The 48,450-nt window shown below is 37.6% G+C and carries 47 protein-coding genes, 1 riboswitch and 1 other annotated feature (1 of these 49 running past the window's edge); of the genes, 30 read left to right on the top strand and 17 right to left on the bottom strand.

What is annotated here, in order from left to right:
* The 3 genes from ACQKII_RS07365 to ACQKII_RS07375 all read left to right on the top strand — a co-directional run.
* Window positions 1-1,305, top strand: the 3' portion of a protein-coding gene (locus ACQKII_RS07365) for a methyl-accepting chemotaxis protein (protein WP_427457843.1). It extends 369 nt beyond the left edge of the window; the window shows 1,305 of its 1,674 coding nt (coding positions 370-1,674); its start codon lies off the left edge, out of view; it ends in the stop codon at window positions 1,303-1,305.
* A gap of 351 nt (window positions 1,306-1,656) precedes the next feature.
* Window positions 1,657-2,610, top strand: coding sequence for an L-threonine 3-dehydrogenase (locus ACQKII_RS07370; RefSeq protein ID WP_427457846.1), 954 nt, complete (start codon window positions 1,657-1,659; stop codon window positions 2,608-2,610).
* A gap of 223 nt (window positions 2,611-2,833) precedes the next feature.
* On the top strand, window positions 2,834-4,459 hold the full coding sequence (locus ACQKII_RS07375) for a long-chain fatty acid--CoA ligase (protein ID WP_427457960.1): 1,626 nt from the start codon (window positions 2,834-2,836) through the stop codon (window positions 4,457-4,459).
* A gap of 191 nt (window positions 4,460-4,650) precedes the next feature.
* On the opposite strand, the gene trpB is transcribed toward ACQKII_RS07375, so the two are convergent.
* Together trpB and ACQKII_RS07385 are read right to left on the bottom strand one after the other, a co-directional pair.
* The gene (gene trpB / locus ACQKII_RS07380) at window positions 4,651-5,814 is read right to left on the bottom strand and encodes a tryptophan synthase subunit beta (protein WP_427457849.1); all 1,164 of its coding nucleotides are present in this window, start codon (window positions 5,812-5,814) and stop codon (window positions 4,651-4,653) included.
* A gap of 59 nt (window positions 5,815-5,873) precedes the next feature.
* Window positions 5,874-6,074, bottom strand: a binding site (T-box leader).
* A 165-nt stretch (window positions 6,075-6,239) separates the two neighbouring features.
* Window positions 6,240-6,722: a QueT transporter family protein gene (locus ACQKII_RS07385; RefSeq protein WP_427457852.1), complete on the bottom strand. Its 483-nt coding sequence runs from the start codon at window positions 6,720-6,722 to the stop codon at window positions 6,240-6,242.
* A gap of 6 nt (window positions 6,723-6,728) precedes the next feature.
* Window positions 6,729-6,773: riboswitch (PreQ1 riboswitch) on the bottom strand.
* 339 nt (window positions 6,774-7,112) lie between these two features.
* Here ACQKII_RS07385 and ACQKII_RS07390 point away from each other — a divergent pair.
* The 3 genes from ACQKII_RS07390 (at window position 7,113) to ACQKII_RS07400 (ending at window position 10,044) form a co-directional block, all read left to right on the top strand.
* The gene (locus ACQKII_RS07390) at window positions 7,113-8,135 is read left to right on the top strand and encodes an ABC transporter substrate-binding protein (protein ID WP_427457855.1); all 1,023 of its coding nucleotides are present in this window, start codon (window positions 7,113-7,115) and stop codon (window positions 8,133-8,135) included.
* 93 nt (window positions 8,136-8,228) lie between these two features.
* The gene (locus ACQKII_RS07395; protein WP_427457858.1) at window positions 8,229-9,257 is read left to right on the top strand and encodes an ABC transporter permease; all 1,029 of its coding nucleotides are present in this window, start codon (window positions 8,229-8,231) and stop codon (window positions 9,255-9,257) included.
* The gene (locus ACQKII_RS07400) at window positions 9,250-10,044 is read left to right on the top strand and encodes an ABC transporter ATP-binding protein (protein ID WP_143997157.1); all 795 of its coding nucleotides are present in this window, start codon (window positions 9,250-9,252) and stop codon (window positions 10,042-10,044) included. Before ACQKII_RS07395 ends, ACQKII_RS07400 begins: the two co-directional genes overlap by 8 nt.
* 160 nt (window positions 10,045-10,204) lie before the next feature.
* Here ACQKII_RS07400 and ilvA read toward each other — a convergent pair whose 3' ends face one another.
* Window positions 10,205-11,467: a threonine ammonia-lyase IlvA gene (gene ilvA, locus ACQKII_RS07405; protein WP_427457861.1), complete on the bottom strand. Its 1,263-nt coding sequence runs from the start codon at window positions 11,465-11,467 to the stop codon at window positions 10,205-10,207.
* Window positions 11,468-11,724: 257 nt separating this feature from the next.
* Here ilvA and ACQKII_RS07410 point away from each other — a divergent pair, with 257 nt between their 5' ends.
* Window positions 11,725-12,468 carry a TerC family protein gene (locus ACQKII_RS07410; protein WP_427457864.1) on the top strand — a complete coding sequence of 248 codons (744 nt, stop codon included), beginning with the start codon at window positions 11,725-11,727 and terminating at the stop codon, window positions 12,466-12,468.
* 52 nt (window positions 12,469-12,520) lie between these two features.
* Here ACQKII_RS07410 and bshB2 read toward each other — a convergent pair whose 3' ends face one another.
* Entirely contained in the window at window positions 12,521-13,210 is a 690-nt protein-coding gene (gene bshB2, locus ACQKII_RS07415; protein WP_427457866.1) for a bacillithiol biosynthesis deacetylase BshB2, read from the bottom strand.
* Window positions 13,211-13,223: 13 nt separating this feature from the next.
* A complete protein-coding gene (locus tag ACQKII_RS07420) occupies window positions 13,224-13,574 on the bottom strand; it encodes a YojF family protein (RefSeq protein ID WP_143997162.1) in 351 nt (116 codons plus the stop codon).
* A gap of 300 nt (window positions 13,575-13,874) precedes the next feature.
* Here ACQKII_RS07420 and exaC point away from each other — a divergent pair, with 300 nt between their 5' ends.
* Together exaC and ACQKII_RS07430 are read left to right on the top strand one after the other, a co-directional pair.
* Complete coding sequence (gene exaC, locus ACQKII_RS07425; protein WP_427457869.1) at window positions 13,875-15,395, top strand: acetaldehyde dehydrogenase ExaC; 1,521 nt, start codon at window positions 13,875-13,877, stop codon at window positions 15,393-15,395.
* A gap of 21 nt (window positions 15,396-15,416) precedes the next feature.
* A complete protein-coding gene (locus tag ACQKII_RS07430) occupies window positions 15,417-15,779 on the top strand; it encodes a DUF779 domain-containing protein (protein WP_010857897.1) in 363 nt (120 codons plus the stop codon).
* 85 nt (window positions 15,780-15,864) lie between these two features.
* Here ACQKII_RS07430 and ACQKII_RS07435 read toward each other — a convergent pair whose 3' ends face one another.
* Complete coding sequence (locus ACQKII_RS07435; RefSeq protein ID WP_427457872.1) at window positions 15,865-16,146, bottom strand: hypothetical protein; 282 nt, start codon at window positions 16,144-16,146, stop codon at window positions 15,865-15,867.
* Window positions 16,147-16,316: 170 nt separating this feature from the next.
* Between ACQKII_RS07435 and ACQKII_RS07440 the strand changes: the two genes are divergently transcribed.
* Entirely contained in the window at window positions 16,317-16,865 is a 549-nt protein-coding gene (locus ACQKII_RS07440; RefSeq protein WP_427457875.1) for an acyl-CoA thioesterase, read from the top strand.
* 177 nt (window positions 16,866-17,042) lie between these two features.
* Here ACQKII_RS07440 and thiD read toward each other — a convergent pair whose 3' ends face one another.
* The gene (gene thiD, locus ACQKII_RS07445; RefSeq protein WP_427457878.1) at window positions 17,043-17,873 is read right to left on the bottom strand and encodes a bifunctional hydroxymethylpyrimidine kinase/phosphomethylpyrimidine kinase; all 831 of its coding nucleotides are present in this window, start codon (window positions 17,871-17,873) and stop codon (window positions 17,043-17,045) included.
* 174 nt (window positions 17,874-18,047) lie between these two features.
* On the opposite strand from thiD, the gene ACQKII_RS07450 reads away from it, so the two are divergent.
* The 5 genes from ACQKII_RS07450 (at window position 18,048) to ACQKII_RS07470 (ending at window position 21,043) form a co-directional block, all read left to right on the top strand.
* Window positions 18,048-18,725 (top strand): uracil-DNA glycosylase, encoded by a 678-nt coding sequence (locus ACQKII_RS07450; RefSeq protein WP_427457881.1) that lies wholly within the window; start codon window positions 18,048-18,050, stop codon window positions 18,723-18,725.
* A gap of 75 nt (window positions 18,726-18,800) precedes the next feature.
* Entirely contained in the window at window positions 18,801-18,977 is a 177-nt protein-coding gene (locus tag ACQKII_RS07455; protein ID WP_427457883.1) for a uracil-DNA glycosylase, read from the top strand.
* A complete protein-coding gene (locus ACQKII_RS07460; RefSeq protein ID WP_427457885.1) occupies window positions 18,977-19,243 on the top strand; it encodes a YwdI family protein in 267 nt (88 codons plus the stop codon). The genes ACQKII_RS07455 and ACQKII_RS07460 overlap by 1 nt, the downstream gene beginning before the upstream one ends.
* Window positions 19,244-19,295: 52 nt before the next feature.
* Window positions 19,296-19,676, top strand: coding sequence for a DUF423 domain-containing protein (locus tag ACQKII_RS07465; RefSeq protein WP_427457887.1), 381 nt, complete (start codon window positions 19,296-19,298; stop codon window positions 19,674-19,676).
* Between the two features lie 188 nt (window positions 19,677-19,864).
* Complete coding sequence (locus ACQKII_RS07470; protein ID WP_427457890.1) at window positions 19,865-21,043, top strand: M20 family metallopeptidase; 1,179 nt, start codon at window positions 19,865-19,867, stop codon at window positions 21,041-21,043.
* Between the two features lie 39 nt (window positions 21,044-21,082).
* Here the strand turns inward: ACQKII_RS07470 and gerQ are convergent, their stop codons facing one another.
* Both gerQ and ACQKII_RS07480 read right to left on the bottom strand, forming a co-directional pair.
* Window positions 21,083-21,418 (bottom strand): spore coat protein GerQ, encoded by a 336-nt coding sequence (gerQ, locus tag ACQKII_RS07475; protein ID WP_143997173.1) that lies wholly within the window; start codon window positions 21,416-21,418, stop codon window positions 21,083-21,085.
* Window positions 21,419-21,438: 20 nt separating this feature from the next.
* Complete coding sequence (locus ACQKII_RS07480; RefSeq protein ID WP_427457893.1) at window positions 21,439-21,864, bottom strand: cell wall hydrolase; 426 nt, start codon at window positions 21,862-21,864, stop codon at window positions 21,439-21,441.
* A gap of 249 nt (window positions 21,865-22,113) precedes the next feature.
* Here ACQKII_RS07480 and ACQKII_RS07485 point away from each other — a divergent pair, with 249 nt between their 5' ends.
* On the top strand, window positions 22,114-22,284 hold the full coding sequence (locus ACQKII_RS07485; RefSeq protein WP_427457896.1) for a hypothetical protein: 171 nt from the start codon (window positions 22,114-22,116) through the stop codon (window positions 22,282-22,284).
* 230 nt (window positions 22,285-22,514) lie between these two features.
* Window positions 22,515-22,697 (top strand): hypothetical protein, encoded by a 183-nt coding sequence (locus ACQKII_RS07490; protein WP_427457899.1) that lies wholly within the window; start codon window positions 22,515-22,517, stop codon window positions 22,695-22,697.
* A 130-nt stretch (window positions 22,698-22,827) separates the two neighbouring features.
* Here the strand turns inward: ACQKII_RS07490 and hemQ are convergent, their stop codons facing one another.
* Window positions 22,828-23,577 carry a hydrogen peroxide-dependent heme synthase gene (gene hemQ / locus ACQKII_RS07495; protein ID WP_427457902.1) on the bottom strand — a complete coding sequence of 250 codons (750 nt, stop codon included), beginning with the start codon at window positions 23,575-23,577 and terminating at the stop codon, window positions 22,828-22,830.
* A 158-nt stretch (window positions 23,578-23,735) separates the two neighbouring features.
* On the opposite strand from hemQ, the gene ACQKII_RS07500 reads away from it, so the two are divergent.
* Window positions 23,736-24,569, top strand: a complete 834-nt coding sequence (locus ACQKII_RS07500) for a lipoate--protein ligase family protein (RefSeq protein WP_427457905.1) — start codon at window positions 23,736-23,738, stop codon at window positions 24,567-24,569.
* Between the two features lie 41 nt (window positions 24,570-24,610).
* Here ACQKII_RS07500 and ACQKII_RS07505 read toward each other — a convergent pair whose 3' ends face one another.
* A complete protein-coding gene (locus ACQKII_RS07505) occupies window positions 24,611-25,258 on the bottom strand; it encodes an RsfA family transcriptional regulator (RefSeq protein ID WP_427457908.1) in 648 nt (215 codons plus the stop codon).
* A 233-nt stretch (window positions 25,259-25,491) separates the two neighbouring features.
* Between ACQKII_RS07505 and ACQKII_RS07510 the strand changes: the two genes are divergently transcribed.
* The 3 genes from ACQKII_RS07510 to ACQKII_RS07520 all read left to right on the top strand — a co-directional run bounded on the left by ACQKII_RS07510 (window position 25,492) and on the right by ACQKII_RS07520 (window position 32,998).
* Window positions 25,492-25,719 (top strand): DUF1450 domain-containing protein, encoded by a 228-nt coding sequence (locus ACQKII_RS07510; RefSeq protein WP_107923705.1) that lies wholly within the window; start codon window positions 25,492-25,494, stop codon window positions 25,717-25,719.
* 264 nt (window positions 25,720-25,983) lie between these two features.
* Entirely contained in the window at window positions 25,984-27,288 is a 1,305-nt protein-coding gene (locus ACQKII_RS07515) for an HD domain-containing protein (protein ID WP_427457911.1), read from the top strand.
* Window positions 27,289-27,808: 520 nt separating this feature from the next.
* The gene (locus ACQKII_RS07520; RefSeq protein ID WP_427457914.1) at window positions 27,809-32,998 is read left to right on the top strand and encodes a collagen binding domain-containing protein; all 5,190 of its coding nucleotides are present in this window, start codon (window positions 27,809-27,811) and stop codon (window positions 32,996-32,998) included.
* Between the two features lie 47 nt (window positions 32,999-33,045).
* Here the strand turns inward: ACQKII_RS07520 and ACQKII_RS07525 are convergent, their stop codons facing one another.
* Together ACQKII_RS07525 and ACQKII_RS07530 are read right to left on the bottom strand one after the other, a co-directional pair.
* Window positions 33,046-33,714 carry a class A sortase gene (locus tag ACQKII_RS07525; RefSeq protein ID WP_427457916.1) on the bottom strand — a complete coding sequence of 223 codons (669 nt, stop codon included), beginning with the start codon at window positions 33,712-33,714 and terminating at the stop codon, window positions 33,046-33,048.
* 195 nt (window positions 33,715-33,909) lie between these two features.
* A complete protein-coding gene (locus ACQKII_RS07530) occupies window positions 33,910-34,095 on the bottom strand; it encodes a 2-hydroxymuconate tautomerase (protein WP_010857917.1) in 186 nt (61 codons plus the stop codon).
* Window positions 34,096-34,297: 202 nt separating this feature from the next.
* On the opposite strand from ACQKII_RS07530, the gene ACQKII_RS07535 reads away from it, so the two are divergent.
* Entirely contained in the window at window positions 34,298-34,813 is a 516-nt protein-coding gene (locus ACQKII_RS07535) for a YwhD family protein (protein WP_427457919.1), read from the top strand.
* Between the two features lie 613 nt (window positions 34,814-35,426).
* On the opposite strand, the gene ACQKII_RS07540 is transcribed toward ACQKII_RS07535, so the two are convergent.
* On the bottom strand, window positions 35,427-37,487 hold the full coding sequence (locus tag ACQKII_RS07540) for a transglycosylase domain-containing protein (protein ID WP_427457922.1): 2,061 nt from the start codon (window positions 37,485-37,487) through the stop codon (window positions 35,427-35,429).
* Window positions 37,488-37,799: 312 nt separating this feature from the next.
* Here ACQKII_RS07540 and speB point away from each other — a divergent pair, with 312 nt between their 5' ends.
* On the top strand, window positions 37,800-38,672 hold the full coding sequence (gene speB / locus ACQKII_RS07545; protein WP_427457924.1) for an agmatinase: 873 nt from the start codon (window positions 37,800-37,802) through the stop codon (window positions 38,670-38,672).
* Between the two features lie 414 nt (window positions 38,673-39,086).
* Here the strand turns inward: speB and ACQKII_RS07550 are convergent, their stop codons facing one another.
* The 3 genes from ACQKII_RS07550 to ACQKII_RS07560 form a co-directional block, all read right to left on the bottom strand.
* On the bottom strand, window positions 39,087-40,031 hold the full coding sequence (locus ACQKII_RS07550; RefSeq protein WP_427457927.1) for a threonine ammonia-lyase: 945 nt from the start codon (window positions 40,029-40,031) through the stop codon (window positions 39,087-39,089).
* Window positions 40,032-40,279: 248 nt separating this feature from the next.
* A complete protein-coding gene (locus ACQKII_RS07555) occupies window positions 40,280-41,470 on the bottom strand; it encodes a tyrosine-type recombinase/integrase (RefSeq protein WP_427457929.1) in 1,191 nt (396 codons plus the stop codon).
* 51 nt (window positions 41,471-41,521) lie between these two features.
* Window positions 41,522-42,208: a helix-turn-helix domain-containing protein gene (locus ACQKII_RS07560; protein WP_427457932.1), complete on the bottom strand. Its 687-nt coding sequence runs from the start codon at window positions 42,206-42,208 to the stop codon at window positions 41,522-41,524.
* 139 nt (window positions 42,209-42,347) lie between these two features.
* Between ACQKII_RS07560 and ACQKII_RS07565 the strand changes: the two genes are divergently transcribed.
* The 7 genes from ACQKII_RS07565 to ACQKII_RS07595 all read left to right on the top strand — a co-directional run bounded on the left by ACQKII_RS07565 (window position 42,348) and on the right by ACQKII_RS07595 (window position 48,125).
* Window positions 42,348-42,521, top strand: a complete 174-nt coding sequence (locus tag ACQKII_RS07565) for a helix-turn-helix domain-containing protein (RefSeq protein ID WP_427457934.1) — start codon at window positions 42,348-42,350, stop codon at window positions 42,519-42,521.
* Window positions 42,522-42,552: 31 nt separating this feature from the next.
* The gene (locus ACQKII_RS07570) at window positions 42,553-42,822 is read left to right on the top strand and encodes a hypothetical protein (protein WP_427457936.1); all 270 of its coding nucleotides are present in this window, start codon (window positions 42,553-42,555) and stop codon (window positions 42,820-42,822) included.
* Between the two features lie 69 nt (window positions 42,823-42,891).
* Window positions 42,892-45,168 (top strand): phage/plasmid primase, P4 family, encoded by a 2,277-nt coding sequence (locus ACQKII_RS07575; RefSeq protein ID WP_427457938.1) that lies wholly within the window; start codon window positions 42,892-42,894, stop codon window positions 45,166-45,168.
* A 371-nt stretch (window positions 45,169-45,539) separates the two neighbouring features.
* On the top strand, window positions 45,540-46,100 hold the full coding sequence (locus ACQKII_RS07580; protein ID WP_427457940.1) for a tyrosine-type recombinase/integrase: 561 nt from the start codon (window positions 45,540-45,542) through the stop codon (window positions 46,098-46,100).
* 15 nt (window positions 46,101-46,115) lie between these two features.
* Window positions 46,116-46,424: a hypothetical protein gene (locus tag ACQKII_RS07585; protein WP_427457943.1), complete on the top strand. Its 309-nt coding sequence runs from the start codon at window positions 46,116-46,118 to the stop codon at window positions 46,422-46,424.
* 570 nt (window positions 46,425-46,994) lie between these two features.
* Window positions 46,995-47,459 (top strand): hypothetical protein, encoded by a 465-nt coding sequence (locus tag ACQKII_RS07590; protein WP_427457944.1) that lies wholly within the window; start codon window positions 46,995-46,997, stop codon window positions 47,457-47,459.
* Window positions 47,460-47,546: 87 nt separating this feature from the next.
* Window positions 47,547-48,125 (top strand): hypothetical protein, encoded by a 579-nt coding sequence (locus tag ACQKII_RS07595; protein WP_427457947.1) that lies wholly within the window; start codon window positions 47,547-47,549, stop codon window positions 48,123-48,125.
* Window positions 48,126-48,450: the final 325 nt, after the last annotated feature.

Genomic DNA, 48,450 nt, shown 5'->3' on the forward strand with positions numbered 1-48,450 from the left:
TATCAGCAGTTAAATAAGAATGAACAGGCACAATTTTATGAGCAGTCATTTTTGTCGGTTAGCCAACAAAGTCACACACTATTAGAAGAAACACAAAGCTATTTAGTGCAGAGGGCAGAGGAACAACAGCAAGCCTATCAAAAAGATATGAAATTTGGTTATTGGTTACTCGGTGGCGTTTGCCTATTCGTTGTACTTTTAGTAATTTTCATAGGTTTCATCGCTACAAAGGCGATTAACGTACCGACGCGTCAGTTAAAGTCCTTATTAAAACGTGCTGAGCAAGGAGACTTCACGGCGAGTGCTAGTTACGTGGCACATGATGAGCTCGGGGAGGTTGTGCTGTCCTACAATCAGATGGTCACTGAGGTAAAGCGATTACTTCTTACAGTTACGAATAGTGCACAAGAGGTTGAGGGCATGACAGAAATGTTGCAGATATCGTCGGAACAATCTTCAACGACGACACTCAAAATAGCAAAGGATGTGCAAAACATTTCTGATTCTACTAGTGCATCTACTTTAAAATTAGCCTCCAATACAGCATCATTGGAAGAAGTACTAAATGGTGTACAAGTCATTTTAGAGAAAGTTCAACTCGTTGAGAGTTTTGCTCATGAGACTGCACGTGATGCAGAAAGTGGTACGGAAATTGTACAAGCAAATTTAGCGCAAATACAGGCCATTAAACGTGCAGTAGAAAAATCGAATACAGCCATTTTTAACCTTGTCGAACGTGCGGCAAGCATCGATCATATGGTTGAAGTAATTGAAAAAATTACGGCGCAAACGAATCTGCTAGCGTTGAATGCATCAATTGAAGCTGTTAGAGCGGGAGAGCATGGCAAGGGCTTTGCAATCGTTGCCAATGAGGTACGCAAACTTGCCGAACAAACGGTTCATTCTACTCAAACGATAACGTCGATTGTGCAAAATATTCATGTAGATTCTAACTATGCTGTACAAATGATGGAAGGTGTTTTAACAGCGACTGAAAAGGGCGTGAATGTAACGGGACAAACAGCAATAAGCTTCGATCATATTTTAGAAAAAGTACATACCATTAAGCCTTATATAATAGAAGTATCGACTACGGTTCAAGAAATTGCGGATCATACGAAAAAGGTGAACGAGGATGCTGTCATGTTAACCTCTCTTTCAAATACCAATGCCGCCTCAACCAAACATGTTGCGAACTTAACGGCAGATCAATTAGCCGCACAGCAGCAATTTCATAACTATATAAAAGAATTACGAAAAGTTTCGAAGGTATTACAAATTGCTGTAAAGCGTTTTTTAATATAATTGAAGCTGTGAATGAAAAAAGTAAAACGATATATGACCTTGAGATAAAAGGGAACCTTCTTTGCATTATAGAATACAAAGAAGGTTTTTTTATGTTTGAAAATGAATTTTGTATTTTCGGGGTGAACAAATGTATTTCTAAACTTGTTAGGGAACATATTTTTCCCGAATCCATATATTAATAATAAGGGTTTTTTCGTTAAAAATATAAAATTTATAAACATTGATGTTGTGTTTTTAATATGAACACCTTATAATGAAATTCAGCAAAAGTGTTATTAAATCAATGTTTATATGTATAATATTGTGCTTTCGGTGAGTGCAATTGTTCATAGGTGGAGGTTTTGAGATATGGAAAAGATTATGGTTACAGGAGCCCTTGGTCAAATAGGTTCTGAACTAGTAGAAAAGCTTCATGGTATTTATGGAGAGGACAATGTGTTAGCTACTGATATTCGGAAGCTTGAACATACAAAGGGTCCGTTCGAAGTACTGGACGTGACGGATGGACAACGAATGCACGATTTAGCAAAGGATTTTGGAGCAGATACGATGATGCATTTAGCAGCTTTATTATCCGCAACTGCTGAAAAAAATCCTTTGTTCGCTTGGAATTTAAACATGGGTGGTTTAATGAACGCCTTAGAAGTATCACGTGAATTAAACTTGCAATTTTTTACGCCTAGTTCAATTGGAGCGTTTGGTCCTTCAACGCCAAAGGATAATACGCCACAAGATACACTACAGCGCCCAACAACTATGTATGGTGTAAACAAAGTAGCGGGTGAATTATTATGTGACTATTATTTTGATCGTTTTGGCGTAGACACACGAGGAGTGCGCTTCCCAGGTCTGATTTCTTATGTGACCCCTCCAGGTGGTGGTACAACAGACTATGCGGTAGAGATTTTCTATGAAGCAATTGAGCAAGGTAAGTACACATCTTACATTCAAGAGGGTACGTACATGGATATGATGTATATGCCAGATGCTTTACAGGCTATTGTAGATTTAATGGAGGCTGATAGTAAGACATTAATTCATCGTAATGCCTTTAATATAACTGCTATGAGTTTTGAGCCATCTCAAATTGCTGCTGAAATTAAAAAGCATCTGCCGCATTTCCGTATGAATTATATGGTGGACCCGGTACGTCAAGCCATTGCTGATAGTTGGCCAAACTCTATAAATATTGAAGCTGCTCAAAGTGAATGGGGCTTTAAGACGGAGTACGATTTAGCAAGAATGACAGCAGATATGCTGGAAAAATTAAAAATTAAGCTTCAAACAAAGGCGATTTCATAATAAATGATTGACGACTCTATTGCATGTAGATGCTGTAGAGTCTTTTTTTTATGAAAAATACAAATTATATATATAAAAGAAAATTTGTAGAATATATAGCGCAAACTTTAATCTGCTAATATAATAGTATTCAGAATATTAATAGTATTCAGTTATAAATGTTCTGTTAATACTTCAACAAGGGATTTGGTAGATTTCACTAGATGAAGGGATGGATGTTATGATGATGCAAGCGCCGTTAGTGTTAACAAATTTCATTAAACGAGCAGAAAGTTACTTTGCTAGAAAGACAATTGTTTCGCGTACAAGCCCACATAAAATACACCGTTTAACGTACGGAGAATGGGCGAAAAGAACGCGACGATTAGCAGATGCGCTTACAAAGCTAGGGATGGAAAAGGGGAAAAAGATTGGTTCTTTTGCTTGGAATCAGCATCGCCACTTAGAGGCGTATTTTGCAGTGCCATGCTCGGGTGCTGTTTTGCATATGGTCAATATTCGATTATCCGAAGAGCATTTAATTTATATTATTAATCATGCAGAAGACGAAATATTGATGATTGATGTAGATCTTGTGCCAATCATTGAAAATATTGCATCAGCGTTAAAAACAGTGAAACATTATATTATTATGACAGATGAAGATACATTACCAGAAACGACATTACCAAATGTATTATCGTATGAGGAATTATTGGCATCGGCAGATGAAAATTTCGAGTTTCCAGATGATATAGAGGAGGAAGCACCTGCTGGGATGTGTTATACAAGTGCGACTACCGGCAATCCAAAAGGAGTCGTTTATTCGCATCGTGGCTTGGTGTTACACAGTATGATGCTTAGTATGACAGATTCAATGGGTATTGCTGAGCGTGATGTAGTAATGCCAATCGTACCAATGTTCCACGCTAATGCATGGGGTTTACCGTTTGCGAGTGTTAATGTGGGAGCGACTCAAGTATTGCCTGGTCCACAGTTCACTTCGGACTTAATTTTGGATTTAGTAGAGCAGGAAAAAGTAACACTAACGGCAGGAGTTCCAACAATTTGGCTTGGCGCGTTACAGGAACAAGAAAAGCATGAACGAGATATTAGTTCGCTGCGTGCAATTTGTTGTGGTGGCTCGGCTTCACCAACGCACCTTATTCGCACATTTGAAGAAAAATACGGTATTCCTTATATTGTTGTGTATGGGATGACAGAGACAACACCAATTGTAGCGTTATCGAATTACATGTCTTGGATGGATGAATGGCCGATTGAAAAACAAATTGAGTCACGTGCGATGCAAGGTATGACGATGGCTGGCATCGAATCGAGCATTGTTAATGAGAACGGGGAGGTTCCATGGGATGGCGTGACGATGGGAGAATTACGTCTCCGTGGACCCTGGATTTCACACGAATATTATCGTGACGAACGTACACACGACGCTTACCGCAATGGCTGGTTATATACCGGTGACATTGCTGTACGGACAGAGGATGGCTTTATCAAAATTACGGATCGTACCAAGGATTTAATAAAATCCGGTGGAGAATGGATCTCTTCAGTAGATTTAGAAAATACATTAATGACACACGAAGCTGTTTTTGAGGCAGCTGTTATTGCGATTCCACACGTAAAATGGCAAGAACGTCCATTAGCTTGCGTTGTATTGAAGGAAGGAAAGTCAGTAACAGGTGAAGAGTTACTGGCATTTTTAGAAAGTCAATTTGCGAAATGGTGGGTGCCCGACGATATCGTATTCTTAGATGAGATTCCAAAAACTTCGGTTGGTAAATTCCTAAAGGCGAAACTACGCGATAATGTTGCAGAAATTTATCCTAAACTACGTACATTCGTATAGGAATAGTAATGCCAAAGGGGCTGTCCAAAAAGTAAAAATAGCATGCCAAGAGTATTTATGGCATGCTATTTTTTTGATATAAAAGCAAAAACCCGCGTAGATTCCTGCGGGAAACAGAAAGCGGGTTTTTACCATATTATGAAGACGATCGTTATTGTTACAAGGATTTTTGGGAAAGTCCCTTTTTCTAATTATTTGTTGAGCATTTGGAAAACTTGCTCAACGTCCTTATCTCCGCGCCCTGAAATGTTAATGATAATACTTTCTTCAGGTGATAGTGTTGGTGCAAGCTTTAGTGCATGGGCAACGGCATGCGAACTTTCCAATGCAGGAATTATCCCTTCAACTTTTGAAAGTACTTGGAATGCTTCTAGTACTTCTTCGTTTGTCACGGTTACATATTCGGCGCGACCAATTGTTTTTAGATGACTATGCTCAGGACCAGCACCTGGATAATCTAGACCAGCAGCAATCGAGTATGTTGGTAGTGGATTCCCTTCTGTATCTTGCAATACTAAACATTTGAATCCGTGTAATTCTCCTGGCGTTCCTTCATTCAATGTTGCGGCTTTATCTGGCTCAATACCGATTAGTCGAACATTTTCATCTGCGATATATTCGGCGAATGCGCCAATTGCGTTACTACCACCGCCAACACAAGCTAGAACAGCAGCAGGAAGTTTATCTTCTTTATCTAAAATTTGTTCACGACTTTCACGGCTAATGACTGATTGGAAGTGTTTCACCATTGATGGAAACGGGTGAGGCCCCACAGCTGAACCTAGTAAATAGAAAGTTGTTTCATAGTTTTCTACTAAATCAGCAAATGCTTCGTCGACAGCGTCTTTTAAGCGACCTTGCCCTTTATCGACAGCAACTACTTTTGCACCAAGTAGCTCCATACGAAACACGTTTAATGCCTGGCGTTTTGTATCTTCTAAGCCCATATAAACGGTACAATCCATACCAAACATTGCACAAGCAGTAGCTGTTGCGACACCGTGCTGACCTGCACCTGTTTCTGCAATTACACGTTTAGCCCCCATACGCTTTGCAAGTAAAATTTGACCTAAAACGTTATTAATTTTATGAGATCCTGTGTGGTTTAAGTCCTCGCGTTTCAAATAAATTTTTGCGCCACCCAATTGCTTCGTTAAGTTTTCAGCAAAGTAAAGTGGAGATTTGCGCCCTACATATTCACGGAAAAAATAATCTAACTCATTTTTAAAGTCTTCATCGTCTTTATAATTTTGGAAGTTTTCATCTAAAATATTTAATACATTTTGAAGCTCTTCTGGAACGAAGCTGCCTCCAAATTCACCAAAATACCCTTTTTTCTCTGCTACTGTACCCATCTTATCTCGACTCCTCTATTCTGATTTTTTCCATAAAAAAAGTCACTTCGATCCTTCGGTAAAAGGACGAGTAACCGTGGTGCCACCTTTATTCGCAAAAATTGCGCGCTTTGGTACTCCTATAACGGGGAGTTAGTTCGGCCACACATTTGATGAGGCTGCTCCGAAGCCCATTCACAAGTACGTATTACTGATTTGCACCAACCATCAGCTCTCTTTAAATACAATCGCCTGCTACTTTTCTTCTTCCTAGCATTTATTATTGAAGAGAATTTTAAGGTATTTTCAGAATAGTGTCAAGAAAAGAAAAAATAAATCGTGTCATTAACATTACGATTGATTACTTACACAAGCATGAATTCCTAGCATAGAAAAAAGACGAATCTTGAAAAAGACTCGTCTCTATTTATAGCTACTGAATAAAGTTAAATCAAATCTTTGAAGTTTAAACGTTTGTTCAGAATATACATGATCGGTGCACCGACTGCTAATACAACAAATTCACCTGCAGCGACAGTGAGCCATGTCCAGAAAAATGGTAATTCTAAGGCTAAGTTCAGTTCAAAGGCGATAATGAACATTGTACATGTAAATAACAATGTGTTGATGATTAAACGTGCGCAAATATTTTTTACAAATTTACAAATAAGGATAAACAGCCCTAGTGTAATCATCGAATGTCCAACACCAAATACTAAATCGTAGATGCCAAGAGGTGAAAATAAATTTGAGATAAATACACCAATAATTATTCCTACGGCAAAGCGTGGATTAAAGGCAACTAAATGATTAAACATTTCCGATACTCGAAACTGCACTTCAGTAAATCCAAAAGGTGCAACAAGCATTGTAACAGCAATATATAGCGCTGCAATAATGCCACTTGCTGCTAAAAATTTTACTTTCATATTCATTTCTCCTTAGTTTTTTTTCGTGGGATGGTTACGAACCACGGTGCATTTACACAAATAAATATTTTAGTATAAAACTCAGAAAGAAGTCAAATATCAGAAAAATAAAAGTCTTTTATAAAATATATGTCCAGAATCTAACTTCGCAAAATTGTCATAAAATAATTTGTTAGGTTACTAAAATAATTACATTCATCAAAATGGCGTAGTTTAGCGGTTTAAAGCGACAAATTAAATGAAAAAGTAAAATATTTCGCCAAATCTAAAAGTCAGAACATTCATAATGTTGTTGACGAACATCAATAATAACGATAATATAGCGATACATTCACACTTTGCTAGGGTGAAGTGTGATAGATAATAGAGAAATAGTCGGGGGGATTATTTGTGAAGCGTAATATGAAAAAGCTTTCGTTCCTATTATTTGGATTAGTATTAATGCTTGCTGCATGTGGTAGCGGTGGTTCTAGTTCAACAGAATCAAAAGGTGACGAAAAGAACAATGCAAGTGAAAGTAACGCTACGGATGAAAAAACATATAAAATTGGGATTACTCAAATTGTTGAGCATCCATCGTTAAATGCCGCAACTGAAGGCTTCAAAAAAGCTCTTGAAGATTCTGGCTTAAAGGTAGAATATGATCCGCAGATTGCACAAGGCGATAACAGCTTAAATACGACAATCGCAAACAACCTAGTCAGTGCAAACGTAGATTTAATTTTTGCGAACTCTACACCATCTGCACAGGCGGCAGCTACTGCAACTGGTGATATTCCAATCATCTTTACTTCAGTAACAGATGCTATTGGTGCACAATTAATTGCGTCAATGGAGGCGCCGGGTAAAAATGTCACAGGAACGATTGATTTACATCCTGATACAATTACAAAAACGGTAGCCTTATTAAAAGAGTTAGGTGCTAAAAATGTAGGTATGGTGTACAACGCTGGTGAGCAAAACTCGGTAGCGCAAGTAACTGAAGTGAAAAAGGTAATGGGCGAGCAAGGCTTAACAGTAAAAGATGCATCAGCAGCAACTTCAGCTGATGTAAAACAAGCAGCTGAATCATTAATTGGGAAAGTAGATGCTTTCTATATCATTACTGATAATACAGTTGTTTCTGCTCTTGAGTCAGTGATTGATGTAGCAAACGCTAACAAATTACCACTTATCGTGGGTGAGCTTGACTCTGTGGCACGTGGCGGCTTGGCTGCATACGGCTTTGAGTACTTTGATATCGGCTATGAAGCTGGCCAAATGGCAGTGAAAATTCTAAAAGGTGAAGCAACGCCTGCTGAAACACCAGCTCAATATCCACAAAACTTAAAATTATTAGTGAACAAGAAAGTTGCTGATGATTTAGGTATCGAAATTAAAGATTCTTGGGGTGCAGAGCTTTTAGAAAAATAATGTCCAAAGAGGCATCATATTTAGGTGAAGCGGGGGAGGACTATCCCCGCTTTATCTTCATTTTATACGATAATTTTAGGAGATGATTCGATTATGTTTACAGCAATATTTGGCTCAGTGGAGCAAGGAATCATCTATGCAATTATGGCACTTGGCGTGTATTTAACATTCCGTGTGTTAGATTTTCCGGATTTAACGGTTGATGGAAGCTTTGTAACAGGGGCAGCTACAGCAGCGACGATGATTCTGCTAGGCTATCACCCAATCTTAGCGACTTTAGTGGCAATTGTTGCTGGATTTATTGCTGGATGTATGACAGGAATTCTTCACACAAAAGGGAAAATTAACCCACTACTATCAGGGATTTTAATGATGATAGCATTATATTCTATTAACCTACGTATCATGGGGTTAACTGCAGAAAATACGATAGGTCGTCCGAATATTCCACTACTGAACTCTGAAACATTGTTTTCAAAGTTCCAAGCGTTTTGGAGTAATTTAGGTATCGATGCTGCATTAAATAACGTATTAAAAGGCTTCGGCATTCAGCAAGTACCCTCAACATGGAGTACGCTGATTGTAGTATTATTCATCACGATTTTAATTAAATTAATTGCAGACTCGTTCTTAAAAACAGAAGTCGGGCTGGCTATCCGAGCAACTGGTGATAATAAGCGTATGATTCGTAGCTTCTCTGCGAATACAGACACACTTATTATTCTTGGGCTTGGTCTTTCAAATGCGCTTGTCGCATTTTCTGGAGCTTTAATCGCACAGTATTCAAAGTTCTCTGATGTTAGTATGGGGATAGGGATGATTGTTATCGGTCTTGCCTCTGTTATTATCGGGGAAGCGATCTTTGGAACGAAAACAATTATGCGTACGACTTTTGCTGTTATTGCGGGTGCGATTATTTACCGTATTATTTTAGCGTTAGCATTACGTGTAGATTTCCTCGATTCAGGGGATATGAAACTAATTACAGCAGTTATTGTTATTTTAGCGTTAATCGTACCTCAGTTTGTGGATAAAAACAAAGAACGAAAACGTAGAGCGAAGCGCGCTGTAGAACGTGCACAAGTAAAAACGGCTGAGCAAGGGGGAAAAGGTCTTGCTTAAATTGGACGGCATTAACAAAATCTTCAATGAAGGTACACCAGATGAAAAAATAGCACTTGCTGATATCAATCTGCATTTAAAGCCAGGGGATTTCGTGACAATTATCGGTAGTAATGGCGCTGGTAAATCAACGATGATGAATATGATTTCAGGCGCTTTAACACCTGACTTCGGTACAGTACTAATCGATGGCAACAATGTAACAGGCTTACCTGAATATAAACGTTCTCACTATATTGGTCGTGTATTCCAAGACCCTATGGCAGGTACTGCACCAACAATGACCATTGAAGAAAATTTGGCATTAGCGTACTCTCGAAATAAGAGACGAGGCATACGTGTCGGCGTCGATAAAAAACGCCGTGAATTTTTCAAGGAATCATTAGCAATGCTCGGCTTAAATTTAGAAAGTCGCTTATCAGCGAAGGTTGGCTTACTTTCCGGTGGGGAGCGTCAAGCGCTATCACTTCTGATGGCAACATTCACGAAGCCATCGATTTTATTGTTAGATGAACATACAGCTGCACTTGACCCGTCACGTGCAGAGCTAATTACACGTATTACAAAACATCTAGTAGAAAAAGATCACTTAACGACGTTAATGGTCACGCACAACATGCAACAAGCGTTAGACTTAGGAAATCGCCTCATTATGATGGACAAAGGTCAAATCATTTTAGAAGTTGGCGAGGATCGCAAGCATGAACTAACAATTCCAGATTTAATGGCAGAATTTGAACGCATACGTGGCGAAAAGATGAACTCTGACCGCGCACTGCTAGGATGATTCTAAACGTTCATACCTCGGTATGAGCGTTTTTTTTGTCGGTATTTTTAAAAAAGATGGACGATAAACAAGCAAAAGTTATCGATAAAATCAAGGTTTGTTTCAATAAAAATCCACAAAAAAGTCACACTCACATACAATGCAAGTGTGACGAAACATCTTATACTAACAAGCCAAACAATTGAAGGTCATTATTTACTTCTTTATAGCTGAAGCCAAACTCTTTCATGCGTGACAGTAGTCCTTCGTAGTCGTCACGATTGCCAAGCTCAATACCTACCAGTGCAGGACCACTTTCCTTGTTGTTTTTCTTCGTATATTCAAAAGTGGTAATATCATCATTTGGCCCTAGGACACTCGTTAGGAATTGGCGAAGTGCGCCAGCTCGTTGTGGGAAACTAACAATGAAGTAATATAGTAAACCTTCATGGATTAAAGATTTTTCTTTAATCTCTTGCATACGACCGATATCATTGTTGCCACCACTGATGATGACAACGACTGATTTACCTTTAATTTCTTCTTTATAGTGATCCAGTGCAGCTACTGATAAAGCACCCGCTGGCTCTGCGATAATGGCATGTTTATTATATAAATCTAATATAGTTGTACATACTTTGCCCTCAGGGATCAACACAATATCATCTAAATAACGGCGACAAACATCATATGTGTAATTACCGACGCATTTTACCGCAGCGCCATCCACGAATTTATCAATCCAGTCAAGTGCCACAGTACCACCCTCTGCGAAGGCAGCCTTCATACTACCAGCACCAGCAGGTTCAACGCCAATAATTTTAGTATTTGGGGATAGGTTTTTCACATAGGCAGAGACACCTGACATTAAACCTCCACCACCGATACTACCGAATATATAGTCGATTGGTTCCTCTATATCATTCATGATTTCAACAGCGACAGTTCCTTGTCCTGCAATGACATCAAAATCATCAAATGGGTGGATAAAGATTTTTTCTTGCTCCTCACAATAGGCCAATGCGCTCTCTGCAGAATCGTCAAATGTATCACCAGCTAGAATAATTTCTACGAATTCACGGCCAAACATACGCACTTGATCGATTTTTTGCTTTGGTGTTGTTTGAGGCATAAAGATACTCGCCTGGATTTTCAGTTGAGCACAGGCATAGGCAACACCTTGTGCGTGATTACCCGCACTTGCGCACACAACGCCCGCAATACGTGCCTCTTCCTCAATTTTTTTGATTTTATAGTAGGCACCGCGAAGTTTAAATGAGCGTACATGCTGTAAATCCTCGCGCTTAAAATAAATATTTGCTCCGTATTTCTCGGATAAATAATCGTTTTTTTGTAGTGGCGTATGCACAACTACATCTTTTAAAAAATGATGTGCAATTAAGATATTCTCAACTTGCACCGTTTTAGTGTCAGCAACTTCCATGGCATTCATCCTCCGTTTTACGTATAAAACATTCATTTATGATAGCATATTTTATTAGGTTTTTGTTATTAATTTTTAGTAAATTCTAAATTTTCGGTGTCTATTTCAAGACAGAGCAAACCTCAGTCAACACAAACTAAAGAATAATTTGATTTATTCGAGTATAATCATTTATTTCTCGAGTTTTATTGAAATATCATAAAGAATAACGGTCAGCATATATTAGACTAGCTTAGGGCAAGTAGGAGGGTAAGGTATTGGAAATTATTCAAGGAATTCTATCTACATATATGCAATTTTTCGATTGGGAGATGTGGCGGAAGGTTTTAGCTGATCCTGTATCGTGGGGATTAATCTCATCACTAGTCATAATTGAGGGGTTACTATCAGCTGATAATGCACTTGTACTAGCGGTGCTTGTTAAACATCTACCAAACAAGCAACGAAAAAGAGCATTAATGTATGGAATGCTAGGAGCTTATTTTTTCCGTTTCTTATTTATTGGAATAGGTGTTTATCTTGTGGAGTTTTGGTTTATCAAAGTGTTAGGGGCCATGTATTTAGGGTGGATTTGTATTGCTCATTTCTTAAAGGTAGGGGAAGAGGATAGTGTAAAGGAAGTAAAAAAGACAGGAATTATGGCTCGTTTGTTTGGGGTATTCTGGGCCACAGTTATTTCAGTAGAACTCATGGATATTGCCTTCTCAATCGATTCTATTTTTGCTGCATTTGCGATATCCGATCAAGTTTGGGTGTTATTAGTTGGGGGAATGTTAGGGATTTTAATGATGCGTACAATTGCCGGCGTATTTTTAATCATTATTGAAAAAATACCTGAACTAGAGGCAACAGCATTTATCATTATTGGTGTTATTGCCCTCAAAATGCTAGTTACCGTGTTTGGCGTGCACGTTCCTCATTATATGTTTTTTGTCGTATTGCTTATTGCCTTCGTAACGACGATGATTGTGCATGTGGTAAATAAGTTAAAAGTGGCTTAATTGAAAAGTGGCTCTGTCCTCGTTTGCTTAAGAGGGCAGAGCCGTTTTTTGTTTATTTTATATATTGATCGGGGTTAACAATATAGTACTTTTCAATATTAAGCCAGCTTTCGCTCATAGGCTCGCCGTCATCAATGCGTTTTTCTGTTTCTTGCATCATCCAACCTGTTTGGGAGGCATGAGCTTGTAACGCTCTTACTTTATCCATTTTCATTTCACTGATATCTAATTGCAGATGTGGCTCGCCATTTTTTTCAATTGTATCATTGGCGAAAGCACAGCCTAAAATCTGCGGACGCGCTGCTTTGGGCATACGACGAACGGCTTCCACAACAGCACGCGCCGTTGCTTCATGGTCTGGATGTACTGCAAACCCAGGGAGGAAAGTGAAGATAAGTGATGGCATTAATTCTTCAATTAAGCCCTCAACAAGCTTCACCATTTTTTCGTCATCTTCAAATTCAATTGTTTTGTCTCTTAAGCCAAGCATGCGCAAATCTTGTATGCCCATCGCTTCTGCAGCAGCAACAAGTTCCTTACGACGAATTTCTGGCAATGATTCGCGCGTTGCAAATGGTGGATTTCCTAAATTACGACCCATCTCACCTAATGTTAAACAGGCATATGTAACAGGTGTATTCATTTTCTTTGTATAATAAGCTATCGTTCCAGCAACTGAGAAAGCCTCATCATCTGGGTGAGGATAAACAATTAAAATATGACGCTGTGGTTGTAAATTCAAATAGTCGTCCCCCTTAATAAGTAAATGGCGTTTCGCTAATTTCAAGTGCAATCGCCAATTTGCCAGAGTAGTCTAGTCCAGCCATTAATAAACGGCCTAAATCATCTAATTCATAATGTGTAATGCCTTGGGCGTAAACCCATCCATGCGCCATTTTTAAACCAACACGATGCGGTGAATCATCCACCACTTTAGCTAGTTCATAATTGATTTTTGCATTGCGAATAAAAGCACCTGCATTAAAAAATTTCTCATCATAGTGTGCTGCATAAGAACCGTTTGTTGTCTCAAGATGAATGTAAACGTCTTTGTTGGCGAAAGAATTTAGTAATTCTTGCAACGTCTCTACCTGTATTTCCTGCATCTTAACACTCCTTTCACGATTGTTTCTCTTTTAAGTATAGTCAAAAAAAGTCACAAAGGGAAATTGAATGCCCTTTTATCTGTCAAAAAATAGTTTTTTCTATGCATAAATTTGGATATTTCAATATATTAAGATAATTTTATTATCTAATGAAGTTAGTTTTTATAAGGGCGAATACTTGAATTAATTATATTAATGTATCAATATAGGACACATGAAAGTTGATGCATACAAATCGAGTCGCTTGTCGCTATGATTTGTATGCGGTTTCATAATTTATAATGTTGGGAGATTTAAACTATGATTTATGCAAATCCTAATACTCCAGGAGCAGTTGTAAATTTCAAAGAGAAATATGATAACTTTATCGGTGGCGAATGGGTCGCTCCAGTCAAAGGTCAATATTTTGAGAATAAAACACCTGTAACAGGTCAAGTATTCACAAAAGCAGCTCGTTCAACTGTTGAAGATATTGAATTAGCCCTTGATGCGGCACATGCAGCGAAAGATGCATGGGGAAAAACTTCTGCAACAGAACGTGCAGCTATTTTAAATAAAATCGCTGATCGCATTGAAGAGAATTTAGAAATGATCGCTGTCGCTGAAACTTGGGACAACGGTAAAGCCGTGCGTGAAACATTAAATGCTGATATTCCACTTGCAGCTGACCACTTCCGTTATTTCGCAAGTGCCATCCGTGGGCAAGAAGGACATACAACTCAATTAGATAATGACACAGTTGCTTACCACTTCCAAGAGCCACTGGGCGTTGTTGGTCAAATCATTCCTTGGAACTTCCCAATATTAATGGCTGCTTGGAAAATCGCGCCAGCACTTGCGGCAGGTAACTGTATCGTTATGAAACCTGCTGAGCAAACACCAGTTTCGTTATTAGTTTTAATCGAAACAATTCAAGATATTTTGCCAAAAGGTGTACTGAACATCGTGAGCGGTTTCGGTATTGAAGTGGGTAAACCACTTGCAACAAATAAGCGTATCGCTAAAATCGCCTTTACTGGTTCAACTGCTGTTGGTCGTCAAATTATGCAATACGCAACTGAAAACATTATTCCAGTAACATTAGAACTTGGTGGTAAATCACCAAACGTATTTTTTGAAGATGTGATGGCTGCTGATGATGAATATTTAAATAAAGCAATAGAAGGCTTCGTGATGTTCGCTTTAAACTCAGGTGAAATTTGTACTTGTCCTTCTCGTGCCCTTATTCACGAATCAATTTACGATCAATTCATCGAACGTGCTCTCCAACGCGTAGAAGCAATTAAAATCGGTAACCCTCTGGATACAGAAGTGATGATGGGTGCTCAAGCTTCAGAGCAACAAAAACAAAAAATCCTTTCTTACTTACAACTAGGTAAAGAAGAAGGCGCTGAATGTTTAATCGGTGGTGAAGAAAATGTTCTTGACGGTGACCTTGCAGGTGGTAACTATATTAAACCAACAGTGTTCAAGGGTCATAATAAAATGCGCATTTTCCAAGAAGAAATTTTTGGTCCCGTATTAGGTGTAACTACATTCAAAGATTTCGATGAAGCAATGGAAATCGCAAATGATACAGAGTATGGTTTAGGTGCTGGTGTTTGGTCACGTTCTGGTGACACGGCATACCGCGCTGGTCGCGCTATCCAAGCGGGGCGTGTATGGACTAATACGTATCACCAATACCCAGCTGGTGCTGCATTTGGTGGCTACAAACTTTCAGGCATCGGCCGTGAAAATCATGCGATGATGCTTGATCATTATCAACAAACTAAATGTATACTAGTTAACTATAAAGAAGAGGCTCAAGGTTTCTTCTAAGTTTAAAGGATGGGTAAGTACATGGTAGAACAAGTGATTGCCACTAAAGAGGCTTTAAAATTAATAGAGCTTATTAAGAGTAGACATGGTGCTATCATGTTTTATCAATCTGGTGGCTGCTGTGAAGGCTCTGTACCGATGTGTTATGTAGAAGGAGATTTTAAGCTCGGAGATAACGATATCTATCTTGGTACAATAGGTGACGTTCCTTTTTACATTCACAGGGCACAATATGAGTATTTCAAACATACGCAATTAATTATTGATGCGATGGTAGGTAGAGGTGCAAGCTTTTCTTTAGATAGTGTAGAGGAAATGCACTTTATTACGAAATCAAAAGTGTTCACAGCAGATGAGTATGAAGAAGTTAAAAAACTGTTTTAACATAGTAAAGAAAGCCACGATTCTCCGTCATAAGAGAGAATCGTGGCTTTTTATGATGAATTTGTTGATAAGAGGTATGTATCTTTTAATACCGATCGAGTTTTCGTTCAATGGAATCTAAACGATCGTTAACATACTGTAATTGTTTACACATTTGTTTAAACTGCTGACTTTGATCTTGTGAATAGGAAGTTTTTAATTGTGCCGCTTCTTCTTCCTCTTGTAAAGCTAATATCGTGGCGAGGGTTGATAGTGAATAGCCAAGCGTTAGTATAATGGAGGAAATTACTTCAACTTTAGAAGCGGTTAATTCCTCAGAAATAAATCCTGATTCTTTATTTGCATCTTCAAATTTGTGTTTTTTCATATTTATCCCTCCTATGTACAACTAATATATGGTATATAGTGCGTTAAGGTATCTTGTCCGAATTTTTTAGTTTGTTTATAAAATTCTAAATTTTCGATAAAAATAATTGATTTTTCGAGAAAAATATAGCATTATAATAGAAATAAAAATTTGTTTTGAGGGGGATTTGTGTGAATAAGGGGTTTAAATATTGTAAGGAATCAAGAGTGATGCGGACTAGTCGAATTTTTCCAAATGATGTTAACAATCATAATACACTTTTTGGCGGACGTTTAATGAGTGATATCGACCAAGTAGCCTCGATTTCTGCTGCAAAGCATAGTCGTAGAGATTGCGTGACAGCTTCGACGGATTCTGTGGATTTTCTGCATCCGATTCGCCCGACAGACTCGGTGTATTTTGAGTCGTATGTTTCATGGACAGGAACGTCATCTATGGAGGTATTTGTAAAGATTATTTCGGAAAATTTGAAAACAGGGGAGCGCAAAGTGGCAGCAACTGCTTTATTAACCTTTGTAGCATTAGATGAAAATAATCGGCCTGCAACAGTTCCACGCGTTATTCCAGAAACTGTTGAGGAGACGAAATTACATGAAACTGGGTCTGAACGTGCAAAAGTACGAGCTGAGCGTAAAAAAGAAAGTAAGGCGTTGGCTAGTTTTATTTCGATGAACGATCCTTGGGATTATCGGCTCGAACTGATGGAGAACTACATTTAAAAAGGCATCTGATTAGTATAAAAATCTGCTAATCAGATGCCTTTCTGTGTTGCTATTAAGATGAGTTACTCAATGCCGTTTAAAAATAGTCGATCCGTTAAAGGGACTGCCGATATTTAATAGCTTGCGCAACTGTGACAGCTCATTATGGACCAATATTTATAGCAACAACTTAAATTAGATTTCTGTCACGGTTACTTGTGGTGCACCAAAGCGTGATTTTGCCCCATGCATAACAGGACCAACATAGTCATTTAACGCCCAACCATGAGCAATAGCAGCTGAAACGAATTCTTTTGCTTCAATAACAGCTTCTTTTACCGATAGGCCGTTTGCAAGGTTAGCAGTAACAGAAGCTGCAAACGTACAACCAGCACCATGATTATAAGTTGAAGCTACTTTTTCCGATTCTAATAAATAAAATGAAGTGCCATCAAAGAATAAGTCTGTAGCTTTTTCAGTAGCTAATGCTTTACCGCCTTTTATCACGACAGCTTTAGCGCCTAGTTCATTAATTTTACGAGCAGCTACTTTCATGTCCTCGATTGTTTTTGGTGTACCCGTACCAGCTAATTGACCAGCTTCAAAAAGATTTGGTGTTGTGACAGCAGCAAGTGGTAATAGATGTTGAATCATTGCATCTGTGTTACCTGGGTTTAGTACCTCATCATCACCTTTACATACCATAACTGGATCAATCACAACGTTTGTAGTGCCAGATGTTGCGATAGCCTCGCCAGCAATACGAATGATATCTTCTGTTGAAAGCATCCCTGTTTTTACAGCATCAATGCCTGTTGAAAGTGCTGTATCAATTTGTTTTTGTAATAGCTCTGTTGGCAATGGCGTTACATTATGTGTCCAACCGTTTGGATCCATCGTTACGACTACTGTTAGTGCAACCATACCGTATGTGCCATGTTCTTGGAATGTTTTTAGATCGGCTTGCATACCTGCGCCGCCTGATGTATCTGAACCAGCGATTGTTAATGTTTTTTTAAGAGCCATGTGAAAGATCTCCTTTATAATAAAAGTTTTAAAGTTACCGTCTAGTATAGACTGATTCTGATTCTATAAAAATAGTCAGAAATCGATATTTTTATATGGTCAGTATAATCTTGAGCTTGAATTAGGCGCTACTTTTTTGTACCGTTGTAGTAAAGAAAGGGGCATTTAATTGCAATGAAACAAGTCTTCCCGAATGATTGGCAAACAATACTTGCTGATGAAATAGAAAAACCATACTATCATACACTACGTCAATTTGTAGCAAATGAATATTCGACCGAAACAATCTATCCACCCATGAGTGATGTCATGAATGCATTTTATTCAACAGCCTATAGTGATGTGAAGGTCGTGATTTTAGGGCAAGATCCCTATCATGGTCCCAACCAGGCACATGGTTTAAGTTTTTCCGTGAAGCCAGGCATTCCCCATCCACCAAGCTTACGCAATATGTTACAAGAATTACAGGATGATATGGGTTGTCCAATTCCGCAGGATGGCACGCTAACTAAATGGGCACAACAGGGTGTTATGCTCTTGAATACAGTTTTGACAGTACGTGCAGGACAAGCGCATTCCCATAAGGAACAGGGATGGGAGCAATTTACAGACTCGGTAATTGAGAAACTTGCTTCAAGACAAAAGCCAATTATTTTTGTGCTATGGGGTAAACCTGCGCAACGAAAAAAACAACTAATTCGAAAATATTCAACTCCCCATGTTATCTTAGAAGCACCTCATCCAAGTCCACTAAGTGCCTATCGTGGTTTCTTTGGGAGTAAGCCCTATTCAAAGGTAAATGGGCAACTATTGGCATGGGGTGAGAAACCTATCGACTGGTGTTTAGCGTAGATTGGCACAAATCGTTTACTTTATAGACATTAAAAATCATGGTACAGTTAATATAGAAGAAAGAGAGGGACAACGATGCAGGTAAATTGTTTCAAATGTCAATATTTTAAAGTAACATGGGACCCGCAATCTCCACGTGCCTGTGTAGCATACGGCTTTAAGACAAAGCAAATACCATCCGTTGTCGTCAAACAATCCTCTGGAACGAACTGCTTAAAATTTGTGCCAAGAGAAGAAAGTGGGAGAGCGTAATGATTTCTTATCAAGCTGTATTACAGCAACTTGAAAAACAAATAGCCGATGCAAGTAATGCAGCAAATGAACAACAAATACGTGAGAAACTAACAGCTATTCGAGCGTTATGTGACGTTGTGTTAGATTTTCCTGTAGAGGTTCCAAAAACGCAACCAAAACATTTGCCACAGATGTTAGCGACAGAACCTACACCATCGAGTTTATACACAGCGAAAATTGAAGAGGATGACGGTGCAAACGGCGATTCGATTTTTGATTTTTAAGCTAGGATAAAATATTGAGACGATCGAGTAAATAAAAGGTAGGGAAAACGAGATGAAAAGATTTATTGTCACAGGTGCACTTCACGGTTTTTTAGCAGTAGCGTTTGGTGCATTTGGTGCACATGCATTGAAAGAAACATTAGACGATTATGGACAAGGTATTTGGGAAACAGCAGTACAATACCAAATGTTTCATGCGACAGGTCTACTTGTGATTGGTCTATTAATGAGCACAAAAATACTAGGTGAAGTAAAACAATTAAACTTAGCTGGTATTTTCTTCAATTTAGGTATAGTCTTTTTTTCCGGTAGCTTATATGTGTTAGCATTAAGCGGCATTAAAGTGTTAGGTGCTATTACACCAATTGGTGGTGTGCTATTTTTAGCTGGATGGGTACTTATTCTACTAACCGCCCTTAAACATGCAAGATAATATTTTCAAACACTCCTTCATATTAATATGTGAGGGAGTTTTTTGTTTTTATTGGTCATTGCACACGCTTATTTATCAGCTTTGGCAATATACATTATAAGCTCAATTCCTATTGTTTTTGTAAGGATTTATGAGGTACACTATGTTTACCAGAATAATTAGACAAAAAGAAAGTTGGGATATGCTATATGGAAAGATTATTTACATTACTCGATGAAAACTTTGAAGAAATAGTAGCAATCCGGCGTCAACTACATGAGTATCCGGAGATATCTTTTGAAGAAGTGGAAACACCAGCATATATAGCTGCTTTTCATAGAGCATTAGGGCATGAGGTACGTGAGCAGGTAGGTGAACGTGGTGTCGTTGCAACATTGTACGGTGCGAAACCAGGAAAAACCGTGGCGTTACGTGCTGATTTTGATGCGTTAGCGATTCAGGAGGAAAATGATGTCCCTTATAAGTCGAGGGTAGCTGGCAAAATGCATGCATGTGGTCATGATGGACATACTGCTACTTTGCTTGGGTTGGCGAAGGCATTGAATGCCATGAAAGATCAACTCGCCGGTAATGTAGTGTTTATTCATCAGCACGCGGAGGAAATTGCGCCAGGTGGGGCCAAGCCGATGATTGAAGATGGCTGTTTAGACGGAGTGGACGTAATTTTCGGTACACATTTATGGGCGCCAACGCCACTTGGTGATATTTTGGTGCGTGATGGGGCTATAATGGCGGCTGCCGATAAGGCGGAAATCCTTATTCAAGGGAAAGGTGGTCATGGTGCGGAGCCGCATCATTCAGTTGATGCTGTTGTACTTGCCTCACAGTTTGTCATCAATGCTCAGCAACTTGTATCTCGTCGTATTGATCCATTGAAATCAGCTGTGTTAACCATTGGTCATTTTGAAGCGATTAATCCGTTCAATGTTATTGCAGAACGAGTTGCGTTAACTGGAACAGTGCGTACATTTGAGGAGCAAGTACGTTCGCAAATGGAACAGGAGTTGGAGACGGTATTAAAGGCGACTTGTCTGGCCTTTGGCGCAAGCTATGAATATCGTTATACTAGAGGTTATCCACCGGTCTATAACCATGTGAAAGAAACAGAATTTGTTGCACAACTTGCGGTTGAGGTGCCAGGAGTTGAAAATGTCATTACATGTCCACCATTCATGATTGGTGAAGACTTTGCATATTATCTCGAAAAAGTACCAGGTACATTTTTCTTCACAGGCGCAAAAAAGCCTGAGTGGGAAACAGCTTATCCACATCATCATGCACGCTTTGATTTTGATGAACGTGCAATGTTGATTGCGGCAAAAACATTAGGAAAAGCAACTTTACAATATTTACAAGATAATAATTAAAAAAATGCTGTCCAATTTTTTTGGACAGCTCATTTTTGGTTATGGATTTTGGTTAAAATAAGACATTTCCTCATCGTATTCGGCAAAATCAAAATAAATCATTGGGAATAAGAAGCGGTGATTGGATTTCAACTCACGTAAAATTACATGATCCCGTCCAGCAGCTTCTACTACACCTCTTACTGTTTTCGTATTTTTTCCTTGTTCTATAGCATGCTCAAAAGAAAAGTGAAAAGTACCGGGTTTACCGCGATTCAATCGTAAAATGTTTTCAATATACGATTCCTCACGTCCGGGTGGCCGTCCGCTTGGAAGCGTCACTGCAGGAGGAGTCATTTGTTGCTGTGTTGTCGGTGTCCAATAGTAAGGCATCATAAGTAACAACCTTCTTTCAATTAAATTTGTGGACAATCACTTTCGGTTGGCGAGAAAAAGCAATGTGATTTAAAACGACCCGTATTCCATTGACCATACCATTGCGCAGGGCAGTCACCCGTTGGCATGAAAAACCAAAGTGAGCGGGTAGCTGGATGAAATCTTTCCCCTTGAATAACTCTTTTCGCTGATTTAATATCCTGAGACCGTGCTCGTTGATAAAAATAGCCTTTTGTTGTTGCTTCGAAACCTCCAGGACGCTGAAAAACCATTTGCTCAAGCGTTCGAATATCACTAAAATCGAGACAATCTGCTCTGACACGATTGACGCCAACATTGCCGACCATAAGCATACCTAATTCCCCTTCACCTTCCGCTTCCGCACGCATAAGCCTTGCGAGCAGAGCTGTCTGTGCATCATTCGTCTTTATAACAGCGATTTTCATACCTCCTCGCAGACAGTATATGCATGAAGGTATTGTAGACATGTTCAATTTTGATGAGAAAGAAATGCACATTTTTGAAAATATTAAGCATATATTAGTAATAACGAGTGGTCTGCATTACAGGCCAAGGATGTCCACAGTAAGGAATTTTTTTTATTAAATATGGGTAAATATAGAATAAGGAGATTTTTTGGGGAACCTGAGATAGATAATTTGCATGTGTATTGAATACATGTGAGGTGACAAGAGATGGAGATTGGTGTATGGGTTGGTATTTTTTTTAGTGCAGTACTGGCATTTTTGCTAGGTGATTTTTACGGTCAGCCGCTCCATTGGTATCTATTCATTTTAATAATTGTCGTAGGCTTTTTCATTAATACGATTATCTTAATTTTGAAAGTAAAGGACGAGAGCTCATGAAGTATTGGAGGTAGTGGAGCGGGTATCTTAGAAGGTTGTGAGAAAATTCTTTTGTAAATCAATGAAAAAGAAAGCAGGGAAGTGTCATAGTAGAGGGATGACTTTTTTTGCTTTTTGTTATTTTTTTGTGATAAAAACTTGGAAATACTTAAATATTGCAAGTATATTGAAAATGGATTGTGACATACTAAAGTGAAAAATAATCATTGCTTTCATGAAGGGGTGTTACAATGCGTTTCCTTAGTATGTTTGTAGCAATTTTCGTAAGTGCATTCATGGCCATCGGAATAGCAGAATATTATCAACAACCATATAATTGGGATATAATTATTCTTATGGTACTTACGGCATTTTTTATCCATATAATTATTTTATTCTTAGAATCGGAGAACGGCGAGGAGAACGAAGCCTAAATCTAAAAATGCGAGTCCATATGAATGGACTCGCATTTTTATTTCAAAGTTGTCGTGCAGCACGTTCGAGGTCTCACAAGCAATCTGTTGCATAAAGATGTGACGTTCTTTTCGACAAGCACTTTTCTAATTAGACAGTTAAGAATTTCACTAATTTTTCGTTATCAAGTAAGTTTCCAACGAAGAATGCACCAAATTCGCCATAGCGAGCAGAAACTTCGTCAAAACGCATTTCATATACTAATTTTTTAAATTGTAAAACGTCGTCTGCGAATAATGTTACGCCCCATTCGTGATCGTCGAAGCCAACAGAACCAGTAATAATTTGTTTTACTTTACCAGCATAGCCTCGGCCAATCATACCGTGAGAACGCATTAACGATTTGCGATCATCCATTGAAAGCATATACCAATTATCTTCGCCCTGACGACGCTTGTCCATTGGGTAGAAGCAGACATATTTAGAACGTGGAAGTTCAGGATATAGACGTGCACGTACATGTGGATTTTGGTATGGGTCTTCATTTGAATCGCCAGCTAAATAGTTTGAAAGCTCCACAACAGATACATAAGAATATGTAGGAATTGTAAAATCAGCAATTGCCAATTTGTTAAATTCAGCTTCAATCTCTTGTAGCTCATCCATTGTTTCACGTAATGTCATAATCATAAAGTCGGCTTTTTGACCTACAATTGCGTAAAATGCATGAGCTCCTGTTTTAGCAACATCCACTTCATTCAATTTGTCTAAATAAGCAATAAATTCTTCGACTGCAGCTTGACGTTCTTCAGCAGAAACTAGTTTCCATGAAGTCCAGTCAATTGAGCGGAAATCGTGTAAAGCGTACCAACCATCTAAAGTAATTGCTGCTTCATTCATTATTCAAAACACTCCTTTATAAATGAAAATCATTCACATTTAGTTTATCATAGTTTACGCTAAATCCCTAAGTTCATGATAGTGATTTCACGAATTTGACACCTTCAATAGATAATGTATGCTAAAGAGAAGAGATGTAAATAGAGGAGCTCTAGAGTATGAACAGTATTTTACAACAACCGATTTGGCGTTTCTACGATCAATCCATTAGCATGAAAAAAAAATCCCCCCTTGAATCTTTTGCAACAGATGATACTTTATGTCAACTAGTGGGGCAGCTTGCGTCTCCACCAACAATACGTACATGGGTACATGATGCGGCAGTGGTGCTTGGTATTCAGGATCATCGTTTACCATATGTGCAACAAGGTATGAAGTTACTTGAAGCATGTGGCTATCATCCAATTGTCCGTAATTCTGGCGGTCTAGCAGTTGCTCTTGATGCGGGTGTCCTTAATATTTCGATTGTTTTATCCGAACAAACTGAAGCGCTGAGTATTGATGCCGGTTATGATGTAATGGTAGCCCTAGTGAAGGCATTATTTCCAGAAGCAGCCGATAAAATTGAAGCCTATGAAATTGTGGGCTCCTATTGTCCAGGTTCCTATGATTTAAGTATTCAAGGAAAGAAATTTGCAGGCATTTCACAAAGACGTTTACGCCAAGGTGTAGCCGTGCAAGTTTATTTATGTATTGAAGGAAGCGGTGCTGAACGAGCATCACTTATTCGCGATTTTTATGAGGAAAGCTTACAGGGAGAGCAAACAAAATTTACGTATCCACAAATTGTGCCTACGGTCATGGCTTCATTATGCGAACTTGTAGATGCATCACTAACAGTTGACACGGTAGTTATTCGTTTACAGCAAATTCTTCATAATTTAGCAAAAGAAATTCGTGTAGAACCCTTTCATGGCGAAGAATTAGCGTTATATTCATTTTATCTACAACGTGTTTTACAACGAAATGCAAAAATGCTAGAACCAAAGTAAAAGGGTAACTAGCATAGCATCAAAAAAAAACGGCGATGCTGCTAACTAAGCACATCGCCATTTTCTTTTTGATACGGACTGCTCGTAACTAGATTTCCGTTTTTCTCCATCTTAAAAACAGGAGCAATATATTCTTCCTCTTCATCTAGTGTCACGAGTCGTCTAGCACGGTTCATAATTTGCACAAACTGTTCATAATCTCTACGAATGGATCTGTTTTCTTCTTCTAATTGTGTAATTGTCTTCTCTAGTTTTTTATTTTTCTCAGAGGTTACGTGCACAAGTTGTCTCCATTTCGAAGACTCATTACCTATTTCACCAGAATGTTGTAAACGTAGCAAGTACGCTATAACAATATCAAGAGATAGTGCTGATAGTGGAATCGATTTACTTTCTGACTCACTACCACTTACTGCAAAAATATTAGAGGAACGGCGTCTTGCAGGAGCGCCTAACACTCGCATTCTCTCTTTTCTTTCTTTTTTCGCTTCTGCTAATTGTTCCTCATAAGTTTTACGAACAACAGCATTCCAACGGAAACCACATGCAGCAGCAGTACGATTCAGAGCATCACCAGCTTCTTCAAAGGCATTTAACTGTGTACTTCCTTCTGTAACATGACGAATTACCGACTCTGCCAACAATTCATCATTCTCTTCTAACCAAGCATCTTGTCTTACTTTACTCATTTTAAAACCTCCCACCTTAATTTGGTACTACTTATTTATGACTAGCATGACCAATCTTTTAACCTTTTATTCATCTATGTGGGAGGAATTATGCTTGAATACAAGGTGAAAAGTGCGATACAATACCCGATGTAGGTTTGTGCGTATGCTACATACTTAAATATGTGAATGTCATACGCTCATTAGAGACGTTATTTTTGAAAAAATACTATATAGAAAGGGTTGTTGACAAAATGGCAAACGAATTTAAAGTTTGCGATGAATGTCAGGCCGTTAACTTAAAAACGTTAATTCCAAAATTAAAGGAAATCGATCCTGATGCAACCATCGAAATAGGCTGTCATTCTTATTGTGGCCCTGGTCGTAAAAAAACATTTACCTTTGTAAATAGTCGCCCTGTTGCTGCACTCACTGAAGAAGAGCTAATGGAAAAAGTTTTAGCGAAATTGAAAAGTAAGTAATAAAAGGCTATCTTCACATCGTTGAAGGTAGTTTTTTGTTTATTGATAAATGTAAATTGTCTTAGTAAAGTCCAAAGGTATTTTTATCGCACGTCTGATGTTCCTATGCCAATGCGCTTTTTTATTGGGCCGATAGAAACCTAAGTTAAGTAAATAATACGTTAAATTAGGTTGATAGTCGCTATAATTACAGAGTAATGTATATGCTAGTCCTACAAGTATTGCATATAATAGAAGAAATACGAAATAGGGGGTGCTGTACAAATGACACATTATGCAAACACAAAATTGCAAGAAGAGAAAGTATTCAAAGATCCAGTTCATCGATATGTACACGTACGAGATCAAGTGATTTGGGATCTAGTTGGTACAAGAGAATTCCAAAGATTACGTAGAATTCGTCAGCTCGGTACAACGTTTTTAGTATTTCACGGAGCAGAGCATAGCCGTTTTAGTCACTCACTGGGTGTTTATGAAATTGTGCGCCGCATTGTTGATGATATTTTTACAGGTCGCCCAGATTGGGATGAGAGCGAGCGGTTGCTTGTGCTTTGTGCAGCCCTTTTACATGATTTAGGGCATGGTCCTTTTTCACATGCCTTTGAAAATGTCTTTGAACTAGATCATGAATTCTTTACAAGACAAATATTACTTGGTGATACAGAAGTCAATGCCGTGCTAAAAAAAGTTGCACTGGATTTCCCAGAGAAAGTATCACAAGTAATTGAAAAAACTTATCCAAATAAGCAAGTCGTGAGTTTGATTTCTAGTCAAATTGATGCCGATCGTATGGATTACTTACAACGAGATGCTTATTTTACAGGTGTGAGCTACGGACATTTCGATATGGAGCGTATTTTACGTGTAATGCGTCCCCGCAAAAATCAGGTAGTGATAAAGGCAACCGGCATGCACGCGGTAGAGGATTATATTATGAGCCGTTATCAAATGTACTTACAAATTTATTTCCATCCTGTATCGCGCAGCGCGGAGGTTATTTTAAATAATATTTTAAAAAGAGCAAAGCAATTAAGTATGGTAGGCTACAAGTTTAAGCACGAACCTACTCACTTTTTAGCTTTTTTCCGAAACACGATAACGTTGGAGGACTATTTAGCTCTAGATGAAAGTATTCTTTTTACTTATTTTCAATTGTGGATGCAAGAGGAAGATGCTATTTTAAGTGACTTAAGTCGTCGTTTTGTAAATCGAAAGCTTTTTCAATACATCGATTTAGATCCGGGTGTCGAACTGGAAAAATATCAAAAGCTACAAGAGTTATTTAAGCAAGCCGACTTAAATCCAGAATACTATCTTGTGCATGATACAACCGCTGATCTTCCTTATGATTTTTATCGACCAGGAGAGGAAGAAGTACGTGTCCCAATTTTTCTTGAAATGAAAAACGGAGAGTTACGTGAACTATCAAGAGAATCCATAATTGTTGATTCTATTTCTGGGCGCATGAAACGCGATCATAAAGTATACTTTCCATTAGATTTTTTAGAAGATAGAAGTACACACGCGATTGAGAAGAAACAAATCCTGACACTATTACAAGGTCAATGAAATATTTTGAGATAATAAGAAAAAAGATTTTGTGCATAAAGCGTGTATATCGGATGTAGGGACACTATAACTATCTTTCATAAAAAAGTGATAAAAAAGCACTAAACATACTCAAAATGGGTACTGGTTTAGTGCTTTTTGTATTGTATAAATACCCATCAATTAGAAGTATTACAAATTACTATAGGAATTTACTAATGAAAAAAATGGAATTGTTTAGAATTTGTTCAGTACTGTTTTCTATACTGTATGTAAAATCTAAAAGGGGGTGAGGCCAATTATAGTAGGCGTCACACCAATTAATAGGGGTACATGCAACTGTGTACATACACTACAAAAAGTCACCACGAAAGTCTACCACGTGTAGTACTGTTTGATGTATTCGCAATGACGACAAGTTATTTGAAGGGAAGAGGGACTAACCTATTGTTTGTAGCATACCTTACCTGGATTCAGAAAGGATGCAACGTCGTCAACAAACGCCAACAGGTAGCTCTCTGAACTTAAAAAGGAGAGAAACATGAAGAAATTAAATTTAGCAATTATCACATTGTTGCTCGTATTCCAAACCGTACTATCACCGATTTCAGTGTTTGCGGAAGAGGACCTTTCTACACCACCAGTCGAAAATGACAACGGCACGGATTTGACAGAGGCTGACACTGATGAAGAAGACCTTTCTACACCGCCAGTCGAAAATGGCAATAGTACGGATTTGACAGAGGGTGGCTCTGGTGAAGAAGACCTTTCTACAACACAGCCAGAAAACGAAAGCACTGAGCAAGCTCCTGAAGGCGATATCGGTGAAAATGTAGACGAGGCTAGTGAAGAGGAAGAAACAGCAACTGATGACTCGGAAAAAACAGTGCCGTTGAATGTGGAGCCATTAGCAATAGACCTTGTTGTTGATAGAAATGATGCGAACTTCAAAGAGGAGATTGTTCTAACAATTGATAACACACCTGTAACTGGCACATCAGCAGAAGGTAAAGTCGGTGACACAATAAAATTTAGAGTAGATTTAGCACTAGAGCCAGGGCATACCTATGGTGAGGACTCTAGACTGACTTACGAATTACCAGCACAATTTACGGGATTAACTGGTAATAAACAGCTATTTTATAATGGTAAAGTAATTGGTAATGTAGAGGTTTCGGGACAAATAGTTAGCATTAGATTTACTGATGCTATTCGAGATGAAGCGGGTGCAGGTACAGTAGTTGAAGATGTGTTTTTTGAAATTACAGGTACACTACAATCTGCAAACAATAGCTGGTCAGAAACAATTCAAGTACCTGGTTTCCAAGACATAACGCTTAATTTCACACCAGCAAGTAATGGTTCAGCCATAACTAAGAGTGGTGTTGCGGATAATGGGGCTAAAAATAGTGAATACATTACATGGACTGTAGATGTAAATACGAATTTAGCTGCTAATACAGATGGCGGTACAACAACATTTATAGATACACTGACAGGTGCTCATACATTTGATGTAATCGAATCAATAACAGAGCTAAATATTTCTCCGAATGGTGCTATTACAGAAGGGGATTCAGTAACACCGTTACCTACTATTAGCGGAACAACAATGACAATCGAGCTACTAAATAAAGCCCATACAGGCTACCGTATTGTTTACAAAACAAAAGTGAATGATTTAGGTATTATTCCACCAGCGAAGTTTTATAACAAAGCTAGTTATAATGGAACAACAATAAATAAAGAGATACCGGTTGGCTTCGACACTCCTTTAGAAAAATCAGTTTCTTCTCCAACAGTAGAATCTTCAGGAGTAGTAACAACTGAGTGGACAATTAAGTACAATCATAACAAACGTACAATTCCAGCAGGTTCAGCAACTCTATCTGATGTATGGACAGCTGGGCACGAATTATTTGGGGCTGTAAAAGTATATAAAAATGGTTCATCCACTCCTGAAGCTAGTGGTTATACAGTCACTCCTAAAGCGAATGGTCTAGGTTTTGATTTGGCATTCCCAGGTGGTGTGACGGATGCTTATACAATTAAGTATAAAACAAAGCCAGATGCTAACACTTATCCAACAACAGACCGTTCCATCACAAATACAGTCACTCGTGGTGACTTTACGAACCATAATGGTTTAACGAATCAAGCAGCAATCACTTATTATAAGAAAGACCTTATATTAAATAAAACAGCTAAAGGTGTTAATTACGAAGCTAAAACAATGGATTGGAAAATTGTTGCGAACCAAGCGAAATATACATTAGCAGAGGGTACAAAATTAACAGATACGTATGAAGGGTCATACCTCACACTAAAAGATGGACTAACAGTTACAGCTGGAGCAGCCACTCTAAAAGAAGGTACTCACTATACATTAACTAACACAACAGGTACAGTTGATGGGCAAACAAGAGAAACGGGATTTGTAATTGAATTGTTACAACCTGTTAGTGACCAAATTGTAATTGAGTATACAACAGACTATGAAATTAAAGATACTGGTACAAACACTCGTGGATACAAAAACCAAGTAACATTAAGCGACACGGGTATACCTAACTTTGAGACATCAACAGCTTCAACTACTCAAGAAATTAAAAATGAACAAAAAGCAAATGGTAAGAAAACAGGCTCTTACAATTATGAAACAAAAACATTCCATTGGGATGTAGAGCTAAACTTTAACTACAACCAAATCGATAATGCAGTATTTAAAGACACATTACCACCAAGTCAAAAAGTAACAGAACTTAAAGTAGTAAAGGGTACGTTAAGCGCAGGAGGCAATTTTGTACCAAGCACAGATCCAAGTGATACGCAAATCGTTGATGTTACAAATATAACAAACGAAATTGTCCTTGAATTAGGCACGATTAAAACTCCTTATAAAGTGACATACCAATCGAAAGATGCGGATGCTGTGTATCCTCATGGTTCAGCTATTACTATAAGCAATGTAGCAAAATTATTCTCCCAAGGTAATGAAAATTCACCAAATGCAACATGGCATGCAGATGTACCAGTTGCACATACGGAAAAAATCATAGATAAAAAAGGGACATCAACATCGAGTTCACCACAAGTAAATTGGAACTTTAAATTTAACTATGCACAGTCACAATTAAGCAACATTGTGATTACAGATACAGTTGGTAAAATTGATGACGACCCAGCACAGTTAATTTTAAAAGATTCATTTAAAGTATGGGAAATGAATTTTACAGGCACTAACTCAACACCTGCTAAAGGTCAGCCAGTTACGTTAACAGACGAAAACTTAATAGTTGATATTGTAGCAGGAACATTTGAATTAAAATTACCAGATGGCGATAAAGCGTACTATGTTGAGTACTCTACTGTGTTTATGGGACCAAATGGCAGTAAAGTAGATAACGTAGTAAATGTTAGCTATCTAAGTGAAGAGGGGAATAGCGGTTCTAGCACGGTTAATGACCTTGTATTCAAATATGATGCTGGTGGTAAAGTTGGAACAGTACCATTCGTTATTTTAAAAACAGATGCAGCAACAGGCTTGCCTATGGATAACGTTAAGTTTGACTTATACGGTCCATATACGGGTAATACGTTATTAACATCAGGTTCAACAAATACAGAAGGTTATTTAAACTACGGTTTAAAATTAGCACCAAGCGCAAATGCTACTAAGAAATACAAAGTAGTGGAAGAAACACAAACCGGTTATAAACCACTGACACAAGAGTTTGAACTTAATCTTGATAAAATTGAAACATCAGGTAAGTACAAAGGATTCCAAGTGATTGAAATCGAAAACGAACCAGAAAGTGGTTTGAAATGTACACAGTTCGAATTAACAGTATATGATATTGACGGTAAAGTAATTAATGGCGGAACAGTAACATTAGTAAGTAAAGCAACGGGCTTATCAGAAAATCATAGCATTGCTGGAAACGGTAAAGTTACTTTTACGCCAGATCAAGTTAAAGCAGGTCAGTACGATGTTGTTTACGATGGTGTGACGTTAAAGACGATTATAGTTGAGTACAATGACAAATGTAATGAGAATGTTCAACCAGCACCTAAGTGTGAAAACTTCACAATCGTGGTTGAAGATACGGAAGGAAATATTCGTACAAATATTAAAGAATTAACGTTAAAATCAGGTGCTACAGAAGTAAAGGTATCACATGTTACGGCAGGTAAGTTTATTTTTGAATCTAACAAAAATAATTCTATAAATGGCGTAGAACCAGGTGAGTATACGGTGTACGAAGGTAACCAGTTCTTAGGTACAGTAACTTTAACGTACGCAGAAGACTGTGGCCATGAATTTATCGTTAAACAAGCACCAAAATGCGAAAATTTTGAATTAACTGTAAAAGATGTTGATGGTAATAATATTACTGATGGTACTTCAACAATCGTTGTTAAAGATGCTGGCGGTAACGAAATTATTAACACAACAACTACGACTGGTGTTATTGAATTAACTGATTTAGAACCAAGTACTTACACAGTTGAAGTAGATGGCGAAGAAATTGGTAACTTCCAAAACAATATCGAATGTAAAGTAACAGTTCAACCAGCACCTTCATGTCCACAATTTACATTAACGGTGAAAGATGAAAATGGCAATTTACGCTCTAACGTTGGCAACATTACAATCAAAGATAAAACGGGAGCAATTATTGTAACAAACAAAACGACAAATGAATTAGGTCAGATTAATATTCCTTCTACAGACATTCCTTCAGGTGAATACAATGTATATCAAGGTGAATTATTCATTGGCCAAATAACAGTTCAGTATTCAGTAAATTGTGAGGCGGAAGTAGTAGCAGCACCTACATGTCCATCATTTACATTAACTGTGCAAACTGAATTTGGAACACCGCTTACGAATGCCAAGATAACAATAAAAGACGCAGCTAGTAACCGTATTAAAGATGTAGACAACAATGAAATTTTAACAACTAGTGTAGCAGGAACAATTTTATTACCAAACAAAGCCATTAAACAAGGTACGTATTATGTATATGAGGGAAGTCGTTTAATTGGCTCGTTTACGGTAAAAGATACATGTTCAGCACTAGTAAAACCTACATCAACAGGTGGGGGCGGTGGTGGCTGGACACCAGATCCAGAAAAGCCAGTTGATCCAAGTAAGCCAACACCAGATCCAGAGAAACCAGTTGATCCAAGTAAGCCAACACCAGATCCAGAGAAACCAGTTGATCCAAGTAAGCCAACACCAGATCCGGAGAAACCAGTTGATCCAGGAAAGCCAACACCAGATCCAGAGAAACCAGTTGATCCAGGAAATCCATCAACAAATCCGGAAGAGTCAGTTGACCCAGAGAATCCAACACCGGATTCAGGTAAACCAACAACTCCTGGAAAACCAGAAACGTCAAAACCATCTGTACAAGATGTCATTGACCAAGGGAAAAACTTAACACCATATAATCCTTCTATGGCAACTAAAGACACGCTAGATGAATATAAGGATTTCCTCAATAAATATAATAATTTATCTAAAGAGGAACAGGCAGTAGTAGCGCAGTCTCTTGATATTGACAAGATCAAAGCGGCTGCTAAACAATTGGAAGCGCAATTAAATACGAAAGGCAAGCTTCCACAAACAGATGGAGCAAATCAAACAGTTCTGACACTGATTGGCTTAATTCTCGTTATAGGTGCAGTGTTCTTCTTGCGCCGTCGCAGTGCGGATATGAAATAATTTCGTATAAGAAAACCCCAAGATTTTTTGATCTTGGGGTTTTAACTTTAGAATGTCTCTGATAGTTTTGACGGTGCTTCGTCGAAAGGATATTGCTCTATAAAGTCGGCTTGAACTGCAAGTCGTTTTGTACCATTGTCAGCACATGTAATGAGCGTCAAAACGGTTTTATCAGGAATATCATCAATAACAAAAACGTCTGTAGCGGAGATGATTTCCTTTGTAGTTAGTTTATATTCATAAACATTCGTTAAATCTGATACATAAATCGTGTCGCCCACTTTAGCGTTATATAATGGGCTAAATAATATATCTTTTTCTTCAAAATAGTGACCTGCTAAAGCGTAGTTACCTTCCCCTAGTTTTTGAGTGGGCTTCATTGTTCCTGCACCGACAGCAAGTGTAGCATTCCCAACACCCTTTACAATAGGTAGCTGCATATCAACACTTGGAACAGCAATACTACCAATAACGGGCATTTTCTCTAACTTCGTTTGAGCTTTTAACACCTCACCGATGGATAGTGATTGCACCGCTTCAAATTCAAAATCGGCAACCGCGTTATTGTTCTTTTTAATATCATCGGCACTGTAATCTGAGGTATTCAATCGATCGCTCAAATGAGCAATAATAGCATTTTGAATAGGATTAATAAAAATGAGTAGAAAGCCGATGATTAGCATACAAATGAGGAGGCTGAGTTTAAGTTTCTTCATTCAATTGGTCACCTCCTAGTGTGTTATCGAATGAAAAACAGACACCGTTGATAGGAATGACAGAATAGCAGATAGGACGAAGGAAGGCGCTGATAAGAGTACAACTAGCATTGATAGAACCTAACTTTGCGCTGACAGTCTTAATAGAACTTAAAAAAACGGATAGAGCGTTAAGTTACTCTACCCGTATACTTATTATTTATCGCTAAAGCGAACCCCTGCAACGCCGATATGGTTTTTAGACATTTCTTCGATGAAAACCGTCACGGTTTCAGCAGGTGCGTTGACTGTGCGAGAAACGGCTTCTGTTACTTCCTTTACTAGGGCACGTTTTTGTTCGTCTGTACGACCTTCAATCATTTTCACTGTTACGTATGGCATAATATTGCCTCCTTTATGGAATTATGTTGTATAGTTAGTTTATAAGGAAATATAAACTTCTTACTTAGTGTTTAGGCATTCGCGTGACAAGTTAAAGTCGCTATAATCACAGCGATCCGGAATCTTTCGGAAGGCATGCAACAGACACGAAAGCGCGCGAGTATGCTTTACTTTATAATAGCAGAATGGAGGAAATTAAAGTATGGCAAATGAAGAAAAACCAAAACAAAAAATGGGTTTTACTATTATAAAAAATGACCCGACAGATGGGCATAAAGGCTTTGGTGTGGGATCGCTTTCACTCGAAAACGTGTCACCGGTCATTATTGATATAGAAGAGGGTAGGGCTTCGGTCGAAATTGGCGCCATGCATGCACGTAGTGATGTAGAACGAGGTATTAAATTTACGACAGATCGTGCTGATTCTGAGGGTGGTAAGCCATACTGGTTAGTATGGGTGACAATCGATCATAAAGCGGATGGGCCTTACTATGCGGGGGTAACAGCCTGTGAAATGGTAGTAAATCGAGAAAAACGTCGTGGTTATAAAATTCTAGCTGATCACGTAAATAAAATGGATAAATCAATGAAACGTCATATAATTGTAGAGCATATGGATGTTCCTTCTAAAAAAATACTTGCTTCTTTCCTTAAAGAGCTCAATCCTGAGCTTTGGACACGTAGTGAGGAGCAATTACGTCAAGACTTATTTGTATAAACAACCTGCAATGATTGAACAATCTGTGACATTTTGCAATCGCTTTCGATATAAGGTTGAAAGTGGTTATGAAAAAAAGTACACTTGATGCAGAGCTTACATTTTAGTAAGCTAGGACACTTGGTCTCGCGAATTGTGATGAGCGCTATGTGGCATTTGAACAACCCAAGCCGAATGCCCCATGATTCTCATCCTTTCCGCTGACCATAAAACAAGAAAAGCTTTCTGTTCCCACGGACACGTCTCCGGGGAAGAGAAAGCTTTTTTTATCTAGCATCAATGGCTGATAAGACTCCAACTTCAAAGCGGAGAAATATGTAGGATGTTTAAGTAAAACAATCGAGCGCTTATAAGCACTCGATTGTTTCAACTAATAATCGTCGGAGACTGCAGATCGTTCCGACGATTATCTTTTTATTTTATATCTATATCTTTTGTCGAGAGCTTTCACTGATTATAACGCATCTTATGCATAAAAGTTCCACATGCTTGCTTATTTTTATCCCGCGTAAACGGTCAGTAGGACAACTACCTCAACTGACCGTAAAAGCCCGATTGGTTCAACTAACAAACCGTGGGGGAGAAAGAGACCCCCACGGTTTGAAGTTTCACTTTATCCTTCGCCTTTAAAAATAGAGAAGGGTAGCATATTCCAAAATTCTCCCCATGTATTGCTATCAAGAATATCGAAGTTCGTGCATTTTTCTGTCGGAATATCTTGGGTATTTAGATAAATGAGACGTTGCTTTGGACAGGCATCTGTTGCCAGTTTACCTGTTTCAATATCGATTACGACTCCTTTTACATCCTTTGGTTTTGAAAAATCTACATTTTTTGTTCCTTTATTGACATTTTCCATAAAGTCAATCCAGATTTGCTTTGTAGCAGCCATGTCTTCTTTTGCAGATAGGTTTTTCCCCTGATCATAGCCGTTCCAAACGCCAGCTGTTAAATTCGGCGTAAACCCGATTAGCCATTGGTCACTATTAGTAGAGCCGGATTTTGCTGCATACGTATGAGTCATACGAGAGCGAATAGCAATCCCTGTAGCAGGAGAATAATCACTAAAGACTGGATCGAAAATACCCGTCATCATTTCTGTTAGCACATAGGCGTCTTCTTTGGAAATCACTGTTTCTGCTTTTTTATCGACTTCTTTATTTTCGTAGATGATATCACCATTCGCATTTTTAATGGAAATAATAGCTGTCGGTAACGTTTTTTGTCCTTGAGACGCTAGTATATTATAGGCATTTGACATTTCATATAGCGTTGTTTCGACGGTTCCAAGAGCAAGCGACAAGTTGTCTTTAGCACCAATATTTACACTAAAGCGATTCGCTATATCATGGAAGGTCTTGAATCCGATATCCTCTAGTGTCTTCACCGCATAGATATTATCGGAAATCGCTATGGCTTGTGCCATGGTCATATCATGCTCTGCAAATTCACCGTTCACGTTTTTAGGTGCGTAGGTGGCACGGCCATTATCGTAGGTGAAAGTTGTTTGTCCAACATCTAAAAAAGTCAGTGGTGTATAGCCATTTTCCAAAGCGGCCGCATATAAAATCGGTTTAATGGTTGAACCAGGCTGCCTTTTTGCTTGTGTAACTCGGTTAAAGGAACTGGTTGCATAATCTCGGCCACCGACAAGCGCTGTGACAGCACCTGTTTTTGATTCCATGCTGACGAATGCAGCCTGTAGGTCATTTGCAGGCATATTACTAGCAACTGCTTCTTCTGCTGCCTTTTGGTGTCCTTGGTTGAGTGTTGTTTGAATGGTCCAGCCACCTTCACTGATGTCTAGATTTTTTGTTTTCAAAATTTCACTAGCTTCTTGCCAAGCTACGTCCAGGAAATAGGGAGCAACGGACTTAGAAGCTACCCACATATCATTTTTTAAGACGAGTTGCTCATCTTCTGCACGTGTCTTTTCGGCTTGAGTAATGGCGCCCTGATCGGCCATAAGTTTTAAAATTATATGTTGACGGTTGGTCGCCTTTTCAATGTTGGCGATTGGTGAGTAAATACTTGGACCTTTCGGTACACCTGCTAACATTGAGGCTTCGGCTAGCGTTAAATCACTTGCAGATTTCCCATAGTAATATCGACTAGCTGCTTCTACGCCATACATGCCATGTCCATAGTACACGGTGTTTAAATAACCCTCTAGTATTTCATCCTTGTCATAAAAAACTTCTAATCTATAAGCATATAGTGCCTCGTTTGCTTTCCGTGTCCATGACTTTTCATGGGATAAATACAGGTTTCGAGCGTATTGTTGGGTGATTGTACTAGCACCCTGTACTTTACTTCCTGCTTTAATATCAACTAAAATGGCGCCGGCAATACGGGAAAAGTCAAAGCCGCTATGCTTATAAAAATCTTTATCTTCAACGGCTACGGCTGCTTCTACTAAATAGGGTGACATATCATCAAGATCGACCCAATAACGACGCTCATTTGTAAAGTGATCCCCAATCTGGTTTTCGTTTTCGTCTAAAAAGATAGAAGCTTTTGGTACAGTTAATGGCGGTGCACCAGCCACTTGAATATAGACGCGTAACGCTATGAATGCTACTACAATTGCAGATGCAAAGGTGACAAAAAGTGTAAATGCTTTACGTGTACGTTTCACACGCTTTTGCTTACGTTGATAGCTTTTTCTTTTCATCTGACTTCACCTCGTTTTCTCACAACTTGCGTATAGTATGTGTCTGAACATTCTTATTTAATCGAAATTCTAAGCAAAAACTATTGCACTTTATTCAAAAACATCTATACTTTTTTTGTACTGTTTGAAATGATAGCATTCGACAAAAGAATAATACTTTGTAGATTTTACTCGAATTTTGCTAGTCGTTCCAATTATGTATACGAGGATGCGGGTATGGAGGTTTCATTACAAACCTGTAAGCCCCTATAGTGAAATTACGATAGTACTGGATTTCAAAGGATTAGTTCAGATATTAATGGAGGGCTAGAAATGAGATTTGATGAGGCTTATTCAGGAAATGTTTTTATAAAAAGTCATCCGACATATGAGGATGCACAGGCAGTAATTTATGGTATGCCAATGGATTGGACAGTTAGTTATCGACCAGGTTCACGCTTCGGCCCACAACGTATTCGTGAAGTATCCATTGGACTTGAAGAATACAGCCCATATCTGGATAGAGATTTAGATGAGGTAAAGTATTTTGATGCAGGGGATATTCCACTACCATTTGGAAATGCACAACGTTCATTAGATGAAATCGAAAAATTTATAGTTAAACTATTAGAAGATGGCAAAATTCCGGTCGGCATGGGTGGCGAGCATTTAGTGTCATGGCCTGTGATGAAGGTCGTTTCTGCAAAGTACGAAGATTTAGCAATTATTCACTTTGATGCGCATACAGATTTACGCGTTGAATATGAGGGTGAACCGCTTTCTCACTCAACGCCAATACGTAAAATTGCAGAACATATCGGACCGAAAAATGTATATTCTTTTGGTATCCGTTCAGGCATGAAGGAAGAATTTGATTGGGCAAAAGAAAACGGTATGCATATTTCAAAATTTGAAGTGCTAGAGCCGTTAAAAGAAGTATTACCAACACTAGCGGGTCGCAATGTATACGTTACAATTGATATAGATGTACTAGACCCAGCACATGCACCAGGTACGGGTACGGTGGATTGTGGAGGTATTACTTCAAAAGAATTACTAGCGTCGATACATGCCATTGCAGCGAGTGGTGTGAATGTAGTAGGCTTTGACCTAGTTGAAGTTGCCCCAATCTATGATTCATCTGAAATGACAGCGAACACAGCGAGTAAACTGCTTAGAGAAATGATACTGGGTTGGGTGAAATAAAGCAATAAAGCAACAGTCTTAAACAAATACTATAAAAGGGTATTCCATATTTAGTAAATGGAATACCCTTTTATAATGTACTTATAGTTCTGTCACAGCTCTAATTAAGCTGCTGTGACTTAATTCTTTTATCGGGATAATTACAGGTGTGTGCTTATGCTCAGCAAAAAAATTAGCATAGGCTTCGTTCACCTCACCTTATCTTATAAATCTGAAGAGGTAATATAGACTCTGCACATAACAACAGCTTCTTCTGTAAGCTCGCTGCTTGAAGCATAACCTCTATTTTAGGAAGTGCCATCAATGTGTCTGCTTGAATATCACCTATAGTAGGTTTGCTAATATCTGGATTAGCTGAAGCTTAACCAGAAATATACAAATGACCGTTACTAATCATTCCTGGCGAATAATGGCCTATAGGAAAGTCTGCAATTGATTTAATCCGACATTGCTACCCGAAATAAGGAAGCAAACATTATCATTTTTGGCAATTGGTAAAATACCCTGAAGGGCTGCCCCGATAACTATCGAAGAGGAAGGTTCGGCAAGTTGTTTTCCATCTAGTAGCAAAGTCTTCATGCCACTATGTAAAGAATCTTCATCCACACTAACAACATTATCGACAAGCTTTTGAACAATGGGGAAATTGAGCTTACCAGGTTGTAAAGGTAAGAGAGCATCTGCCAATGATTTTTGTTCTTCTAAAAGTAATCTTTCACCGGCTTTGAGGCTTTTTGCATAACGTGATATGACAGCAGGTTCTACACCAATTACTTTGACATGAGGCGCTAAAGTTTTAATAGCAGTCGCTACGCCACTAATAAGTCCGCCACCACCAATTGGAACAACAATCGTATCGACATGAGGTAATTGCTCTAAGATTTCTAAACCCACCGTTCCTTGACCGGCCATAATATGATAATCATCATAAGGGTGAATGATGGCGTAATTGTGTGCTAAGCTTAGTCTATCAGTCTCTGCTTGTCTATCGGCAAACTTACATTGTACAACATTTGCACCAAGTGCACGTATACCCTCAACTTTAATGATTGGCGCTGTATCTGGTAAAACGATTGTTGCTTGTATGTTTAATAGCTTTGCTGCGTAAGCAACACCTTTGCCATGATTACCAGAGGAAGAGGCAACAACGCCTTTTTGTAATTGCTCAATTGGCATCGAGAGCATTTTATTGAGAGCGCCACGTACTTTGAATGAGTTCGTTTTTTGCATATTTTCTGCTTTTATATATACATTACAACCTAAAATATCGTCGAGTCCATATAAACGGACAACTGGTGTTTCATGAATATAAGGTGCAAGTTTATTTTTGGCAGCTTGAATTTTCTCAAGTGTTAACATATAGCAATCCTCATTTCTATTAGTTGTTTGAAAGTTCTGAAATAATATACTAACTGTATTGTTTACGGAAATATCTGTCAATATAATTTAGTGAGTAGATGTTAGAAGGCCCTTTTCATTAACGATTAGCCAAACCATAAAACATCACTTACTTCTATCTTGAAAAAAAGGTGGCTTTCATCCTATAATAAAAAGGTTATAACTACATCAATAAACTCTTTCGTACCAAGGGTTCAAGGGCTCTCATATTAAGAGTTAGCCCCAATTCTAGCCCCAACTGCATTTAAGCTTTGACTAAATACTGTCACCGATTCTTGCTCCATTTCTTTCAATACATGACCGTAGACTGTATGAACCATCTGTGGTGTGTTACCTAATCTTTCAGCAATTACCTTCACGGGTAGCTTGTTATTTAGAAGCACCGTGCAATGCGTATGCCGTAAACCGTGCAGTGTTGTTTTAGGGAGGTTAGTCCTCTGTATAATTCTCTTAATCGCTAAATTTGTATTGTTTGTTGAAATCGGTTCTCCTAAATGTTCCGAAATGAAAATAAATGAATCATCATTTACATCCTTCAGCTTTTTCCCACACGATAGCAATTTCTTCTTACACCATTTTCGATATGTTTCTAATTGATCTATTACGAGTGGATCAACAAAAATCGTTCGATCGCTATTTTTAGTTTTTGTTTTACCAACACCATATTGGCCACGAGAGCGAGCAATAGTGATTGTATTGTTTTCAAAATCAATATCTTTCCATTGGAGCCCGCACGCTTCACCACAACGCAAGCCAGTATAAGCAACAGTCAACAAAAAAGTATAACTCGTTATATTTTCGTTATTCTTTGCATCTTCTAAAAAAGTGACTAATTGAACAGGTGTAAGGAAATTCTCTATTTTTGCATCGTCTACTAATTTAACTCTAGTGAAACGATTACGATCTAACACCTCGGCTTCAACTGCGGCGTTGATAGCAATTTTAAAAAGACTGTGTAATAATTTCAACATAGAGGGCGCATAGCGCTTTTCTAGCACGTTAATGAACTCACGTTGATATGTGGCTTTGTCTAACTTTTGGAGCTTGTAGCGACCTAGTAATGGCTTCATTTGCAAACGTATAGCCGATTCGCGTTGCACTAATGTTTTTATGCTCCAGTCTTTTTTATTCTCTGCATACCACATATGCAACCAATCACTAACAGTTAGATTCTCATTTTCTATATGTTTTGTTTGTCCGCGCAGCGTTGAAGCCTTTACTTCCAGAAGGGCTTTCAATGCTGATTTTTCTGTTTTAAAGCCACTTTTCTTCTTCTCTTTCCGCTTTCCGAACGAATCATAATACTTATGCCGAAACATCCATAGCTTTTCATCGCCTGCATTGAAGTAGTGATATATCTCAGGTTCTTTTGTCGATTTATATAACTTCACCTTTACCATTCCTTTCATGGCTTGGCGGCGTGTGTACAGGAATAGGTGAGTGTATAAATGTTAATCTTCTTTGAGTTTTGATTGCGTGTACTTATTAATTATTTGAATTTGTTTAAAGGTGAATTCTATTAATTCTAAAAGTGTATCTGTGGATTCCTTACTGATTGGCTCACCATCAAAGTTTAAATCATCATAAATTGTTAATTTTCTTTTTAAGTTGGTAAGACTTTTTGCTATGTCTTTTTCTTCTTCCACTTTGTTTTGTATTTTATATTTATTGAATTGTACTTGCTCTAGCTGCCATTCTATCGTTTGGATTTGATCTTCGATTTTCCGTTGTTCATTTTTTACTAATTTTATTTTTTCATCTTTAGCTACTGCTTCAAAAAACGACTTCATTCTTTCTGTTGAATTTTCTATAGACATATCTAAATTCTCTTCTTCGAATTCTTTCCAAGTTTTAAAAAGAAAATCCTGTCTCTCCTTGAGGATGGTTAATTCATTTTTTAATAAAGAATAATCTTCTTCGTTTTCCCAATATCCTGCGGCCTCCATTAATTCAAAATACGGAATATCTAAGCCATTAGACAACTTTTTTAAAATATCGGGTGTGGGTTTGAATTTCCCATTCTCAATTTGGGATATATATGGATTAGAAACACCTGAAATACTAGAAAGTTCAACTAATGTCAAACCTTTTTCTTTTCTTAACATTCTTAAATGTTTTCCTAACTCAATCGAATTCATAAAAACACTCCTTTCTTACAGCATAGCAAAAGAAATCTTGGTAAATCAAATAAAATAAAATAATTCTTGATAAATAAAATAAAAAGATATATTCTTGGTTTATCAAGAAAATTGAAATTTGATATAAAGGGGGTATTCGATGATAAAGGTTTCTTTGACAGTGAAAGAAGTCGCAGAGTTACTAAGTGTTTCAACAACAACTGTTTATACAATGACACGGGAAAAGGAGATTCCACATAAAAAAATTCGGGGGCGTATTATTTTCCATCGTGCAACTATTGAAAAATGGCTTTCTACACCTACAGAACTTTAATATTCAAAATCCAACGAAAGAAGGTGAAAAAATGATACCAACTCAAATTGAACTAAGCCTAGATAAAAAAGCAATACAGCAGCATATTGAAAAACAGCTTGACGATGCTATTCAATCTCAACTATGGCTAGTGTCAGTGGATAAACTTGCACAGCTAACAGACATGTCGAAGCGGTGGCTAGAGGACGAAATACTAAACGATCCTCGTATGAAGGCAATTGAGCGAAAAAAGAACCGGAAACGATGGTATTTGGCACAACAGGCATTCGTGGTAATAAATGAAATTACATCAGAATGGTAAATAAACGCTTGGCGGCGTGTGTATATGCAATAAGGTAGCTATTCCAGCTAAAGGAGGTACGGCGATGAAATGCGGAAAATACAACGGCAATATTTTGACATCAAAAAAGATAATTATGCAGAAATACCTTATGAACTACGGCTGTGTAAACAGTGGGTGGTGTGGAGGCTAGAGCAAAGAGGTAATAAACAAACAAAAGTTCCATATCAACCTAACGGCTATCATGCACAGTCGAACAATGCGAATACATGGCACACTTTCGATGATGTGGTGAATGCTGCTAGGACAAATAATTATGACGGTATCGGTTTTATGTTTAGTAAAGATGATGATTATATAGGAATTGACATAGACCATTGCTTAAAAAATGGTGCATTCAACGAGGTAGCATGTGACGTTTTAAGCACACTGAATAGCTATACAGAAATCTCACCTAGTGGAATGGGTATCCACATTATTGTTAGGGCTTCAATTAATCAGGGGCGTAAAATTCCAGCCTTAGGATTAGAAATATACCCTCACGGACGATATTTCACATTTACAGGAAATCGTATCAATTCTTTGGGTGTGGAAGAGCGTAAGGATGAATTAATAGGAATCATTGAAAAATATTTTTATGAAAGAGATAAAAAAATTAGTGTACCCAAGCGTCACCCCAGCCACCAAATACCAATAAAATCCACAATTTCAAACAAAGAATTATGGAATAAAATGTTCAATTCACGTAATGGAAGTATTATCAAAGCCTTATTTGACGGTCATTTAGTTAATAATGATTGGAGTTCGGCGGATCTAGCGCTATGTAATCATCTTGCGTTTTGGACAGATAAAAATGCTTATCATATGGATAGTATGTTTAGAGAATCAGGGTTAATGCGTGATAAATGGGATGAAGCACGTGGAGAACTGAAATACAATGAAATGACTATCTACAAAGCGATAGAGGACACAAAGACTTCTATATCTGACTATCAAAATACTAGTAATCTAGCGAGTAATTTAAAAAGTAACAGCACAACAGAAAAAGGCGAAATATCTACTTGGTGGGTAACGAATGCGAACGGTACAAAGACGCTACTACATAAAGTAATGGCAGAAGAAGTATTGAATGAGTTCTGTATTGTTCGCTTTCCTACACCCCATAGTGATTTATATTTTTACAATAAGCAAAAGGGAGTATATGAACAAGATAGTTCAGGTAGGCAAGTGAGTGCAATCATTAGGAGTAAGGACGATTTAAGGAACAGCCAGGTGAAAGAGGTTCAAGAATACATTCAGGACATGTCACCAGTAGTTTGTAATGTGAATGTTAATTATATCGCTCTTAAAAACGGTTTATTAAATCTAAAAACTTTCCAGTTAGAATCATTTAATCCGAATGTATTTCTAATACAAAAAATATCTGCGAATTATAATAAAAATGCACATGATGACTTTGTACAGCAAACACTTGAAAAGGTGACAAAAGGATATGCGCCGAGTATACAGAACATTCACGAAATGTTCGCATGTGTGTTATATCCTGAAATACTCGTTCCAAAAATGTTTTATTTGTATGGACGTACAGCACATAACGGAAAATCATCGGTATTGACCATGATTTACGAAACATTTGATAAGAACGGCGGCAATATTTCCGCTGTTTCACCTCAAAAATTGGCTTCTAATACGTTTGCAGGGGCTTCAATTTACGGAAAACTGGCTAACATGGTGGACGACCAGCCCGACCAACTCATAGAGGACAGCGGTACTTTAAAAACGATTATTACAGGTGGTAGGGTAGAAATAGAGCGTAAAGGGAAAGATAGTGAAACTGTGAAAATGTCTACCGTGTGTATTACGGCCAGTAACTATTACCCGAACTTTAAGGAGAACGGGAAACAAATTAATAGAAGGCTGCATATTATTCCATTTGAATATGATTTCTCCAATGACCCAAATCTCATGTCAGACAGTGAGAGTATGCAACGAATAGCCAGCGAAACAGCAAGAGAATATGTCTTAAAACTAGCAGTAGAAGCATTAAAACAAATGTTAGTGAATCCAAAAGCTGATAAGTTAACTCACAATGAAAAGTCTATTGAGGCTGGTGAGTCATTCGCAGAACAAAACGACCCGTTGAGTGATTACTTTTTTGAATATGATATTGACTATTTTGAGGAAATGCCAGGGCAAAGAGTGTTACAGGAATATGAAGAATGGTGTAAAACTAACCGTACTCAACCTTTAGATTTAAAAAAGTTCAAAGAAGCTGTATGTAATCGGTACAACATGGAATGGAAAACAAAAAGTATAAAGATAAAAAGTAAATGGAAGTCTGTAAAAGGTTTCAAAATTAAAAAATAGTAACAAAAACAGTAATGCAGTAACTAAAAAGAAACAGAATAAGTAACGAGTTTATGCTCAGAGCCACAAAGGATGGACATTGTTTTCATCTGTTTATTATTACCGTGTTACCGTTCATTCTCAAAATATATATACATGTGTGTAAGTATAATGTTATGGGTACATTGTACTTATACGGAATACTCTATTTTACTTTATAACGGTAATATAGTAATGAGATATAAAAGATAGCTACAATTCGATGTTTATGAGTTTTTTGACAGTAATAAAACAGTAATGAAATAGTAACAAACGGTAATAAAGATTAGCCAAAAATTTTTAAAACACTTGACAAAAATAAGTGAATTTTGACTTGAAGTGTAGGTGATATTATGAATTTCGTACAACCGATTCGTGATCCAGATGTTATTGAGGAGATAGAACTGTTTTTAAAAGAAAAAAATGAGAGAGATTACATCTTATTTTTACTTGGTATTTATACGGGACTTAGAATTTCAGATATTCTAAGTCTTAAAGTTAAAGATTTAAAAGATAAAAAATACTTAGTTATCAATGAAAAAAAGACACGTAGAAAGAAAAATAACGGTAGAAGTATTGAATTGAATCCTATTTTAAAAAAGGCATTAAAAAAGTATTTAAAGGACAGACCGAATCATGAATATGTTATTAAGAGCCGTGTAGGAAATAATAAGTCAATTACTAGGGAACGAGCATATATGATTTTAAGAGAGGTAGCAAATGAATTCGATATCGATTCTTTAGCATGTCACTCCATGAGAAAAACGTTGGGTTTTCATTTATATCAGCAAACAAAAGATATAGTGCTGGTACAGAAGACGTTGAACCATGAGGATTCTAGTTACACTTTACGTTATATTGGCATAGAACAGGACACAGTAAACAGCAAGATAGCCACATTAAAATATTATTAACGAGGAGAGATGACCGTGAAACGGATTAGCCCCAAAAGGTTCGAACTTGCGATGAGGGATTTTAGTAGTTTGGGAGATACGGTGGAATATTTCTTGGAGTGGATTAAACAAGGAGAGTATGCTAATTATGCCATGATCCATTTTCCATTAGAAGGACAATTGGCGTTAAGAATTATTGAAGGTATGGACGATTGGCAGTGCCAGCACAGTAAAGGGGTTAGATTTAAATTAGATGGTATCGAATTTGTAGAGATTTATGATAAAAAAGAGCATCAAAATGAAATAGATAGGTTACTTGAAGCGAGTGTAAAAATAAATTATTAAACATGCGAACTTCACATAATTCGTACATGTAAAGTTAATAATAGAGAAGTAGAGAAAACTCTTGGTATATAAGGTTTTAAGGGGATGGCGTGAACATAACACAATATGAATTATGTTATGTTGAATACCAAGTAGTCACGGAGTCACTAGCAGCAATGAATAAAGGTGTTGGAATAATATGCGAACGTTACTATTGAATTTTGGAATTTTGTTAATTTAGATAGTTTTTCTTATAGTAATCATAAAAACTGTGGACGTTTAGCCGGTTGATTTATGCAACATATTTATACTTATACAAGGGTGAGAAACCAAGTAGTAAGGTAAAAGCAAGTCAAATGTAGTGGTCATGTATATAGGTAATAGTTGTTCTATGTTACTTTTATTGCAGCATTTTACTGAGGGTGAAAACAAACTCAATTACAAATGTGAAAACAACTCAAATAGATTTTTAGGGCACTGTAAAAAGTTGATTAAGTGATACTGCAAAAAGGAGACAAAGAAGGATGAAATAAGCGGTAATACCGTTAATTTAAATATAAAGTGAAAATGATGATAAGGGGAGTGTGTCATTTGAATTTGTTATCGGCAGAGAGGGAAATTAAAGGGTATGACGTTGAACAAATAGCAGAGGCTTTAATAATGGATAAAGATGAATATGTAAAGAAAGAAGAAGGTCTAATGCCTTTTAACGCATGTGAAATGTTTAGAATTTCTCAGCTTCTTGAGAACAAAATAAGCGACCTATTCGAGGAAAGAGAAATAAAAAAAACAGTTAATAGAAATAATACTGGGGATGCTATGATGAATTGTTTAATAGATTTTGTAGAGCATAAGGTAAACCATTTAGAATTGATACAATGGGAATTAGAAGAATCGACAAAAGAATTAAGTGTACTTTTTGAAGATACAGAAAATGATGATATATATAATTTATATAGAAAAAACGTTATTTATTCAGAAGCTATTGCAAATACTTTGGATATTGTAAGTAGAGAATTAATTTCATATAGAGAAATAATAAAGAGTGATAATTAGAAAAGAAAGAGCTGCATTTAAAAAAGTAGCTCTTTTTTATTTATACGATTTCTGTATATAATTTAGGTAATAAATGGGGGGATAGAAGTGGGATATGCATTAGTTTCATTTGCTTTTGCAGGGAATCATTTTGAACAGCAATTATATGTGTTTAAAACAGGGGTAGTTGGATTAAAAAAGGGAGATTTAGTACTTGTAGAAAGTGATAATAAAAAAGGTTATTCATTAGCTATGTTTGAGTATTATATGCTTACAGATGAAGAGGCAGAGCGTTTTCCAGAAAAAGAATTTATTCGTAAAACATTGATTAAAAAGGCGCATAAAAATATGTTAAATAGTTTAATTAGAATAAGAATTCTAGATTTGAAGGATATAAAAATAGCAGATGGTGTTTATAAATGCTATAGGAAGTCTTTTCGAAATAATAAGGGATTAAGTGAAATTGAAATTAGAAAGAAGTTAATTAGGAATATGAGTGTTGCTGCGGAGCCAACACGCATTAAAGATAATGGTATTACAAGATATAGATTTGGTTTGATGTGTATAAATGTTAGAGATAATTGTGTTATAGAGATAGCTGCTTCAAATAAGAAAAAAATGAAATGGACACGTCCAGAGCAATTAGAGTTAATTGCAGAAGAGTTTATTGAAAAATTAGGTCTGTGAATCAATGTTACTTAATTTTGAGAAACTTATAGAAACAGAACCAATAATAAAGGGTTTCAATCTAAGAACGGACTGTCATTAGACGGTCTTTTTTTGCTTTTAAGCGCTATAATTTAAGAGTTGTGTACTGGATTCTTCTTCAACTTCCATGAAAGAGCTTAATTATCTTTCATTTTCTGTGGTGAAGTGCTGTTTATTGCGCTTCATGGATGGCTAATGGGGCAGTTTAGTTGTGCGAAATGTTTCTAGTTTAAATTGAGAATGGTCACATTACTCAGGTAAAGGCTAGACAGTTCCTTTCGGAACTGAAGGGTTATATCGAAGA

Source organism: Lysinibacillus sp. NPDC048646, assembly GCF_050272295.1.
Lineage (GTDB): Bacteria > Bacillota > Bacilli > Bacillales_A > Planococcaceae > Lysinibacillus.

Coding starts and splice junctions, on each gene's coding strand:
- ACQKII_RS07500 (WP_427457905.1), top strand. CDS start 23,736: ATGAACAGTATTTTACAACAACCGATTTGGCGTTTCTACGATCAATCC.
- ACQKII_RS07530 (WP_010857917.1), bottom strand. CDS start 34,095: ATGCCATACGTAACAGTGAAAATGATTGAAGGTCGTACAGACGAACAA.
- ACQKII_RS07480 (WP_427457893.1), bottom strand. CDS start 21,864: ATGAAAATCGCTGTTATAAAGACGAATGATGCACAGACAGCTCTGCTC.
- ACQKII_RS07370 (WP_427457846.1), top strand. CDS start 1,657: ATGGAAAAGATTATGGTTACAGGAGCCCTTGGTCAAATAGGTTCTGAA.
- ACQKII_RS07435 (WP_427457872.1), bottom strand. CDS start 16,146: ATGAAAAAACACAAATTTGAAGATGCAAATAAAGAATCAGGATTTATT.
- ACQKII_RS07375 (WP_427457960.1), top strand. CDS start 2,834: ATGATGCAAGCGCCGTTAGTGTTAACAAATTTCATTAAACGAGCAGAA.
- exaC (WP_427457869.1), top strand. CDS start 13,875: ATGATTTATGCAAATCCTAATACTCCAGGAGCAGTTGTAAATTTCAAA.
- ACQKII_RS07450 (WP_427457881.1), top strand. CDS start 18,048: ATGAAACAAGTCTTCCCGAATGATTGGCAAACAATACTTGCTGATGAA.
- ACQKII_RS07385 (WP_427457852.1), bottom strand. CDS start 6,722: ATGAAAGTAAAATTTTTAGCAGCAAGTGGCATTATTGCAGCGCTATAT.
- hemQ (WP_427457902.1), bottom strand. CDS start 23,577: ATGAATGAAGCAGCAATTACTTTAGATGGTTGGTACGCTTTACACGAT.
- ACQKII_RS07515 (WP_427457911.1), top strand. CDS start 25,984: ATGACACATTATGCAAACACAAAATTGCAAGAAGAGAAAGTATTCAAA.
- ACQKII_RS07395 (WP_427457858.1), top strand. CDS start 8,229: ATGTTTACAGCAATATTTGGCTCAGTGGAGCAAGGAATCATCTATGCA.
- ACQKII_RS07535 (WP_427457919.1), top strand. CDS start 34,298: ATGGCAAATGAAGAAAAACCAAAACAAAAAATGGGTTTTACTATTATA.
- ACQKII_RS07560 (WP_427457932.1), bottom strand. CDS start 42,208: ATGAATTCGATTGAGTTAGGAAAACATTTAAGAATGTTAAGAAAAGAA.
- speB (WP_427457924.1), top strand. CDS start 37,800: ATGAGATTTGATGAGGCTTATTCAGGAAATGTTTTTATAAAAAGTCAT.
- ACQKII_RS07575 (WP_427457938.1), top strand. CDS start 42,892: ATGCGGAAAATACAACGGCAATATTTTGACATCAAAAAAGATAATTAT.
- ACQKII_RS07460 (WP_427457885.1), top strand. CDS start 18,977: ATGATTTCTTATCAAGCTGTATTACAGCAACTTGAAAAACAAATAGCC.
- ACQKII_RS07570 (WP_427457936.1), top strand. CDS start 42,553: ATGATACCAACTCAAATTGAACTAAGCCTAGATAAAAAAGCAATACAG.
- ACQKII_RS07490 (WP_427457899.1), top strand. CDS start 22,515: ATGCGTTTCCTTAGTATGTTTGTAGCAATTTTCGTAAGTGCATTCATG.
- ACQKII_RS07420 (WP_143997162.1), bottom strand. CDS start 13,574: ATGCAGGAAATACAGGTAGAGACGTTGCAAGAATTACTAAATTCTTTC.
- ACQKII_RS07520 (WP_427457914.1), top strand. CDS start 27,809: ATGAAGAAATTAAATTTAGCAATTATCACATTGTTGCTCGTATTCCAA.
- ACQKII_RS07510 (WP_107923705.1), top strand. CDS start 25,492: ATGGCAAACGAATTTAAAGTTTGCGATGAATGTCAGGCCGTTAACTTA.
- thiD (WP_427457878.1), bottom strand. CDS start 17,873: ATGGCTCTTAAAAAAACATTAACAATCGCTGGTTCAGATACATCAGGC.
- ACQKII_RS07470 (WP_427457890.1), top strand. CDS start 19,865: ATGGAAAGATTATTTACATTACTCGATGAAAACTTTGAAGAAATAGTA.
- gerQ (WP_143997173.1), bottom strand. CDS start 21,418: ATGATGCCTTACTATTGGACACCGACAACACAGCAACAAATGACTCCT.
- ACQKII_RS07430 (WP_010857897.1), top strand. CDS start 15,417: ATGGTAGAACAAGTGATTGCCACTAAAGAGGCTTTAAAATTAATAGAG.
- ACQKII_RS07555 (WP_427457929.1), bottom strand. CDS start 41,470: ATGGTAAAGGTGAAGTTATATAAATCGACAAAAGAACCTGAGATATAT.
- ACQKII_RS07465 (WP_427457887.1), top strand. CDS start 19,296: ATGAAAAGATTTATTGTCACAGGTGCACTTCACGGTTTTTTAGCAGTA.
- ACQKII_RS07540 (WP_427457922.1), bottom strand. CDS start 37,487: ATGAAAAGAAAAAGCTATCAACGTAAGCAAAAGCGTGTGAAACGTACA.
- ACQKII_RS07550 (WP_427457927.1), bottom strand. CDS start 40,031: ATGTTAACACTTGAGAAAATTCAAGCTGCCAAAAATAAACTTGCACCT.
- ilvA (WP_427457861.1), bottom strand. CDS start 11,467: ATGGAAGTTGCTGACACTAAAACGGTGCAAGTTGAGAATATCTTAATT.
- ACQKII_RS07505 (WP_427457908.1), bottom strand. CDS start 25,258: ATGAGTAAAGTAAGACAAGATGCTTGGTTAGAAGAGAATGATGAATTG.
- ACQKII_RS07485 (WP_427457896.1), top strand. CDS start 22,114: ATGGAGATTGGTGTATGGGTTGGTATTTTTTTTAGTGCAGTACTGGCA.
- ACQKII_RS07525 (WP_427457916.1), bottom strand. CDS start 33,714: ATGAAGAAACTTAAACTCAGCCTCCTCATTTGTATGCTAATCATCGGC.
- ACQKII_RS07565 (WP_427457934.1), top strand. CDS start 42,348: ATGATAAAGGTTTCTTTGACAGTGAAAGAAGTCGCAGAGTTACTAAGT.
- trpB (WP_427457849.1), bottom strand. CDS start 5,814: ATGGGTACAGTAGCAGAGAAAAAAGGGTATTTTGGTGAATTTGGAGGC.
- ACQKII_RS07580 (WP_427457940.1), top strand. CDS start 45,540: ATGAATTTCGTACAACCGATTCGTGATCCAGATGTTATTGAGGAGATA.
- ACQKII_RS07455 (WP_427457883.1), top strand. CDS start 18,801: ATGCAGGTAAATTGTTTCAAATGTCAATATTTTAAAGTAACATGGGAC.